This is a genomic window from Paraburkholderia sp. BR10937 (genome assembly GCF_040965695.1).
Classification (GTDB): Bacteria; Pseudomonadota; Gammaproteobacteria; order Burkholderiales; family Burkholderiaceae; genus Paraburkholderia.
Map to the genome: position 1 here is coordinate 1 of NZ_JBFRCL010000068.1, position 49,770 is coordinate 49,770.

Genomic DNA, 49,770 nt, shown 5'->3' on the forward strand with positions numbered 1-49,770 from the left:
CCTCCGTGCGGGAAATCGCCGGGTGTGGCACCGTCCACACCGTGCGGCTCTGGCAGTAATGCTAACCCGCGTTTGATTCCTCATGGCAGGCCAGCCGTCTACCTCGCGTGAAGTCATACTGCCTAGACTAAATCTGACAGTGGTTGGTTTCTCATGCTGGCGCGGAGGGTGTAGCCTGCAGCGGCAATGCGCGCCGCGAACAGCAAGGAGTCCGCCATAACTCAGGAGCAGAGGGTAATTCGTGCCAAGGTCGGCATACTTGAGTTGGCCCGGCAACTCGGCAATGTCAGTCAGGCCTGTCGGGTGATGGGTTACTCACGCGACAGCGCTTCTACCGATTTAAGGAACTGTACGATCGGGGCGGTGAAGCGGCGCTGCACGAGATCTCTCACCACCGGCCCCTGCTCAAGAACGGCGTGGATCCGCAGATCGAGACCGCCGTTGTCGAACTGGCCCTCGAATTGCCCGCCTACGGTCAGGTGCGTATCGCCAACGAAGTCCTCAAATGGCGCGCCCTCTCTGTTTCGCCACAGGGCGTCCGTAGCATCTGGTTGCGCCACGATCTGGAGACCATGCCGAAGCGCCTGAAGGCCCTGGAAGCCAAATCCGCCCAGGAGGGGTTGGTGCTGACTGAGGCGAGTCCGAATGTCCGGGCTACTGCGGCGCGCAGGACACGTTCTATGTCGGCAGCCTCAAAGGCGTAGGCCGTGTCTACCAGCAGACTTTCGTCGATACCTACTCGAAGGTCGCGTTCGCGAAGCGCTACGATCGGAAAACGCCCCTGCCTGCGGCAGACCTGCTCAACGATTGCGTTGTCCCGTTCTTTGACAGCTTCGGCATCCCGCTGCTACGCGTGCTGACAGACCGCGGCACCGAATACTGCGGCAACCCCGAGCGTCACGAATACGAGCTGCATCTGGCTTTGGAAGACATCGACCATACCCGAACAAAGGCCAAGTCGCCGCAAACCAACGGAATCGTCGAACGGCTGCACAAGACCATGCTCAACGAGTTCTATCGCATCGCCTTCCGCAAAAAAATCTACGAATCAATCGCCGTCTTGCAGAGCGACCTTGATGCGGGGCTCGACCAGTACAACAATGAACGAGAGCATCAGGGACGCTGGTGTTGGCAAGACGCCAATGCGCACTTTCCTCGATTCGCTGGAACTCGCCAAGGAGAAACTCATCCCCCATTGATGACTCTTTCTTAATCGGCCCGATTACCTGTCAGATCGAGTCCCGGCTAATACAAATCAGAAGACATGGTCCAACCGCCAGCCGTGATCGCCATGGAAGCGCGTGACAGCGCCCATTACTAGGCGCGCCGTTTCGCGAGCTTCGGTCATGAGGTCGATCGGCGAAGCCCGGCCGCGAGTCCGCCGCGTTCCTGGGACTGGTGGCTGCTTCGCGAAGAACGTCACGAGAGCCTGCCGTTTCAGCTGTCGCCGCTTGATTTCACCCGTATCGATGTCCACAGGATGCACCTGAAAAACCCGCTTTGCCAAGTCTACCCCGAATGTCCTAGGCTTCGTTTTGAGCCCTCCTTACTCTCAGTGGTCGTTGACAGACAACCAACTTTGGCACTCTGATGCCGTCGGGTACAGCGAGGGCGCCGCCGTTTCTGCGGCCTCTCCGACTCGACGCGGGAGGGATGCGTCCATTACATCGCCTTCGCCGTGGCACGAGTTTGCGCGTGGCGCGCAGGCCTGACAGTTAGTTCCACCCACCGATGAACGGGCGGCTCATCGCGCAACAATCATGCACACTGCCGTCGCCGTCGCGACGAGTTTCTTGTCCTGCCAGAGTTCCCCGTTGACGTTGCAGACGCCGCGCCCCCTGCGCACCAGCGTTGCGCAACCAATCAGCTTGCCGGCCTTCGCGGGCCGCAGGAACGACGTGTTCAGGTTCAGGGTCGCGCAGTGCTCGCCTTCGCCCAACGTGGAGGTCACTAGCGTCGCGGTTACATCGTCGAGCATCGCGCATAGCATGCCCCCCTGCACCTGGCCTGCCGGGTTCATGAATGCCGCGGTGCCTATGTACTCGGCCTCTAGCGCGTCATCGCTCAATGAAACAAATGTCCCGCCGAGCGTTGCCGTGATGGGCGGCGGCGACACATGCTCGCCATACAGGCGCGCGAGAACCAGCTTTTCGTCGATTTCCATTGATGGTTTCCTTTTCTTTTGTAACCGCCCACAGGCCTACTCGCCCGCACACTGGCTTGAGCCTCCTGTTTCCACGCAAGCGAGCCTTCGCGCAGATCCTGTGAAGCATCCGCTTGCGCGACGTCGCGCTCAAACTTCTCGACCTCGAGCGTGCCGCTCGCCATCCGGTTCAGGTGCTTTTTCATGCCGAGCAGCGGAGCGGTGCCATGCAGACCAACTCACCGCTCTCGCGCTCCACTTCGTCGCGCTATCTCATCGAACGGGTTCATCGACATCTTCACATTGCTCAGATCGACGCCCGTACCGTCCGACTTCACGTCAACCTTAACATTCGCGTCAACCACGCGCTTTACTGCCACCAATATCTTCATAGTTAGTCTTTACCTGGTGTTAGAAAATAAATGCGAGGCTCTGACCAGGCCATGTATCAACATTCACGAATTCCGATGACGGTGTTGCCAACGCCCTCCCGCCTTGAGGCCGTCGAGTGCGGGGTACAGATCCGCCATAGCGTAATGGGAGTAAATCGCCGGGCGCCGGCCTGAGCGTCCTACCCAACTCAACAGGTCTCCGAACTCGTTGAGACCGCCGAGCGTCGAGCCGAATATCTGCAACTACCGGTTCGAAACGCCACGCAACTCGGCATGCGGTTGATCGCCGGTGATTGCGCCGCAGGTCCCGACACGGCCGCCGCACACCGGCAATTTCAGCGCGGACGACCAGACTTGCGCAGCCACCTTTTCGATCAAGCCCTCGACACCGCGGCCGTCGGTCGCTGCCATCACGGTTTCGGCCAGGTCTGTCGCGGTAAGATCTAGAGGTTGGCCAAATCCAATATGATACGGATGCCTTATCACGCCAGAATCGAACGGCTGTGCGAAGCTATTAACGTCGGATCAGAACAGGTGGCGAAGACCCACTCGCACGGCGACCTGATTCCCGGTGGTCGAGAAATTATTGAAGCTTCCGGGCGTCGCGATTAGGAACATGCCCGCTCCGGTTGCCTCATTGTTGGTATGTTGGTAATTCACGGCCAGATAAACATCAGTCGCCTTGGAAAAGAGATAGTGGGCCGCCGTATTGAACTGGTGATAGCGCGATCCGTCATACGTCGTATAGGTGTACGACCCGGCTAGGCGAACAAATGGCGTAACATCATATGCCCCCCCTCCTTCATAGTTATTGATTACGGCATTTCCGCCGCCGGTCACATTCGATACACGAGAATTTGTGGCATTACCAAACACCGTAGCGACGTTAAACTTATACCGTGCGCCAATGCCCATGGTCCGCAGAGACTGCCCCTTCAGCGCGCTCATGACGAGGCTACCCGACGTGCCGTCGATGTTCGTATAAGCGCCTGAGATCACGAGAGGCCCCCGCTCGAACTTCGCGCCGAAGCTTACTGCTCGCGGCGCGGCGGCTGTCCCGCCGAATGATCCCGCCTCATTACTGAATGCATAAAACGCGCCTAATGTCACGCCACCCATAGTTGGCGTGACGTACTTGATCGCGTTGTTGAGTTGTTCGCCTGCCATCCGGTCAGCGTCGAGAAAGTGAAAACCAACCGCTGTGCTTCCCTGAGCCGGCGCAGAATTCTCAACCATGAAGTCGTACATGAAGTCATACTGGCGTCCCAACGTCAGCATCCCCGCCACACTGGATTGCAGCCCGACATATGCCGTACGGCCAAACAGCAGCCCTCCCTGCCCCAGCGTGCCATTGTTGAGATTGAAACCATTCTCGAGAACGAACACGGCCTTCAGGCCACCACCCAGATCCTCGACACCACGCAGGCCCCATCGGTTGCCTTGCAGGATACCGGTATCCAGCATGACATTTGAATGGCCGCCCTGATTGTTGGTGTAGGTGATGCCCGCATCAATGATTCCGTATAGCGTCACAGTGCTCTGGGCAAATGCAAATGCGGGTGCATGCATCAAGACTACCAAAACCACCGCCCTCTTATTCATTTTGTCTCCAGTTACGTATACCTAATAATTGGCATTCGTTGCAGGCACATCAATGATTTCGTGTATGCCACATCATTATGCAAAGTGCGTGCCAGCCTTCACGACAGTGCCGATACTTCCCGATTCCATGGTGCTTTCGGATTCGCCTATCCGGAAAACCACGGAGATCCGATGAAGCGAGTAGTGCAACCTCAATTCAGTTTTTCATGAATCGGCGCCGGCGCCTGCCACTATCGGTTGCGGATTTCATGAATATCCGCACCTCGGTCTCTTTTTCGTACATTTGGATAACCACTCGAATCGTGCAAGGTCTGGCGGTTTTCACGGACAGGTAGAGATCAATGCTGTGCGCGACTGCCGAACACGCGATATTCTCGGAAACGCAAACCCTTGCTGAAGGCGGCTCAGCACTGTGCTGGTCACAGATTCTGCATGGATATCGCGACGACCCCTCATCTGATTCCACCAGGATTGCTCGATCCGCCCATTGCGAGCGCCGTGCGCAACAACTCCTGGAACTGCAAGCAACCGGCCGAGACCACAATAGCTTCATCGGCAAGCCCGCCTCTCTTAGAGACGGTTTCATAAAGACTGCTGGACGCGCTGAAGCGTGTTCCAGCAGATCAAGCAACAGCCGAGTTTGAGGAACGCCTCATGAATGTCAGCGCAACGTTCGAAGCGAATACGTAGACGGCGGAAATTATGCAGCCAAGCATGTGTACGTTCGACGACCCATCGGACTTTTCCGAGGCCACTGCCATGCGGGTGGCCGCGCCGCGCAATGCTGGTGGGAATACGGCGTTCGTGAGGAGCGCGTCGGTATTTGTCGTGGTCGTAACCCCGGTCGGCGTAGACGCAGCCAGGGCGGCTCAAAGGCCGCCCGTGCCTGCCGCCGATCGGCACAATGGCCTCGATCAGCGGAACAAGTTGGGTGACGTCGTTATGATTGGCACCAGTCAGGATCGCCGCGATCGGCGTTCCGTTGGCGTCGGTGGCGATGTGGTGCTTGGATCCGGGTCGCGCTCGATCGGTGGGGTTCGGGCCAGGCAGTATGACTTTCCGTGAGGTACAGGCTGGCCTGACGTGAGGAGTCCGACGCGGGTTAGCATTGCTGCCAGAGCCGCACGGTGTGGGCAGGGCCACACCCGGCGATTTCCACCACGGAGGCCAGCATGGAACACGATAGCACGGTATACGTTGGGTTGGATGTCCACAAAGAGTCGATCACGGTCGCCTACACAGTGGGAATGGGCGATGTGGAGGTGCTGGGCAGGAACGGCACTGCCAAGGGCGATATCGACCGTCTGTGCAAGCGTCTGCATTCGAAGGGACGAAATGTACATGTCGTCTACGAGGCAGGGCCGTGCGGTTATGGACTCTACCGTCGGCTGGTCGCGGAAGGATTCGAATGTATGGTTTGTGCGCCATCGCTGATCCCAAAGAAACCTGATGAGCGCGTGAAAACGGATCGACGCGACTCGATCAAGCTGGTGCGTGCGCTGCGTGCTGGTGACTTGTCGGCCGTATATGTCCCCGGGATTGAAGACGAGGCTTTTCGGGACCTGGCCCGCGCGTGGGTAAGCGCCAAGGATGATCTGAAGCAGGCCCGGCAACGACTGAAGTCGTTCCTGCTCTCGCATGGCGTCCGGTATCCGGGCAAGGCTGACTGGGGATCTTCATTTCGACGCTGGGTAAGCCAACATTCTTTCAGCAACGAATGGCAACAATTGGCATTCGAAGATGCGAGATTCGCAAGCAGCTTGTCTATATGGTCGAGCCTTTCTTGCGCAGTACGGCTGGACGGCGTAGATGACATCGTCTTCCGGTTGCTCGTCCGGAAGGAGCCGGATCAGCCGGCCTTCCATCAGGTCTTTGCCGACGATAAAGGACGGCACGATCGCAGGACCCACTCCGCGCAAGGCGGCGTCGCGCAGGGCCTCCCCGTTGTTCGACGCGAATGCGCTTGGCGGGGAGAGGGTACTCGGCTTGCCCCTCGTCGCGCTCGCGCGAAACGACCACGTCTGGGAGGGCGGTGCGTTGCTGTAGCAAAGACAGCGACGGCTCGCAAGTTCATCGAGCGATGCCGGCACGCCGTGCTTCCTGGCGTATTCTGGACTGCAGACGAGAACTGGGGAGCTGACACCAATGCGCCGCGCAATCAGGGCGCTGTCCGGCACCCACCCACAGGTTTGCGAAGCTTCTCAAAGCGATGACGAAATAGGTTGAACCAGCATCCTGAAGCCTGTCTTTCGTGCCGGCTGCCACTTGTGGCAAGCCGCGATTTTGCTAAGGACGGGGTGCGCGGATCTCATCGAGGCTGCGGGCGTGCTTCGGCAACTGCCCATCTGGCAAGCCGGATACATGCATGCAGACCGTTTCGACATCACGAACAAGAAGCTTGCAAACGGCGTCGGGTCCATGCATGCACGAAAGGTACGAATACCCCGTTGTGAGCGTCGAGCGCGTTGCGTTACGGGTTGGGCGGTGCGGCTGCCTGACACCGCGGCGGCATGGACCGTCGGGCGCAGGACGGTGGCACCGTCACTCGATCAGATCAGGGCCCTCGCCGTAGTAAAGCTTCATCGCCGACTGCCAGAGCCCTGTTGATTCCTCTGGTACGAACGCCCCGGTGTATTGCTTGAAGGCCTCGTATTCATCCATATTGAGGTCGCCACCAGGGTAATGTGCTCTCAGGCCGTTGTTCAGATACCGCCGCATTTCCGTCGAGACCGCAGCGTATTCGTTGAAATCCGGCTTGGTTGCACGCCTCGCATCCATTGTCCTTGAGTAAATATCCTTGTTTCCAAGGCGCACGCGGAACCAGATTGACTCAGCCAGGTGTTGCCAGCCCAAGGCTAATTTGGCTTCAACGACGAGCTCCAAGCCCTCCATGCGGTAGTCATGCAGTACGGATTCGAGAATGAGCTGTTCCGAGTTCTGGTATTTCGTGGCCGCAACAATATTGGTGTGATGATCCGGCCCGCCCAGGCCGTGCGCGACCAGGTGACACCATTCATACCGGATGTCTCGATGGCCTTTGGTCGGATTGAAGAACCAGGCGTTCCGCGCATATTCCGTCGCAGAGAGCTCTTGATTGACTTCGGCCATCGTTGCCGCCTTCATCACTTCGGTGTGTTTACGATCAGGAATATAACCATGACTGACCCTGTGTGCAGTTGGCGTTTTCTTGCTGCCAAAAGGGACCCTCCAGGCCCAGCTTCCTTGAAGAAACAGCGCATTCGCCCCTCCATGGACTCCGCCGTAAACTGTTCGTGAGGCCCGTTGAGCGAATGACCAGTTCGTGGTGTTTGAAAACCTGTTGTAAGTAGGCGCGGATGGGCCCTTGGGAATTTTTCGAACGATGCTCCTGGCATTCTCGAGCAGTATCTCTTCAGCAGGGTCGATCGGCGAGCCATCGCTAGGGATTCGGTCTCCGTAGCGATGCTGCAGACTCCATCGATTCCCCTTCAGATCGCGGATGTAGAACGTCTCGTCGCGCTTGTAGATCGTGTACTCATTGGGCATCGCATCTCCCCCATGAAATGGGCGTACCGACTCCGGTTGAAGATTGACGCCGTATTGTAGATGAAACGCTCGCGTAACTAAACTCGTGTCTATTCTTGTGCAGCGCAGAAGTCGCCGAAAACCCTTGCCGCACATTTCCGCAAAGCCAAGATCTTTTCAACAAAACTCGAATACTACTGCGCCGTCTGCCAGCAACTAATGTCATGGCGCAAGGCGCATTTTCAACTAATTTTGTGTCGTAACGGCCGACGCCCTGGCGGAGGCTCACGATGACGCGACACGCACGGCTGCATGCAGGGCCGGCATTGAACGACCATGCAGCACTTCCCGGCGAAGTCGATCTGGCTAGCTGGCCGATCATCGACGAACTCTCACTGCCGGACGAACGGCGTGCGCGCTCTCTTTCACGTGTGCTCGCAGTTTGCCGGTGTCTGGAGCACGACCGCGCCACGGGCGCCATGGCACGCAGCACACTGGCCCGCCTTCGTCGGCGGCGCGCCAGCCATGCGATCGCGCACAATTGGGACGATGCGGCCGCGGTACGGTGAAACTGGTCACGGTCAGGGATAACCTCCGCCACGCGTCGATCTCGACCACTTCAATCTATCCGCACGGCGAAGATGTTGAGCGCGTGAGGCAGCTCGGCGAGGCGTTCGGGTCATTTGCGGAAATCAGTGACAACTTTCCATGAACCTTCCGTGTCGATGATATTCAGGCGGTTGCGTGATCAACGGTCGATAGCGGAACGAGTTCGCGTCCCAGTTCCTTGGCAAGCCGCTTCAGAGCGCGTTCCTTGATCTTGCGGACCTGCTCCTCATAGCACGCGAGCCCTGCTCGACATAGTCATCTCCCTTGACCATGACGCGCCAGAACCAGCCAGCGAGTTTGCGCGCCAGCGCCTTGGTCGCGATGAGACCGCCGCGACGCGCGGCGAGGCGCCGGTAAAAACCTCCGAGCGCGATGGCCTTACTGCGCACCAGACTCTGCGCCATCATGCAAAACAGTTGGCCTGTGCGATTACGCCCGCGGCGCACGCCTTTCTTGCGTTTGCCGCTGTCGTGGCTACCCGGCGGCGCCAGCCCGGCCCACACGGTGAAATGTTTCTCGGTGGGCCAGATGCTCAGGTCGGTGCCGACTTCACCGATCAGTTGCAGCACGCCATACTCTGAGAGCGCGGGTAGCCTGGTCAGATCACGTCCGCCGCACATCTGGGCCAATATCTTGCGCAGGAGGAAGATTTCATCAAGTACCCATAGCTTGCGACATGGTTGCACGGTTTGTTCTGCCCACCGACTGCCGGCCGACGCTGGCCCGATGCATCTGCGTAACCCGTGTCGGCAGTCTTGAACGACAAGATGCGATGAGGCGAGAATTCCCCGTTCAAAACCGCAACCCTGACCTGCGCCATGCAGTGCGCCCCGCGCAAAGATGCATCTGTTCGGTGACGCGAACGCAAAGCAACCGAGAGCCCGGCCAAAAGGAAGCCAAAAGGATGGGGTGTTGAACTTGCAACTTTTTTCGCCGGCGCGCGCACACCGATCGACGCGCCTCATGTGCCTAGGGCGGGCCGCAAAGTTCTCAATCCAGCGCGCTGGGCGGACAAATTGCCCTCGGCGGTTCCGCTCAATATAGTTCTTGGTTGTTGAGGGCGCTTCCCCAAAAAGTGGGATTGGTCGACAACCGGGCCCAATTCAGCGGTGTACCTATGGCTGGTGGCCGACGACATAGAACAAAGACAAGCTCACTGGACAGAAGCCGCCGTTGAAGCTTCCGGAAGTCTGGGCGATTCGAACCAGACTGCACGCTCTGACGAGTCTGCTCCGTGATCTCGAACTGAACCGGTCGTTGTGTCTTCTACTGCATGACCATTGCTCGCGATCCGACGTCGACAATCCCGATGTGCCCGCGGGGGATCCATGGCCGTTGTGGTTTCAAACGGGCAACGGTCCCATATCGCTCGTGCAGCGCACCGGCGACGCCGTCCTCTTCGGCGGTTGCGAATTGCCGCATTGGCGGGACGAACCGCCGCAGGGAAGGCAGGGAAGCGCATCGACCGCGCTGCTCTTTCACTATGTGCCACGCGCGTTCAACGGCGAGCCCGACGATGCAGGCAGGCGCGCCCGGTTGCGAACCGGCTCGCGAATGCCTCTGTTCTGAACTCCACAAGCAATTAAGCGCTATTGACCGACTACCGGACACAGCTCGGCTTGGCCGGCTCGGCAACCGAAAATATTGGTTAACAGTGCGACGGGTGGTCTGAACTCCTCCGGAAATCCCCTCATTCGTGGTGCGTCGGCGGAAAGCCCGGGATCGGGAACCCTGGCATGTGCTCGTGCTGCATCTTCATCTGCATCGGCGGAACCTTTTCGCTGACGACCATCTTTGGGATGAGCACCTTGCGATCGAGATGAACCCACCTCGCCACCGACGGAATGCCTGCCTCATTGCACAGAAAGAGCAGATACCAGCCCGGCGGCGCCAAGTTCGGATTGTCGGTAACGGCGACGTGCAGATGGCAGACATCCCGCTCGCGGATCGGCAGGTCGAGGAGGCGCTGCGACGTATCGTTCGAGTGCGTGACGGCCATGGGTCGGATGAGGTGCACCCACTTGATCTCTGCCGCCTGCGGCGTATGGATGGCGACCGTGGTGCCGTACAACCACTGCTCCGGTGCTTCCTGAATGAAAGGTCGCGGCCCGCGAAAAAGATACGGTGGGTGATACAACTCCATCCTCAACTCATCGTCACCGCGATCGGGATTGGATCCTGCCGTGACGATCCGGCCGTCAGGCAAGAGCAGCGCGATGGAGTGATAGAGCCGCGACACCAACTGCGTTCCGGCGGGATGGAATGCATTCGTTGCCGGATCATACATCTCCGCTTGGTGAACGGCATCGCCGCGTGTCTCGCCGCGATAGCCGCCGCCGCTCACGAGGACTTTTCGGTCAGGAAGAATCACACAGTTGTGCAGCCCGCGAGCGTGCAGCATGTCGGGACCGGCGACATAGTGCGGCGCGGCCGAGTTCAGATCGGCGATGTCAGTATGTTTCGTGGCGTGCTGTGGCCCCCCGCCGCCGAAAACCATCACTTTCTGAGCTTGGGCTGGTGGCAGCAACACACTGAATGCTTCGTCGCGATTGTTCTGGTTGCGCAAACCCGGGACGATTGTCTCGGCCGCGGTGAAGGGATCGATCTTCCGCGCATCGAGAACCGCCTGACCGAGCTGGCCGCCCGTGTAGAACGTCGTGCCGTCGGCCAGGACGAGCATATGCGGATAGAGGGGTAGATTTGTCCCATGAGGAAGCGTCGACCACCCCGTCATCGGCGCAAACACTTCGCTTGCCTCACTGATGCCCGAGACGGCGATCGCGCGGCCGTCCCCCAGCGTCACGAGCGTCGGATACCAGCGCCCGAAAGCCATGTCGCCGAGCCGGATCCATTCTTCCAGCAAAGGATCGAAGAACCAGGATGAGTGAAGGCCGATGAACGGATCGTACTGCTGTGTCCCGCCCGCGACGAGTACCTTCCCGTCGGGCAAGACCGTCTGGCCGGCGCAAAAGACGTCAAACGGCGTGACCGGCGTGTGAAAGGTGCCGGCCTGGTAGTCCCAGACGACGCTGCGGACATCATGTGCATTGAATCGCGGCACGTTATTCCCGGAACCGGCGAAGAACAGTACCCGGCCGGTGTGCATGAGCACGGCGTGGACAGCGAGCACCTTCGAGTCGCACGGCAGCAATTCCCAGACGCCCTCCTTTGCGGCGACGCAGATGTCCAGAGGCTCCGGCATTCCCGGCATTGTTTCCATCGGAGATTCCGCTGCGGCCATTCCGGCCATGGATGTCGGCGTCGGCGCCGCCGCGTGCTCAGCCCTGGCATCCGTTTCGTGTTCGTGTTGCGGAGTGTGCTCGCCGAGCGGTGTCTTCGGCGGAGGGGACGGCTCGTGCGGATGCTTTCCCGTCGGGCAATGTTCGCCGCATCGCTTCAGATCGACCCATCCGACTTCATTGGTGTCGTCGTCATAGGGCAGCAGCATGTCGATTGCCGCCAATGCCTCCTTGGACACCCAAATCCAGTCCTTTGATCGCACGAGCCCCGCGAGCCCGGACATCATGTGCTCTTCGAGATGGCAGTGGACGAGAAACTCGCCTTTCACGGGAATCCGGCATCCGGCTTCGGGCGGGTCGCACTGCAACGGCGCAAGCGCGCAGGGAACACGAATGGCCGGCGGCGCCTCGGTATCCATCACATAAGTTTGAGCAGGGCTCAGCGCATGAACGTCTGTTGCACCCCCGCTCGGTGCAGGAAGCTGCCAGCGCGCCGAGTGCGGGTGAACGTTGTGCCAGACTGTTCCGAGATCCAGGTTGCAGAGGTACCAGCGAAGCCGCTGACCGGGGCGAACTTCAATCGTTGGGGTGTTGCCGACGTACGCGCGCCCGTTCAGGCAGAACGTCGCAGCACCGCCGCCAGGCGCATAGACGATGTGATCGAAATTGCCATCGTTCGTCCAAGTCACCGATGCGCCCGGCCGTATGCTGACGCTGGCCGGATTGAAGAAGTTGTCTCCGATCGAGACCGCTCGGTTGCCCGTGGGTGCCGAGGGATCCACGATGACGGTTCCCGCCATCGACATGCCGTGGATCTTGCAATGATATGCGACCGTTCCCGCCGAGGCGAACGTGTGCGGGTAGATGCCGCCGTGACTGAGCGTCGAGCTCTGGAACGTCTCCGAAAGCGAAGCGCCTTGCAACTGGTGAACGAAAAGCGGAATCTCGTGGTCGGGGCGCAGCGCCTTCGGGTCGCGCACGATCAGCGCGCCGAACAGTCCCCGGTTCACGTTTGCCTGGACATTGCGCACGTGATCGTGGAACGGCCACGCGCCGATCGTTTGCTCCGTCGCGTCGAACACGTAGGTCCAACTCTCGCCGGGTCGAATCTCGTCGCTTCTCCGCCCCGATCGCGCGCTCACGCCAAACGGCCAAGCACCATCCGATTCGATGCCGTAGCTCAGCCCGTGCAGGTGGAAGCTGTGGCAATCGACCGGATCGCCATTCAAAACGTGGATATACAGCCGTTCACCCGGCCTCGCATAAAGCACGCAGCCTGGAACCCTCCGGTCCCACGGCGGCTCGTTGACGTCGGCGGGCACGAGCATCGCCGTGTTTGGATGCGTGTAGTGGCTGTCAAAGTACTCACGGTAAACGAGCGCATCGAGTGTGGTCGCGACAATCTCACCTGGCTGCACCCGTCCGAGTTCGTGGCCCGGATTGAACATGGCGTCCCGCCCCCAACGGCGGGCGCACGGCTGCGGAGCCAGCGGGCTGTATGCCGTGACCCGTTCGATCTTAAGGAAGATATCCCGACGGAATGCGCAACAATTCATGGCGAGCTCCCACCGTCACTGCTTCTGGATCTGTCTTATATCTGCGTCAACAACCTGAGCGCCGAACTTAGTGAAGCGATGCGGACAACGCTTGCTTGCCGATGGCAAATACGAATCCCACTAACTCTCGTGCGACCGCTAGCGTCGATTTTCTACACAGCAAGCGTCCTCGGCTGGATTTGCTGAACGGTGATCGAAGGTCCATTGCCCTGCAGGTCCGTGACCGTGTATATGGCGCTTACGCTCAGTTCCACCGTGCTCGCGATCTCCAGAATTCCTGTCGTGAGCGGCAAGGCCTGCGCAGGAGGAGCCCCGAGGAGCAGTTCGGCGAGCCTGCAGCAATCGTCCATTGTCGCGTGGTGTGCGGGCAGCAAAAGCGTCTCGAGCGTGGCGGCCGCGCTGAACTGCGGCTCCCGTCCCTTGACCGCGCCGGCAAGAACCAGCGGAATCACCCGCTTGACGACCGGAGCGGCTTTGTCCTGCCAGTTGTGAATGTTGATTTCGGTCGAATAATGCCCAGGACGCACCGGAGCGCATCCACAGCAATCGTCGTGCTGCTCGCCGCACAGGAATTCGACGCTGTACATGAATAACCGGAAGTTGCTGGACGTGACGACGACAGGGTCGCGTCCTGGTTGCACGATACCGATCTGCGGGGGTTCGAGCAGCCCGGGATCCATGCAGACGTCGACCTGATAAGAGCCGTCGCCGCGATCGGTCACGGGACCCGAGAGTGTGCCGCCGGGTTGCGCGGCGACCGTGAAGCCATCTGTCCTTCCCGGCCCGAGGAGATTGCCGTACTTGTCGCGTGGCGTGAACACCATGCGCGCGCACGAATGCCCATCCGCTCCCGGAGGCAGATCCGTCGTGGTGGCGGTCGTCTTGTCCGGATCGATGCCGACCTCGACGTGGATCGACCACGTCAGCTCGCGCATGCCCATGCAGTCGTCGCCATAGGTCGCCTTCGCGTGAAACGTGTAGTTGCCTTCCGCCTTCAGAAAGTCGACCAGTGGCTTGCCGAACGTCGCCGTGGCTTCGAAAGCGCCGTCGGTGTTCGAAGAGTCGTTCGCGAGATCGAACGTGGTGTCGACGTAAGTGACGACCGGCTTGCCGCTGGACTGCTCGATCGCCTGCAGTGTCGCCTGGCGAGGCGCAATGCCGTCTGCGTCGACCGCGCCCGCGGGTGCGAGACCCGCCTGGCTGATGACGTTGCCGACGCTCGTGTCGGGATACGAGACGGTCATCGACGCGCTCATGCCGTCGGGCCAGCCACCGTCGTCGTAGCGAATGAGCACCATTGGGTTAATCGTGTCGCCTGTGTAGTAGCGCGGCTTTTCGCGGAAGCGGCGCATGCTCGGCCCGCCGCTCGGGATGATGTTGACGAAGTAGCGCAGCGCCGGTGCGGGCGGCGGAAACTCGCCTCCCCCACCAGGTCTTACAACGTTGACACTCCAGAGCCCGTCTCGCTCGCCGCCAATTGGGAGCGGAACCCGCAGGAACGTCCAGGTTCTGCCCGACGCTGTCTCGGTCGTCGGCGCATTGATTGTGATCACCGCGCCGCCTGGCGTCGTGACTTCCGCGTATAGGCTCCCGCCCGCGTTGTCCCAACCCGCCACGACGGTGATGGCCTCTTCTCCACAAATGCGAAATGGCAGCGCCGTGCCGGCCGCCTGATTTGCCGGCAAATCGAATTCGGGGTCCATCAGGATGCCGTATTCGAATATGTTGCCAAACGCGGCAGCGTAAAACTTCTCCAATGACAATCCACCGCTCGCGCGCGTGTACAGGCCGCCATGCGATGCGGCGAGCGCCTGAAGCAACGCGCCGTCGAGATTCGATTCGCTGCCGAAGCCGATTGCGTGAACGGTCGTGCCGGCAAGCAAGCCATCGACGTCCGCAATCATGGGCGGCTGGTTCTGCAGCCCGTCTGTCATCAACAGGATTGCCTTCGGATTGGGCCCGCCCGCACCGGACAATTGTCCCTGCGCGGCGCCGAGCCCCCCACCGATGCTAGTCATCCCGTCGGGGACCAAGCCGGGCAACAGGCCCGCAATGTAGGGCGGCGGGCCAATCAGCGCGGCCTTGGACGCCGGTGTGACATCGCTGATCGCGAAGTCGACCGGCGAACTGGCCGAGGTGCTGAATGAAACCAGACCGAGGCGATTGCCGGCATCGGACTTCACGAGTTGAACGAATAACGACAGCGCGTCGCGGGCCGCATCGATCTTGGGCCGACCCGTGCCGTCGTCGAGCGACATGCTGCCGGAGCGGTCGAACACCAGCATGACGTCACGTGTGACCGGCGGGGGCGGCGACGGAGCGACAAGCTGCAGCATCGTCGCGATTGGGAAGTAGTTCAGCAGGCTGCCCGAGCAGGGCGTGCCATTCGACAGAATGCCGACGATCCGTCCGGCGGCATCGAACAGCCCGGAGCCAGAACTACCGCCCGAAACATGGAAGTTGGTGAGAACATTGATTGCCGATGCGCTGCTGTTGACGATCGTGTCGAATCCCTGGCCATGGGGTATCGACAGCTTTTTCACGGCACCGTTTGGATGGTGCACGCCAAATATCTGCTCACCGGCGCCGGGAAGATCCGGGCGCATCTGGATGACCGGAATCCCCGCGGGCGCTTCGGCCAACTGCAGCAGGCTGTAGTCGCCGGTCGAATCATAGCGGTGCGCGAGCACCGCCTTCACCTTGTAAAAGCGCGGATTGTATCCGGCCGGCCGGCTTCCGTCGCACTGAGTCTGGTAGTCGAAGGTGATCGAGCCGTTCAGCGCTTCCGCGGGCGTGTGGCAGTGCCCCGCCGTGATGACCTTGTCCGTGTCGACGAGGGTGACCGAACAGGTCGAGAGTTGCTGAATGCCCGTAAAGTCGCTCGCCTCGACGGACAGGATCATCCCAACGCTGCGCGAGACCCGCGCACGGACATCCGTGGAAGGCGCTGCACACGCGGCATTTTCCCAGTTGGGCGGGTTCGCACAATACCAGAAGGGATCGTAGGTCGGCTCCTCATACGCGGGCGGCTGATAAAACGGATCGCAGTTCGAAAAACTGGGATGCCCCGATTCGCCCTGGTGCCGCTCGCCGCGACCATACTGGTCGAGTTGTACGCTGCCAGTACCGGGGCCCGCCGCGACATACGTGATCTGAACGCCCGCCGGGAAGGCATAGACATTGACCGGCCGGGTCCAGAAAGACGGCCCGTCGGCGGCCGTGAATCGGTCGACATCGTAGCCAAGATTGATCTGCAGTTCATCGCCGGGCTGGAAGTTGAGGTTCTGGAAATGCAGCACCAGATACTTCGTGCCTCCCGGAGCGGGTGACGCCGGCGGATTGAACACCGTGACGCCAGGGCCAATGATGAGCGGTGCGCCAAGGACCTGAACCGTTCCAGTAATATGCGACACGGCCGTTCTCCTGAAAAGCGCCTATCGGCGAGCACTAACCTGTTTGACGTCGATCGAAACGCGACGGTCCGCCGTCAATCCCGACGAGGTATAGACGGCCGTGACCGAAACATCGGCGCTTGCCGTGATCTCGAGCACACCGGCGCTAATGGGCAGGGAGGTGGGTGGTGCGGCACCCAGCAATCGGGCCGCGATCCGGCAGCAGTCATCCATCGTCGAGGACTGTGCAGGCAGCACGATCCGATCTTCTGCAAGCGCGCTCGCGGTGCGTGGCTCCCTCCCGATCGCGGCGCCGGACAACACGACAGGTACGAACCGCTTGACGATTTCCACGGGTTTGAGCGAATAGTTGTGGATCGCGATCGAGGTAGCATATCCGCCCTTCTGCTCAGGCGAACATTCGCAGCCGCAGCCGGTTACTTCCCCGCAGACGAAGTCGACCGTATAGACAAACCGGCACGCCGGCGCCGTTATCCTGACTGCCTTCCTTGCGACAGTCTTGCCGTTCGCCACGACATCAAGGGTTCCTGTCGCGACCTGGTCCTGCGCTGGGCAAGCCGTACCTGTGAATCTCACCTCGAAGCTCAGCACGTGACGCTCGTCGCCGGCAAGCGGACCATATCCCGCAGGCGGATCAATCAGCGTCACGAGAGGCGCAATCCCTGACGATGGAACGAGCTTCACGTTTTGTATCGATCCGACCGCGGCTTTCACGAGTGCGATGATCTGTTTGACGATATTTCCCACATTGATGCCCACGGCAAGCACACCACCCGTTGCGCTCGTCAAGCGGGTAGCCTGTCCTTGCGTACCGCCCGGCGCACCGCATTGTGCCAGGTAGCCCGTGGCGCCGGCGGTCGGATCGTCGTCAAGGCCCGGCGTCGCGGTCGAAATGGCAAGTACGACAATGCCCTCTTTGACAAGGCGCGCGGTGACGCTTGCCTCCGTCACAGTAGGCCCACCGGACACATCACTGCAGATCGGATCGTGACTGGGCGCGTCCCCGAACCAGACGATGATGCGCTTGCTCCCCGCGCGCCAGCCGATACCGGCGCCTGGCGGCGTGGCAAGGCTGTTGAGCGCAAACAGCGCCGCTTCGGGCGAGTCGCCGCCGCCGTTCGCAGACCAGCCGTTGATGCCTGCCGTAACCGAAGCGGCAACATTGGTCAGACTGACCTGATGCTGAAAACCGTAGGGGTCGCCGGTTGCAAAATCCTTATAGTTCCCGACGCCGAACATCAGATCGGACCCGAGCGCATTGAGCGACGCGAGGACGTTGTTCGCACCGACCTGGACCGCGGACAGAATCGAATCCATCGACCCGGTCGTGTCCGCGAGAAAATAAATGTCCGCCTTGCCCGGACCGGCGTTCTTTGGGATCGTGACCGTCAGCGTTTCATCGAACGTTTCGCCGGGGTCCAGCAGCAGGACGTTTGTGTCGGGAGCAATCGTGATGGGCGCCATGGCTGGTATGGCCGGCGAACCCAAGACCGGCCGCTCAAAACCTCGCTCGAGAGCCAGACTGGATTCGAGCACGTGGCCGTGGTCGTCGATCAAGATCGTACAAGCGGGACCGTTACCCTTGTCAGCATCAACCAGCTTGAATCTGTAGATTGGCTTTCCCGTCTCGGAATGTCGAGCTTCTGCCATGTCGACCACTAGCGGCTCATGAAGACGATGCTTCTTTGCCGCATGGGCGGCGGCCTTCTCGGCGTGAGACTTGATAGGCATGGCTTGACCTCCGCCGTTACAGACACAGCGAGCTGTCCACCCGCTACTCGAGAGATTCTGTCGGCCCGTAACCGTTTTCGATACACCAAGGCAGCCAGAAATCGCTGACCGGCAATGGTGAAAATATCAACAGGAAAATTAACTTTCTATTTTTCCTTATAAGTCAATTTCTGATGTTATCCAGTTGAGTCTTGAGTCGGAAATCATTGATGCGTGACACGCGATAGACACATGATGACGTCTGCGATCATTCTCACTACCCCGATTAAAGATCAACTTAAATACGTTTCATAATTCTAAATTATTAAATGCATTGAAGACATAAGATAGGTGATTTTTTCTTTATTTCAAGAACAATGCAGGTCTGTCTGCCGACGGCTCCCGACCGTTTCCACACGTGCGCTTCCCGGTCGATCGACATGCAGCCCATCGGGAAAGTCACTGATCCTTCTTTAAATCGACATATTGGATTAATGTCTTTCTATTTTGATATAAATTCTCATTCAGAGTTTTGACCATGCTCGATTATAATGCGGAATAGATATTCCATGGATATTGTAAAGCGAAGCGCTGCATGCATCAGTGCCCTATTTGCGTTGGCACCTCGCGATCGATGAACTCGCGAGGGATTTCTTTCTCTATCGTCTCTGTGTGAGACGCGACCTTCCTTGCCCCAGGAAACTGTTGGCCAGGTTCGACCCGTTCAGCCATAAGCAGCCATTCACCGAAGTCACGTTCGAGTTGATCCATCGGCTTGCCCGTTACTTTCTCTACGATCTGGAGGGCTTGCTTGTCGGCGGAAACATACTGATCCGGCATCGTCCGATCCCGCATCGCATCGAATAGTGTCGCCAGCTTGCCTTGCTGTTGCAGCCATATCGTGAAGTAGCGCGCCCCGGCAAGGATATATGCCTGCTGATCCATATCGAGGTGAGGAAAATCCCCGGCGGCGAACGTTGGCTCATCGGCAAACCACGGAGACGTGATCACCACCGACAGGGGAACGGCGGAGCCCATTTCGCGCCCTGCTCTCAGCACCTTGCCGCGCCAGTTGGGTGCGCCGTAGTATCGTCCGTCCACGACCGTCGACGTTTCGTAGAGTCCCGCCATCCCTTCGTCGAGGAACTGCGGAATATCGCCAAAGCTCGAGTGCGCGGCGAGGTGAAAGAGTTCGTGAAGCACCGTGCCCGTAGCGGTTCCGGTCAACTCACACACCACCGACAAGTCGTTCTGGAAGGCATAGCCCAATGTCGTCGGAGGCGCGGATATTCCATGCAACGCGCTCGCAATCTTGACCATTGCTTTCGGTTCCGGCACCAAATAAACCGTAATGACCGAATCGGGCATTCGAATGCCATATTCGTCTTGAAGGTAAGTCAGGAAATGTTCGAGGCGCGCCGAGATCTGCGCTAGCTGCGATGCAGTATGTTGCGGCGAGAGGCTGGCGATAACGAAGCGGCCGGAAGCATACACGACCGTGGCGCCAGGAACGCGCTGTGCCGTCGCGGCGCGGGCATCTTCGAGCCTGGCGCGTGGAAATATGCGCTTAGCGTACTCCTCGGCGGGCAACGGTCTCGTGACGTGCAAGGGCGGCGCGTCGAGACCGCTGCCATCGTGCTGGCCCGCCACATAGTAGATCTTCCCCTCGACGTGCGACGTAGCCGGGCCTGCGGCGAGAATCTGCACCATTTGCGGCTTGTCCCTCACCCCGTGAATACAGAGATCGCGCTCGCTCCTGAACTTTCCGTGCTGGTCCTCGGGCATGGACTCGAATCGATATGCCCAATCGAGAAGGCTCGCCCCCGACGGCTCCTTTCCCGGTAGCCGACACCAGCTCGTACCAAGCCAGTAATCGACCTCATATAGCCGTGCATACGGTTGCGAAATTCGATAGCGGGACAAACGCTCGCTCGCAATCGCATACTGCGCGTTGCGCCACGCGTTGAAGCCCTCGACGTAATCCGCATCCTGCTGACTCTGACCGAGCGCGGCAGCGGGCAATACGGCGAGAAGCGAGAGGATCAACTGACTCAAACGCATCTTTTCACCCTCCATATCCGGAGTGGCTCACATCAACCACGTGTCACTCGCTCTTGGTGGCCTCTTGTTTCATCCGTTTGATTACGTCGGGCGGTAACGCCGGAAGCACTGTCTTCTCGGCGGTCTTTTCTTTCGCGCCGGGCGGCATGGGTTGGGGCGCAGGCAAGGAACCGTTCTCCGCGGAGAGCGGCACCATCGCGTACGATGGAAGATAGACTGCGCTGTCGCTCGACTCCACCGTCGCCGGCAAATAGATTGCGAACGCGATGAGCCCGCTTCCGAAAAAAGCGAGAGCGACGCCGGGCGACGATGTGATCAGTGTCCATTTCGCACTGCTCATATCACCTGATACGGTGACGTCTTCCCGGAGCTTACCCAAAATGAAGATGCACCCGGAGAACACCAGCACCATGCCAGTCAGAAAACCCATGAGCCGGGTCCACACGCGTGCCTGAACCACGACGCTGTTTTGCTGGTAGCGGCGCTTCATTGCCATTTCTTCCAGCAGCGCGCGAACGTACCAGTCTCGGTACTCCTGTGTCTGTGCCACCTCAACGCCTGGTTGCAGACGCTTGAGCTCCTCTCGTAGTTCCATTTTGGGTGGGTCGAAGAACTGCTGGAGGCGATCGTATTGCCATAGGCACGCCACGAAAAATACCGCGCCGAGAGCTATCAACGAACCGGCCATGAGCGGCAGGAGCTTTGTTTGCCAGCGCAACAGATCCTTATCGCCTCGATGCTTCGAGGTATCCGAGGTGTCCATCGCTCCACCTTCCAGAGAAGCCGCTTGTATTTAGTATAGTCATGCGGTAGGAGAAGCAATTGCTTAAAAGGGACGTTTGCCTGAAGCGGCCCGGGTTTAGAGCCGCTTATGTGGACGCTTCTCTGATTGCAAGCTGAACCGAACCGGAGATTTATAAGTTTCAACGTTTGGTGACTGTTTACCTATTTGCAATGTCAACGGCTCTGGTGGTAACCGTTCTCCGCGGTATGTGCGCTTGGCCACACAACGACCTAAAAACCACTTCGGCCCAGGTTGCGAATTTAAATCGTTATTGAAGTCATTGAAGTGTGAAAACGAGGCACCAGAAAGTTGCCTCTCCGATCGGTGTTGTTGCACAAATCGGCCGGCTGATCGATGCGCGCTGACGTTTACGCGCAACAGTTCGAGCCGAGGCCCTATTAACACTTCGGGTTACTGGACACGTTCAATGCAGACCTGAAGCCGGTGCTGCCGCGAAAGCCGCCGCTCATGTCAATACGCCGCCCACTGCGCATTTTGATGTACTCGGACGTTCGTTCCTGACTATCGTCCACAATCGTGTGGTCTGCGCGGACCACCCGCTTAACGGCAAGCCCGACGAGACGATTGCCACGCGTATCGAACTCGATATCGAAGGAAATCAACGCCAAGTACGCGACGAACGAAAACTTCCTGACGTAGACGGCCTGGATGGCCAGTCACTTGATGACCAGCACCAGGGTGTCTATCATCTTGTAAGTGCACGATATGACTTCACCGACGACTGGCCTCGTCATGAGACGGTGCAAGATCAGCCAATCAAGCTGGTCATAACGAGGGCACATTTGCCGTATGTCTTTCAGAGCTTTGCGAAGCCCAAGGCTGGCGTGGTCCTTTGGGCAAAGCCTAACGTTTACCTGACAGAAGACGATATCATCCGTGCGCCTCAGGTGACCATCGCGCCTGTTGCCGGGGACTCTGACAGTTGGGAAATTACTATTCCGCCGGCAGATGCGCCGTCGGAGGATGCGTATGTGCTCCTTAACTACGGTGTATCGGCGGGCTGACTGATGACGTGAAAGTGCGTGTATCGGGGGACCAGTAGTTTTATGAGTTTTATGCTTCCTAGCGAAGTCGCGCCTGCCAAGCTCTCATGGTGAGCCTCCGCGAAGTCCCGTCTTCTTCCGAGTCACCCCGACTGACGCCGGCGTAAGCGCACGACGTAAGTGTCGCCGCCTACGGCGTGATCGCGGACGCGCGTGGGCAGGCGGTGTATGAATGAGGCGTTCACATCGGACCTTTGTTTAGGAGCATCTCTCTGATCGACTATTTCACAAACGCTGCGTTCAGGACTAAGTTGCAGCATGTGTTGAACCGCGGTGAATCCGTACACAATGTTCAACCGCGGATCGGCGCTTGGGAGTTGGTCGGCGCGTGACCGGAAGGCTCGGTGCGCATACGTATGCGGAGCCGCAGCCAGTCTTGAAGCAGAGCGCTCGAGTTTCCTCCAGAAATCGACGCTCGGCATCACTATAAAGATAAGTATTCTTGTATTGACGGTAGTCTATGCGCCCTTGCTTGTCGCGCTCGCCGACGTTGCACTCGGCGAACTTGTCACGCGCAGGGCTATGGCAGCGGCGGAACCTCAGGGCTAGTCAGTGGCCGTTCATCCTGATGTCTCAGTAGAGGCACAGGTGAAGGTCTCTGCGTGGCCGAGAGCACCGTTTCGACGAGTCCCCATAGACCGAACGTTGAAATCGTCGAAGGCAGCTTTTGGGCTATTGCCGTGAACGAGTAAAGTCAACCATCATGCGGCATCTGTAGACGTACGCACGTTGCCATTTGGGTGACTCACTTTCGCGCGAAAAGAGACATGGTTGCCTGGGTCGGGGGACGACGTCACGCAGAATCACGCGGCCGCGACAATCTGCTGCCTATCGAGAGCGATCGTTGCAACTAGCGCCTCGAACTCTGCCAGGAGATCCGGATGATTTTGACGCAGGTACTGCCTTGCTGGCTTGTTCTTCAGCACCTTGTCCAGATATCCCTTGGCCAGGACAAGGTGCAGGACGTCTTGCCCGTAGGTCTGCTCGACCAGTTTGTATTGCGTCTGCAGATTGCTCATCTCCCGCTCCATCCTGACTGCCTGCTGCGCACTAATTCCTTGCATCCTTTTTGGCTTTAGCCCATCAACCAGCGCGCTTGCGGGCGTGGCGACCAGAAGCGCCTCAGCGTATCGATGCGTCAACTTGTTTGCCGCTATCATCAACTCGACACACTCGACCTGTCGCATGGGCTTCATCCGCCTGAGCGCGCGCGCAAAGGCTGGAGAGAACTGCCGGTTTGCCAGGAGTTCCGTCGCTTCCTTGCACAGCCCGTCGAGAATCGAAAGTTTCTGCTGAACTGTGGCGACGTCCATTGCGAGTGCCTTTGCGACCCGTTCCGGCGGTGAGCCTCGGGCAATCACACGTTGAATCATGTAGTGTTCCTGGATCGTCGAGACTCCATTTCGTCTGTTGTTGTACGTATATGTCTCGTCGTCGGTAGCAATCAAGCATTCAGCCTCATTTTTTCCAATACCCTTCAAGGCGAGAGCACGGAGATGTCCGTCCAAAATAACGTACTGCCCCACTGCCTTGTCAGCCGGCATCACCGACAGGGGCTCAATGAGTCCTACCTCTCTGATAGACGACTCGATCTTCCTGAATTTTCCAGTTCCGCAAATGTTCGCGGGATATCTCCGTGATGGCAGCAAGCAGTCTAGCGACACAGACAGAGGCTCCGGGATGAAAGCCAACGTCACGCCTGTCATATTGCACCCCCACTGGACCAGACGCGATCCGCCAGGTATCTTGGCAATGTCGCCAGGTCCTCGGCGCGAAGCAGATTCACGAAGTTTTCGTCAGACAGCAACTGACGTAGTGCGCTCACAATGAATATCAGCCGCTGCTGCGTGAATTCCGCTTTCGGGATCATGGCTTTCTGACGCTCAACTTCATTCTGGTACGCGCGTACCAGGCTTGATGCGGTCACGTCTACGCTCTTCTTCGAAGTTCCACGTTTGTCCGTTCGACCAAGAATCCTTCTACGCTCAATGACACGTCTAGCTTCCAGCAACGGCCGTCCTCGTAACCGCCCCGATTCATAGGCATCCTGAAGCGCCGATTCGATTGCCGTATCGTCGTCGCCGGCACCGGCAATCGCGAGGGCTGCACTCAACGGGATGCGGCCTATCTCCACGGCGACGAGCAGTCGCTCCTCGCCATGGCGAAAAAGGTGCAGGATTCCCTGAATGTAATCCTGTGTCAGCCCGGTTTTCTCCGAAATCGCGTGTGAGGAATACCCCTGCTCGTACAGTCGCCGTATCCCTCCCAGTCGTTCAAGTGGACGGGGCGAGCGGCGGGCAATGTTCTCGACCAAACTCATGATGAACGCGTCTTCGTCATTCACATCGACGATCAGCGCAGGAATGACGGTTTCCCCCAGTCGCTGATATGCCCTGATACGACCTTCGCCGCATACAAGCAGATATTTCTCTGTACCGTCGCGGGTTGCGCGAGGGGTCACCTTGATCGGTTTTTTGAGGCCGATGGCTCGGATGTTGTCGACGATTTCTTCGAAGACACGACTGTCGCGCTCCCTTGAGTTGATGATTTCAATACTGTCGATCGGGATCATTCGGATCGCGCTCTTTCCCCGCACGCCATTCATGCCGCTCTCCTGAGGCGTGCCCGCTCAGCCATCCCGTAGAGGTAGTCCAGCGTGTCGAAGCGATAGCTCTCAAATTCGATCGGGTTATGCTCGGCGAGGTGAATGCGCGGCTGGGTAAAATCGAGACGGGGCAACAGGTAGTAGTCGAGCAACGCGCTATTGCCCGAGTTGAGCCTCGCAGCGACCGTAATATCAGGCAACAGGCTGGTATCGAATCTCACCTTCCAGTGATTTCGCCCACTTTCATGAGATTGGCAACGAGCGAGCGCAATAGAAACCGTGAATTCATCGTTCACGTTCAGTATGTCAGTGCCCGGATCCCGGGCCACTGCACCGCCAAGGTCGGCGATAGCCCGCTCCGTATCTGCCACAACCTGTGGATGAAGTTGTCGAAGAAATCTGTTCGCCTCAATGTATTGATAGTCACGGCCGGGTGTGAATCCAACCGTCTGGTAAGCTCGTATCAGGCTTCCGAATCGATAGGCATAGACGGCTGATGACGGCATCCCCTCCGTTTCATCTATCACGACGCCGGACAGAAAACCGCGATTGCGATACAGGTTACGAAGCCGATCGATCAACTCATCATTTGTGTAACGGCGGGCCCGAGCCCGTATGATGCCCTGCGCGGTATAGAACACCTCACTTGAAATAACCGGCTGAAATGCGCCGTCTTTTCTGACCCATATTCCGGGCGGGTTATTGACGCGTAGCCGTTTGAGTTTGAACGAAATCCGGTTGTACACGTTATTGCCGATGTACTTTTCGTTCGTCAGCACTTCCCTTATGCTCGAACGCGACCACTCGCGATCGAAGTTGGTCCGGACATTCATCGCATTGAGGCGTGCGGCGATTTCCCGCTCGCTCAAGGATTCGTCGATAAACCAGCTATAGATCAGATTGACAATACGTATCTCGCTTTCGGGACCGGGCACAAGGATAACGCGTTCGGTTTGCAAACTCTTGCGATCGCCGCGATGCAGTTCACGTTGCAGTACGCCGCTCTGGTCCACCAACTGGCGGCGTAACCCATAGCCGGCACCTCCTCCCTGCCGGAAACCGAGCTCAATCAATCGACATTGTCCAGCAAAGACTTTTGCTGACAGTTCCCGGCTATACTCACCGGCCATCGCACGTTTGACCCCTTTGACGATAGTGGAAATCGGCGAGCCATCATTGTCGAATTGCTCGGCGCAATACGCGACCTCGATACCGGACCGCCGGCATATGTATTCGTAGTACGCACTTTCATCGGCGTCCTGGAAGCGCCCCCAGCGGCTTACGTCGTACACCAGGATGACCTGAAAATCCGCTCGACGGTGCTCAACATCCGCGATGAGCTTTTGCAGGGCTGGACGACCATCGATACTCAAGCCACTTCGCCCTTCGTCGGCATACGTACGAACGATCTGCAACCCGCGGCGGGTGGCGTACTCAAGAATCCTGTCACGCTGGTTTTGGGTCGAATACTGTTGATGCTCTGTCGACATACGCACGTAGGCAGCCGCGCGACCGCGGCTGCTCTGAACTCCGGGGGGCGAATCCAGCGTCTGGGCTGTTCGATCCACATCAAGCTCCCGTGAATCGCGAACGGTACCCGGCCTGAGTTCCCTGTCCATGAAAACCAGGGGCTCCAACGGCACCATTGCGCACCTCATTCAGGAAATATAGTTACGGAGGCACGAAAAATGTTGCCGACGATACGCAACAGTTTGCGTCAAGGGGCCTGCCAGATTCACACCGAATATCCTCGTGTGATTGCGACGGCGTTGAAGGAAGAACCTGGAGATGCGCGCCGCGCGATCAAAACGCTAACGCGGTGGACCGGAGCCAGTGAGAGGACTGTACAGAACTGGCTGTCTGCGGTGCGCGGCCCGAGCGGGCCGGACATGATTGCGCTTGCGCAGCATTCAAGCGCAGTACACAACGCCTACCTCATCATGGCGGGAAGAAGTGCCGATCCGACGGCTGAGATTGGCGCAACAGTCCTGCTTCTGCGCGAAGCGTTGGTGCTGTTGACGTCCGGCCGCCAGAATGGGTGAGTAAGGAAGTTCCCTCAGGTTGCAAACAGACCAAGGTTGGTGCGCCGCGCCAACCTCGCGAAGGTGCGTGAACTGCTGCACATCGCGGCAGTGGTCAGCACCTCCTCTGAAGAGACTGTCGTCGAACCTCGGCCGGCCTTCATCGACCGGCACTGCGGCGTACCGATGGTCATCATCGATATCCTCACGCGGTCCGCGCCGATTCGCGCACCACCCGCGAGCCGGGGTGAGGCTCACGACAACGCATCGGCTGGTGAACGCCTGCCTCCCCCTTTCGCGCAAAAATTCCCGCACCGCGCGCCGCCTGTCCCACCAGAGACATTTTTCGCGGCCTATACTTCGCGTCCTTTCCCTCTCGCCGGTACCCATGAAACGCGTCACTGTCAGGCAATCCATCATCCATGGAAAAGGCGTATTCGCATTGCGACCGCTGGTGGCCGGCGAACGCATCTTCGAATACAAGGGATTCGTGACCACCTGGAAGGAAGCTGCGCGGTTCCACAGGTGGCGCGGGGAAGCAGGCCACACGTTCCTGTTCGGGCTTTCCGATGGCCGGGTGATTGACGGTGCGCGCGGAGGCAACGGGGCGCGCTGGCTGAACCATGCCTGCGTGGCGAACTGCGAGGCGATCGAGGAAGGTGAGCGCGTCTTTATTGACGCTGCGAGGGACATCGCGCCCGGCGAAGAGCTGTTCATCGACTACGCGCTGGAGGTCGCGCCCGGAAGCGACCAAGCGACGCTCGATGGGTATGCCTGTCACTGCGGCAACCATCATTGCCGCGGAACCATGCTCGACCTTGCTTGAGGCGTCCCCGCCTTGTCGCCCTGCCACGCGTCATCCGGCGCTCCGCCACGGGGCCGCCGATCGTGGCGCGCGTTGATCGCGCCGGCAGGATGCTAACCTGGCCGGGCCGGCATCCAGCCGCCGCCGTTCACCTGGACGTCCGGCATGTGGACCAGGCAACGCGTTGGCGACCAGCGTCGCGGCAGGCGCCCGCCAACCTGATGTCTGCGAACACCGTTAAGACCGCCAGGTGGCAAGCGCAGGCGTGCCGCTGAAGTCAGGCGCATGAAGGCTGGGGGCTGGACGTGATAATCAGGTATATCGCGGCTACGCGCTCGGTCGCCTTATCGATAGGCCAACGTCGAAATGCCGATATCTGCCAACTCCTGCCGTTCCTTGCTCCTTATGAACGGACATTCAAACGGCGGATCGCCCTTCGCAAGCGGCCGCTGGAGTGCAGGCGCATATGACGGCGAACATTCGCGACCAGTTCATGGTTCGCCAGCTCGCCGACGTGACGGGCATAAGCGCACGCAATTTCGGCGGTCCAGGCTCGTTGCTCCGACTATGGCGATCGCAAGTGCACCGATTTCATCCGAACGGCTCTCAGGCGAAGGCCTTTGTCTTTGGCATTGTGAAGTGCCGTCAACTACCGATAGATATCGACGTACCGCTTGCCATCGCTCTGAACAACGCCGCGATACATCCCGTCGGTGTTAAACGGCATCGATACATGCCCCTCGACATCGACGGCAATGAGCCCTCCCGTGCCGCGTTGCTGCGGGATCGCCTCGTTTATGACCGCGCGCGCAGCCTCATCGACTGTTGCATGACCGTACTTCATTCGCGCTGCGACGTCATGGGCCGCGACAGCGCGGATAAACGCTTCTCCCGTTCCCGTCGTGGACACGGCCACGCGCGCGTCCGCAAACGTGCCGCATCCGATCAGCGGGGAATCGCCGATTCGTCCGTGGCGCTTGTTGGTCAAGCCACCGGTGGACGTCGCCGCGGCCAGATGACCCAGCGCATCGAGCGCGACGGCACCGACCGTGCCAAACTTGTGCTCGCCATTGATGAGTCCGCACGCGTCGCAAGGATCATGTTTGCGAAGCAATGCCGTGCCGTCGTGATCAAGCAATTCGCGTCCGGTATCGCGCACGGCGAGCCACTGCTGCCAGCGAAAGTCGGTATAGAAGTATTCGGGGCTCTCGAGAGCCAGGCCTTCGTCGGCGGCGAATTGCTCAGCCCCCGCTCCCGAGAGCAATACGTGTGTGGACCGATCCATCACGCGCTGTGCCGCGGTGACGGGATTCTTGATGCGAGACACGCCAGCCACCGCGCCTGCGCGCCCGGTATGGCCTTCCATGATGGCCGCGTCCATTTCGTGCGTGCCCGCATGCGTGAACACGGAGCCGCGCCCTGCGTTGAAAAGCGGGTAATTCTCCAGCGCGACGACGGCGGCAACAACAGCCTCGACGCTCGATCCACCGCCTTTAAGAATCTGATGGCCTGCGTCGAGCGCTTCTTCGAGTGCTGCCCGATGAGCGGCTTCCTGTTCCGCCGACATGACGCCGCGCTGCAGCGTTCCGGCGCCGCCATGGATTGCCAGGATGTACTGTGCCATTTCACTCCTCCTGCCGTATTCGATCAATGCGCGTGAGCCACGGCTTGGGGCGATTCCTCGCCGACGAGCTTTCTCATCATCGGCATCAAGAGGAACAGCAGCGCAGACACGGCGATGAGCCCCGCGGCGATGCCCCCATAGAGCAATGTCAGCCGTGCCGGGACAGGCAAGTAAAAGCCCGCAAGATAACCGGCCAGCTTGTAGCCGAATGAGCTTCCGAAGAACCAGAGTCCCATCATCAATCCAACCAGCTTCACCGGTGCGAGCTTCGTGACGAGGTTCAAGCCGACAGGGCTCAAGCACAGCTCGCCAAACACTTCGAACAGGAACAGACCGGCAAGCCAGAGCGGATTGATCCTGGCGCCGGCATAAAGCGACGAGGCCATGATCGCAAACCCGGCATAGCCAACACCGATCAACAGCGGCGCCAGCGCGAGCTTAGCGAGGCTCGAGGGTTGACGAGGGCCGAGCCGCGCCCAGAGCGCCGCGAACACCGGTGCGAGCATGATCACGTACAAGGCGGTCAGCGACTGGAACCACGCTGCCGGCACGAGGAAGCTGCCGATATTTCGCTGCACCAGTTCCTTGGCAAAGAGACTCAGACTCGAGCCTTTCTGTTCGTATGCGGCCCAGAAAGCGATCGTCACGACGAAATAGATGCCCATTACGGCGAGGCGCTTCCACTCGGCAATTGTCAGTTGTTCCTGCAGACCCATTACAACGACGAGAACGAGCGCATCGAAGGCCAGCAGGAACGGAAGCACGTTCTGCCAGTTGCTTCCGGCGAGCAGCGTGCCGATGACGGTGAAGACGCCGAGCGAGATATAGATCGTCGTGCGCAGCCGACTGCCTTGCTGCTTCTGTGTCGCCGGTACAGGCTTTGTCACGTACCGATTGCCGACATGCTCGAGACGGCCTCTTTGCCGCCAGAAAACGATAAGACCGATCAGCATGCCGACGCCTGCCGCTGCGAAACCGAAGTGCCAGCTATTGACCGGATCGATGCCGAATGAGCGCAGCAAATTCCTGAATGGCTCAGCTTCCGCAAGAAAGCCGCAGACAAGCGGCGCGAGGAATGCCCCGATGTTGATGCCCATGTAGAAGATCGAAAACCCGCTGTCGCGGCGCTCGTCATCTTGTGGGTAGAGGCCGCCCACGAGTGCGCTCACATTTGGCTTGAGCAGACCCGTGCCGCATGCAACGAGCACGAGTCCGGCGAAGAACGTCGGGACCGCCGGTATGGCCATGGTGAAGTGACCGCATGCGATGATGATGCCGCCGATCAACACCGCCCGACGCGTGCCGAGCCACTGGTCGGCGATGATGCCGCCGGGAAGCGCGAGCAGAAACGCGGCCATTGAGTACGTACCGTAGATCGCCGTCGCATGGGGCGTGTCGTAGCCGAGGCCGCCGAGCCCAGGAGCCGCAACCATGTACAGCACGAGAATGGCTCTCATGCCGTAGAAGCTGAATCGTTCCCACATCTCGGTGAAGAACAGCGTGGTGAGCCCGCGCGGATGCCCTGCAAGCCCCGTCGTGTCCCTGAGTTGCTGGACCGATGAACCGGCAGCGCTATCGGAGGTAGTGGTCATATTGCGTCTCCTCTGCTTCTCGACTTGCTGAGACAATTGAAGGCGGCCAACGCAAAGTCACGATCGGTTGCGAATTCTGCGAGGCCCGCCAGCACCGCCATCGCCACCCTTTCGGCTGATGCCCCTGGTCTTGCTGCTGCGCCTCGTGCCCGCTTCGGCTTTCGCCTGCGTCGACGATGTGGTGTCGAACACGAGGTACGGCAGAACCGTTTGCGACAAAGTGGCCGCCATGGCTTTTGTCTGCGGTGTTGCTTTCAGCACTTCTGATGTCAATGTTTCGATGAGCGCCACCATGGCCACTGCACTTGACGACAGCACCCGATGCTCAGCCGGAGCCAGCAACACCGTGTCGGCCGTAGCGGCGAGAGGCGCGGTCGGGTTGTCGGTCAGGGCGGCGACGAAAGCGCCGCGTTCGCGGGCGAATCGCGCAAGTTCGACCGTGTCGCGCGAATAGCGAGGCAGAGAGATCGCGATCAACGTGTCGCCTGTGCCAATGTGCGCCATGTGTCGCGCGGCTTGCTCGCTGCCGCCTCCAGCCGCGGCCCAGATGACGCGCCGGTGGTACGGCATCAACGTGTCCGCCAATAGTCCGGTCAAATAGGTGCTCAGGCCTAGCCCGAGACAATACACAGAGTTGCTCGAAACGATGCGCGTCACCGTCTGGGCCAATCGCTCTTGTTGCAGCGACGAATCCATCGCGACAAGGTTGCGTTGGTGATCTGCCAGCCATGCGCCGATTCCTTCCTGGGCCGTCGGCGCTTCCAGTTTCTCCACCGGTTGCAGCGCTTGCCGCACGACTGCGGCAAGTTCCGCCTTCAGCTCGGAAAACCCGCGATATCCGGCGTGCCTGGCGAACCGGTTGACGCTGGCAGCGGAGCCTCCACACGCTTCGGCGACTTCCTCGATCGTGCGCGTCGCGGCGTCGAGCGAATGAGAGGCAAGCCATCGCGCGACGGGCTTCAACGCCGCCGACGCCGTTGCGGATGCATAGTGGATGCGCTCGATCACGCCGGGCAGTTCGGTTTCGCTCACAGGCAGGAATGGGTCGTCCTGGTCAAGGTACGTTTGTAGTATGGCCATGTGAATTTAAATTTTCAAGCTGGTGAAAATTAGAAAAATTCTGTTCACCAGTCTGTGGGAGACGGCGCGAGGGTGCGATTCGTCTGACTACCGGGGGCCCTGGCGTCCTCGCTCCCATGTCGAAACAAGCGACCGATGTGCACTCGAAGGCGGCCGTTTTCAGTGTGGGAGATCGAACGGCAACATGGGTCGTTTCCGGAAGCTCGTGCCACGCGACTATCAGCGGTCACCGCGTGGTTAGCAAACATTCTGGGTTTCGGCCACAAGGCGACTCACACGCTCGCATCCGCAACGACCGCAATCCGCGTCGTAGCAGACATTCATGCGAGCGCATGACGGCGGAAACAGTCGAGCCGCCGGTCAGTGGCACTCACAGTGCTGCCTGTCAGCAGCTAGCGTCGCCCGCTGCGGCCCCATACGTACCGTACCCACCGATGCCATCGGCTTCTAGGCGTGGGCGCGTTGTGCGCGGGCTGCGCTTCGCGATCCCGCTGGACGGATTTGCGTACCTGTTCGTGGATCTGCCGCAGCGTCATGCCACCAGGACCCTTCAGTTTGTCGGGATCGGAATCGGAATCGTCTGTCATTGGGGGTGCCTGGAGAGAACAACGGTTGCAATGGTCTCACTTGCTGCCGCCAATCGTTGCGCTGGACCGGTAGCGCAGCAGATGATCCGTGCCAGACTCCGCCAGCCAGACTTCTCCCGGCCGGCCCATCATCTGGCGTACGTTCGCGTGTGGCCGCGGCAGCGCAAACGTCTCGAATCGTTCGGTTCTTGGGTCAAAGCGCACTAGCGCATTAGTGCTCCATTCGCTGAGCCAGACGATGTCTCTGTCGTCAACGAATATCGCATACGCATGCGGATCGGAGCCCGGGAGTTTCCATTCGCGCCAACGGTGCGTCGCCGGGTCAAACACTCCCACCTTTCCTGCGTTCCATTCGCTGATCCAGACGCGTCCTTTTGAATCGGACCATACCCGGCGCGCTCCCTGTTTCGGTGTTGGCGGCTCGATGACCTCCGCCGCGCCGCTCACCGGATCGATGCGGCCGAGGTAGCTGCCAGCCAATGAAGCGAAGTACAAGCTGCCATCAGGGGTGACACAGATGCCATAGGCGCCCGGCCCTCGCGGCGCATCGAACACGCGCATGCTGCCGCTGCGCGGGTCAAGCTCACCATAGGTTCCGCCTTGTCCGGTAAACCAAAGGTGCCCCCGTTTGTCGAAAACCGCCGTGTTCAGGTTGGCGTTCTGTCGGTCTTCAGGCAACGGGAAGCGCGCGACAGCGAGTGTCTTCGGATCGACGCGTACGATCGCGTTCAGCCCGCCGTCGGTGATCCATGCGGCTCCATCCGGACCGACGATCACGCCGTGCGGCGCCGATCCGTTGCCGAGCGGGATCCGCTCGGTCTTGCCGCTGCGCGGGTCCAACCTTCCGACTGCGCCTTGCGCCTGCGCGGTGTACCAGACGGAGCCGCCAGACTCTGGCGCGACATCGTGCGGTGCGCTGCCGGAGGGCACAGCAAATGAGTCGAACGAAAGGGACTGAGCCTGCGCCAAACCTGGTGCCAACATCGCACCAACAAGAACCGGCGCAAAATATCGGAAGAAACGGGATGCGTTAATTCCGTTCACCGTCGCGCAAACCGCTGTATTTGCGATGTGAACCACGTCCGCCTCCGTGACGGGATATTGCTGGCACTGATGCGTGCTTATTGTGGCACTAATCGGGAGAATGCTCGGCCTGGGCGCAGACAAAGTGTGTGACAAGCATTTGTCTGCGATTAGCAGGCGGCTCAATGGGCGCGCAACGACGCATGGCGAACTGAGCAAAGGGGCGGCCATGCGCGCGGTGGCCGTCTTATGAGGGCGAATGCGTGAATTCGGCCATCTACGGCCGCTCGACAAAAGTCGGAAAGGGACAATCGAGCGTCCGCAGTACGCTGTGACGTGACACACATAGTCGATGCCGCGAGCACTACCGAACCAACCCGGTCGCCCTTCGCTGCCGCGTGGGGATGCCTGTCGGCCACTTGAAACAAGCCTACACTCATCCATGCTCCGCGCTACCTGAATGCCGCCCGCCACATCAGTTCGACGGGCGCGGGGGGACATGTTCATTCCTCATGGCGCCGCTCATTCGCGGCAAAGGAGAAACCATGGAAAAGATCCCCAAAGCCACGGCCTTGTTCGTCGCAGGCTTCGGCCCGATTGTCATTGAAGCGCGGGCAAGCCGCGAACTCTACAGTCGAGCCTTCGGTATTCCCTTCAAGGAAGAGAAAGGCGGCTACCTCCATACGGAGAGTCTGCAAGGCGCAAACACTTTCGCCTTGTGGCCGCTCTCCCAGGCCGCTCAGTCGTGCTTCGGCACGGATTCGTGGCCTCGTGACGTACCGGTCCCGCAAGCCTGGATTGAGTTTGATGTCGACAACGTCGAAGCGGCTACGGCGGAACTTGAATCACGCGGATATCGAATGCTGGTCAGGAACCGGAATGAGCCGTGGGGCCAGACCGTGAGTCGCTTCATCGGGCCAGAAGGATTGCTGGTAGGAATCACCTTTACGCCATCAATGCGGCAAGGGAAATGATGGCGGTCACCGTGGCAGTCCCGCGTGCGACTGATTCGGCTGCCGAGCACTCGCCTCCCCCGGTGATTGGCTGATGAAGTGCTGAAAACAGGCCTCACTGTCCTTGCGGACCTGGTGGCTGCAACGGAGTCGACTGCGGAAGTTCGCCGGCCACTGCGATCCGCTGCGCACGGGCTTTCGATGGACCTTCGGGTTCGGTCATCGACAGGCGCTGGCCCACACCGATGCTTGCCGTCGCGAGGAAGCTCCCAATCGCCTGAGGGACATCTGGCAAGTATCCGACAATCCGGTCACCCTTTTTAACGCCGAGCCCGCGCAAAGTGTGCGCGACGGCGGCAACCTGGCGTCGTAGTTCAGCCCAAGAAAGGGACCCCGCCGTCGGTCCCCCAGGTTCCGACTCGGCAATTAGCGCCAGCCCAGGCAGCTTTTCGTGCCGCAGTACCTGGTCAACGTAGTTGAGGCGAGTACCGGGGAACCAGCGGGCGCCCGGCATGCGCGATTCTGCTACCATTCGAATCAACGGTCATACGGCATAACCGAAAAAATCTCTGCGGACCATGACAACATCGGTAAGGTGTGCGGTCATGTGAAAAGCACTGGTTGCACTACTAAAGCCGCTTGCCCTCCACCGTCGCGTGGAGCGATGCGGCAGCGAGCCGCTAAGGCGAACCGTACCGGCGACGTTGCGCTGCGCACAAAAGCGGAAGCTATTCGAACACTGAGCGGGCAAGTCACTTGCGCAGGCGATGCCGTCTATCGCCCTCATATTGCGGTACCCGCGCTGCAAAGCACGGAAGCCATGGCTTTGGCCTCCGTCATGAAAGCGATTCCTCGAGAGCATGTCATCTGAGCCTCGGTCCCCCTCGATTGCAGATAGCAGCCAGGTCTTATGGGAGGATGGCGAGCGATACCTCGCGCGCGCATCGCGCTTGAGCCCGGATGGCACGCCGACTTCGGTCATGGAGTTGCGGCCTTTGGCTACCGGCTGCACGCCCGCGAGCCTCGAACGCCTGGCGCACGAATACCATCTGAAGGAAGAGCTTTCCGGCGATTGGGCCGTACGGCCGCTCGAACTGGTGTCTGAGGGCAGCCAGACCGTGCTGGTGCTGGAGGATTCGGGCGCCGCTCCGCTCGACCGGCTGATTGGCCCCCCCCTTCGACTGGAACGGTTCCTGCAGCTTGCCATTGACATTGTCAGTGCTTTGGGGAAGGCCCATCAGCGCGGCCTTATCCACAAGGACATCAAGCCGGCGCATATTCTGGTGAACGACTCAACGGGCGAGGTTAGACTCACCGGCTTCGGCATCGCCTCGCGTCTTCCGCGCGAACGCCAGAGCCCGGAACATCCTGAATTGATCGCGGGAACCCTCGCGTACATGGCGCCCGAGCAAACCGGACGAATGAACCGGTCGATCGATTCGCGCAGCGATCTCTACGCGCTTGGGGTCACGTTGTACGAGATGTTGACCGGGACCCTTCCTTTCACTGCGCTGGATCCTCTGGAATGGGTGCACTGCCACATCGCGCGACAGCCCGCTGCGCCGCATGAGCGCGTCTCAGGCATCCCTGCCCCGCTCTCGGCTATCGTGATGAAACTGCTATCGAAACCCGCCGAGGATCGCTATCAAACCGCAGGCGGCCTGGAGTGGGACCTCAGAAAATGCCTGAGTGAATGGCAAGCCGCTCATCGGATCGATCCTTTCCCGCTCGGAACGCACGATACGACGCGACAGCTTTTGATCCCCGAGAAGCTCTACGGACGTTGCAATGAAATCGCGACGCTTCTGGAGGCGTTCGAGCGCGTCGCAACGCAAGGAACGCGGGACCTGGTCCTCGTGTCCGGCTACTCAGGCATTGGAAAATCCTCCGTCGTCAATGAGTTGCACAAGGTGATCGTGCTGCCCCGGGGTATATTCATCTCGGGAAAATTCGACTTGCGCCTGAGAGACATCCCCTATTCAACATTGGCCCAGGCATTTGCCGAACTAATCCGACAAATCCTGAACGGCCAGGATGCCGAAATTGCGCACTGGCGCGACGTGATCGAAAAAGCCGTTGGCCAGCACGGGCGATTGCTGACCGATCTGATTCCCGAACTTGCGAGCTTGATCGGGCCCCAGCCTGCAGTTCCCGTACTTTCGCCACTGGAAACCCAGTTGAGGTTCCAGGCCGTCTTTCAAAAGTTCGTTGGCGTGTTCGCGCGCGCCGAGCACCCGCTCGTGATTTTCCTGGACGATCTACAGTGGCTCGATCCGGCGACATTAACGGTGGTCGAATATCTGATCACGCATCCTGACATGCATCACGTGCTATTGATCGGTGCGTATCGCGACAACGAAGTCGCGCCCGGGCATCCGCTCATCGAAATGCTCAGTTCGATTCGCGAGGCCGGGACGAAGGTGCATGAGATCGTACTCGGCCCGCTCTCGCCGGAGGACTTTGCCGAACTGCTTTGCGACGCTTTCAGATGCACGCGCGAGCAAGCTTTGCCTCTAGCCAGACTGGTCCACCAGAAAACCGACGGCAATCCATTCTTTGCGGGCCAGTTATTGACGAATCTCGTTGAGGAAGGCCTTCTCGAGTTCGAGCCGGATTCAGCTTCGTGGCGGTGGAACCTCGAGCAGATCGACGCAAAGGGCTTCACCGACAACGTCGTAGAACTGATGGTCCGCAGACTGCAGAGGCTCTCGCCTCGTGCACAGGACGCGGTAAAGTTGCTGGCGTGCCTCGGCAGCCAGGCCGACTTCGGCACGCTAGCGAGCGTCTGGGATGACTCCGAGGCCAGGGTCCATGCCGATTTCGCCGACGCCGTCCGGGCCGGCGCGATCGTTTGCATGGACCGCAGCTTCAAGTTTCTCCATGACCGGGTGCAAGAAGCCGCCTATGCACTGATTCCAGCCGAATCCCGGGCAGAGCATCACTTGCGCATTGGCCGACTGCTTTTGTCGAAACTCGATGAAGCGGACATTGCGACCAGGATTTTTGATCTCGTGAACCAGTTGAATCACGGATCCGAACTGATGGTCGAGCGGCCCGAACGACATCGCGCAGCAACGCTCAACCTCGATGCCGCGAAAAAGGCGAAGGCCTCGACCGCATATCGCTCGGCCTGCAATTATCTCGCGGCGGCTGCGTCGCTGCTTTCGCAGCAAGGTTGGGACGACAGTTACGAGTTGACCTTCGGCGTCTGGTTCGAGCGGGCCGAATGCGAGTTTCTGCTCTCCCATTTCGGCGAAGCCACGCTATGGATCGATGATATATTGCTTCGAGCGCGATCGAAAATACACCGTGCCGAGGCTTACCGGCTCAGGATGGTCCTGCAGTTGGTGAATGCCGACAATGCGTCCGCAGTCAGAACCGCTCGCGAATGTCTGGAAATGTTCGCCATCGATTTACCCGATCATCCTACGGATGACGAAGTATCCGCAGAATTCGATGCAGTATTCGCGCACCTCGGCGCGCGCCCGATCGAAAGCCTCCTTGAACTCCCGATGATGGAGGACCTGGAGATGCGGGAAGTCATGCAGATCTTCCATATGCTAGGGCAGACTGCGTATTTCACCGATATGAACCTCGCCCAGACGATTGCTTGCCGAATGGTCGTCGTGACGCTGGAATACGGCACGACCGAATCGGCTGTCATCGCCTATGCATTTACCTCCATTCTTCTAGGTCCGTTCTTCCACCGATACCAGGACGGCGAGGCATTCGCCCGGTTGGCGGTCGCCGTGGCGGAGAAACATCGTTTCGTGGCTCAACAAGTGGCCGCACATTTCTTTATGCAAATGGCGGTTCTATGGACGCAACCGATCGAGGTCGCATTGGGGTGCGTCGATACGGCCAGGCGGTATGCGCGAGAAACGGGCGAAGTCATTTATGCCAGCTTCAGCCTCGAACATCGACTGACGGATCTTCTTGCGCGCGGCTACCGCCTCAACGAGGCGTGGCTCGATTCGATCAACGCAATCGAGTTCGTCAAGCGAATCCACTTCCGTCACGTGCACGATATTCTCTGCAGTATCCAGCACTTCATCCAGAGGCTTCGCGGGCGCGCCAGCGATGAGACACCGATCGAGGACGCCACGATCGACGCTCAAATCGCGGAAGGTGGTATTGCCGTGGTCAACTGCTTCCACTGGATTTTGCAGGTCCAGCGCCACTATCTGCTAGGCGAACCTGAGAAGGCGCTCGCGTGCGCCGCCAAGGCCAGCCCACTACTTTGGTCCACACGCTGCCACATTCAGTTCGCGAACTACTGCCTCTATCATTCGCTTGCACTCGCCGCGGTTCACAACTCCGCGTCAGCTGCTCGACAAGCGGAGATCAAGGCAGACATCACCGCAAATATCGAGGCATTCGCAACATGGGCGAAAAGCTGTCCGATCACTTTTGCGCACAAGCATCTGCTGCTGCGCGCCGAACTGGCCCGTCTGAATGGACACGACATGCAGGCCATGCGGTTCTACGAGCATGCCGCCCGCTCGGCGGGCGAGCAAGGATTCGTCCAGGATCAGGCACTGGCCAACGAGCTCGCTGCGCAATGCTGCCTCGCCGCTGGCCTCGAACGCGCCGCGCACGCTTATTTGCGTGAGGCGCGGGATGCCTATTCCCAGTGGGGTGCGCACGGCAAGATCGAACAACTGGATCGGCTCTACCCGTTGAGCAAACCCGAAGCTGCGCCTGTCCCACGCGTGACCATCGAGGAACTCGGCGAGCAACTGGATCTCGCGACGATCGTAAAGACGGCTCAGGCAATCTCAGGCGAAATGGTGCTCGAGAACCTGATCAAGTCTTTGATGACGACTGCAATCGAGCACGCTGGCGCCGAACGTGGTCTGTTGATCCTGCGACAGGGCGCCCTGCAGCGGGTCGAGGCCGAAGCCACCATTCAAGGTAGCCGGGTCATCGTGGAATTGCCGCAGCAGTCGCCGAACTCGTTGGCACTGCCGGATTCGCTCCTGCGCTATGTCACAAGCACGCACGAACCCGTCATCATTGACGATGCCTCAGTCGAAAACCGATTCTCCGGCGATCCCTATATCCGCCAGAAATGCGCACGTTCCGTCCTTTGTCTGCCATTGCTCAAGCAGGCCGGGCTGATCGGTGTACTGTACCTCGAGAACAACCTCGCGCCCGGCGTCTTTGCTCCGAAGCGCATCGCCCTGTTGAAGCTGCTCGCCTCGCAGGCGGCGATCGCCTTGGAAAACGCGCGCCTGTACCGCGACCTTGCAGAGCGTGAAGCGAAAATCCGGCGCCTCGTCGATTCCAACATCGTCGGGATCCTGATCGCGGATCTCGAAGGCCGGATCCTCGAAGCCAATGACGCGTTCCTTCGTATGTTGGGATACGGCCGTGACGATCTGCTGGTCGGGCGTCTTAGCTGGAGGGATCTGACGCCACCCGAGTGGATCGAGCGCACCAATACGGAGTGGGAAAAGCTGGAAAAGACCGGGATCTTGCAGCCCTACGAAAAAGAGTACTTCAGGAAGGATGGCAGCCGCGTGCCGGTGCTGATCGGCATTGCAATGCTTGGCGAGAACTCGACTGAAGCTATCGGGTTTGTGCTCGATCTGAGCGAACTCAAACGCGCGGAAGCGGATGCTCGCCAGATGCAGCTTGAGCTCGCACATGCGAACCGCGTCACTGCAATTGGGCAACTCGCAGCGTCGATCAGCCACGAAATGAAGCAGCCGATCGCTGCGACGACCGTCAATGCGTCGACAGGTCTGCGCTGCCTGGGTCTCGACCCACCGGATGTCGAGGAGGCACGTCGGGCGTTTGATCGTATCGTCCGTGACGCGAGGCGTGCAGGCGAGGTGATAAAGCGTATTCATGGCCTCGTCATCAAGGCCCCGATGAGCAACGAGATCTTGCAGATCAACGAGGCGATTCGCGAGGTGATGGCGCTCACGTCCAGCGAGGCGACCCGGAACGGCGTTTCCGTGCGGCTGCGGCTTGCGGAGGATCTACCGGCCATCAAGGGCGACCGGGTGCAAATCCAGCAGGTGATTCTGAACCTCATTATCAACGCCATTGATGCAATGAGCGCGGTTGATAAAGGGCCGCGGGAATTGACGATCGACACCGCGATGAGCGAGCCGGGCGTCGTCCTTGTGGCTGTGCGCGACTCCGGTCCGGGCATCGCCCCGGAGAACATCGAGCGCCTCTTCGAACCGTTTTACACGACGAAGGCCAGCGGAATGGGCATGGGGCTGCCGATCTGCCATTCGATCGTCGAAACTCATGGCGGGCGCCTGTGGGCGGGCAACCACGCCGGCCGCGGTGCGATCTTTCAATTCACGTTGCCCATCAATCCCGCCGTTTCAGCCGCCGTTTCAGCGTAAGCCTGCCCAAACCGACACCAAGGTATATTGACTCCCGGTTCTCGAAAGCCGATCGTTGTAGCGTAAGGCACGCGGCAAAAAGGATCGCGATGGAAAACGAACTCAGTCGTACTGTGGATGCGCTCCCAGGGTTGGTCTGGACAGCCTTCCCTGACGGCCGCATCGAGTTCGTCAATCGGCGCTGGTGCGAATATACGGGGCTTTCCGTCGAGCAAGCGTCCGGCGAAGGCTGGCAGACGGCGTTCCATCCCGATGATCAGCCGGGGCTGATCGAAGCCTGGCGAACCGTCCTCGCCTCCGGCGAGCGGGGCGAGGCGGAAGCGCGCATGCGTCGCTTCGATGGCGTGTATCGCTGGTTCACATGCCGAGCCAGTCCGATTACCGATGCTACCGGTCAAGCCGTAAAGTGGTGCGGGATCAACTCAGACATCGAGGACCGCAAGCAGACCGAAGCTGCGCTGCGCGCGCAAGAACAGCGCTTCGAACTGATCGTCGATGGCCTCCCCACCCGGGTCATCCTTTTCTCGCCCGACGGGGACGTCTTGCACGCCAACCGTCATACGCTCGAATTTTCCGGCTCGACCCTCGAGGAGTTGCGGGGATGGAAAACCAACGGCCTGACCTACCCCGATGATCGGGCGGCGGTGATCGCCCGGTTCCGGGCGTCGATCAGCACCGGCGAGCCCTATGATGCGGAGTCGCGCCATCGCCGTGCCGATGGCGTCTACCGATGGTTCCGCGTGCAAGGCTTTCCGTTGCGCGATAACGAGGGCCGAATCGCTCTCTGGTATTTCCTTCAGACGGATATCGATGACCGCAAGCGTGCCGAGGCACTGCTCGAGGGCGAGAATCGCCTGCTGGAGATGGTCGCGACAGGGCAGCCTTTGCCAAACGTTCTCGACGACCTATGTCGACTCGTCGAAGAGATCGCGACCGACTGCGTCTGCAGAGTCACCTTTCGGGAAACACACGACACCGCGTGCCTGCATCTGGGATCTCCCGGTCTCCCGAAGCGTTTTCTCCCCCCTGTCGGTGCGCGTGCCACGTCCGATGACTCCGGCCCACTGGGCATGGCGGTGTCCCTCAAGGCGCAGGTGATCGTGCCCGATGTCGCGTCGGACGCGCGCTGGACCAAGGCGTGGCGCGAGCGCAGCCTCGCGCATGGACTGCGTTCCTGCTGGGCGACGCCGATCCTGTCGCGTACCGACGAAGTGCTGGGAACGTTCACGCTGTTTCGGTCTGCTCCCGGCGATCCCACGCCTATCCAGCGCGAACTGATCGCACAGTTCACGCACATCGCGAGCATCGCCATCGAGCGGGCACATAGCATCGCTGCGCGTCAGGAGGCGGATGAGCGCTTACGCCAAAGCGCGGCGCTGATGGCCAAAGTGGAGCAGCTCAGTTCGAGCGGCAGCTTCTGCTGGCACCTTGAAACGGGCGCGTTCACGTGGTCAGATCAGCTTTACCGCATCTTCGGGATCGAACCGGGGGTGCCGATTACGATAGACACGATCGCCTCCCGCTTCCACCCTGGCGACCGCCATCTACTTGACGAAATGATCGAGCGGGCGCGAGAAGGCAAAGATCTGGAGTTCGAAATCCGACTGCTGCTGCCCAACGGCCCGGTCAGGCACATTCACATACAGGCGCACGCCACGCGCGACCCGCAAGGCTCGCTGGACTACATCGGCGCCGCGCAGGACATGACGGAGCGTCGGGCGTCCGAAGATGCGCTTCTCGCGTTGCGCGCCGAATTGGCCCATCTGGGCCGGGTCAACACTCAAGGCGCGTTGACGGCCTCGATCGCGCACGAGATCAACCAGCCGCTGACTGGCATCGTGACCAACGCCAGCACCGGCCTGCGCATGCTGAGTGCAGAACCGCCCAATGTGGAAGGCGCGCTCGAGACGGTACGACGCACGATCCGCGACGGGCACCGCGCATCGGAGGTGATGAAACGCCTGCGCGCGCTGTTCAGCAACAAATCCATCACGACCGATACGGTTGATCTGGTCGAAGCGACTCGGGAGGTGATTGATCTGCTGCAAGGCGAGATTCGCAACAAGCGGATCGTGCTGCATCTGAAGACGGCTGACGATCTGCCGCCTGTCGCCGGGGACAAGATCCAGCTCCAGCAGGTGGTGCTCAACCTGCTTGTCAACGCCGTGGAGGCGATGAATGGCGTCGACGACCGGCCACGGCAGATATTGGTGAGCATCGAGCGCGACGATGGTGACCACGTGCGGCTCTCCGTGACCGATTCGGGCGCGGGCATCGACCCACAGCTTGCCGGCAAGCTCTTCGATCCGCTTTTTACGACCAAGCGGGAAGGCATGGGCATCGGCCTGTCCGTAAGCCGTTGCATTATCGAAAGCCTCGACGGCCGGTTGTGGGTCTCCTCGAACAAAGACTGCGGCGCCACATTTACTTTCTCCATTCCGTGTCGGCCGGACAGCGTGGCCGCCGCCGAGCGGTCCGCGCCCGCAGGACAGTCCGCGCGCGCGGACGCGGAGCGACCCCGAAGGAATCTGTGATGACAGAGCGCCCGCTTATCGCGGTGGTCGACGATGACGAGTCGGTGCGCGAATCGCTGCCCGACCTGCTGCATATGTTCGGCTTCGCAACCCGGGCATTTGGGTCGGCAGAAGAATTTCTGGCCTCCGGTTGCGCCGGTGAAGTGCGCTGCCTGATCCTCGACGTCGCCATGCCCGGCATGTCCGGCGAGGACCTTCAGCACGAGCTCAAGCGGCGCCGGGAAGCCGTTCCCATTGTCTTCATCACGGCGCATGGGGACGAGGTGCTGCGCCCGCGCATGCTCGAACAAGGTGCCGTCGATTGTCTGCTCAAACCCTTCAGCGACACCGCCCTTCTGGGGGCGATCCAGGCCGCGCTCAAGGTCGAATGATTCACCCCGGGGCCTGTGAATGGAGTTCAAGATGATACCCGCTCGTGCAGTTGAAGCCACCTCGAAATCGTCGTCAGCGCAAGCCACGCCGGTCGTCTTCGTCGTCGATGACGATGTCTCGGTGCGTGAGTCGCTCGAAGCCATGATTCGCTTTGCTGGTCTAAGGGCGGAGACCTTTGCTTGCGCCCAGGACTTTCTCGGACGCACGCGCGCGATGGTCCCGAACTGTCTCGTGCTGGATGTCAGCCTGCCCGATCTCAGCGGCCTCGACCTGCAAAACCTGATTGCGTCCGAGCGTACCGACATGCCGATCATCTTCATCACCGGCTACGGCGACGTGCCGATGACGGTGCGAGCCATGAAAGCGGGAGCGGCCGAATTTCTCACCAAGCCATTCGACGACCAGGTGCTGCTGGACGCCATCCGGCACGCGATCGAGCGCAGCCGCGCGGCGTTGGGCGAGGAAGCCGGGATGCAGTCGATCCGTGATCGCTACGCCTCACTCAGTCAGCGCGAGCGGGAGGTCATGGCGTTGGTGGTATCCGGCCTGCTGAACAAACAGGTCGGAGCCGAACTGGGCATCAGCGAGATCACAGTGAAGGTGCACCGCCGACATGTGATGCAAAAGATGGCTGCCCGCTCGCTCCCCGAACTAGTCAACATCGCACGAAGACTGACCCAGAGCACGCAAGTGCGTGAAGGCTAGGTCACCTTACCCGCGGCGCAACCGGTTCCTCGTCGAGATACCCGCCTCCGAGCGCTTTCGACAGTGCGATCGCCTGACTGAGGCGCTGCCCGTCGAGTTCCCGCATGGAGATGCGTTCGAGCAACACTGCCTGGCGAGCGTCCATTGCCGTCAGTCGGCTCGCAACGCCTATCATAGTGCGCCTGAGCACTGGCCTCGGCGAACGACACCGCGTCGATTTTCTCCGCCTGCAGCAGGGCTTCCTGGTCGAGGTCCTGAAGTCTGCTACCCGTTACCGCTACGTCGCGCACGACATTCACCACGGCCTGGTTGTATTGCGCGATGAGTGTGTTGCTGGCCTGCGAGCGCCGCTCAGGTTCGCGTTGAGCGGGCCGCCATCAAATACCGGCAGATATAGACCGGGAATCAGATTGATCTGCTGACTGGCATGTGTAAAAAGGTCCGCAAGGTGTAGCGCGTTGAGGCCAAAAAACGCCTTGATGTCGAAGCTCGGATAAAACGCGGCCTTCGCGGCGTCGATACGATCGAACGAAGACTGCACATACCAGCGCAGCACTTGCAGGTCCGGACGACGCGCAAGCAGTTCGTATGACAGTGTCGGCGGCAATGCGGACTGCTGCAGCGGCAACGCGACGGGCCTGATGTCGGAAAGATCGTCCGGACCTGCGCCAAGCAACGCACGCAGCGATTCACAAAAATCGATCAACGTGAAAACAGGATTCAGTGCCGATGCGAATTGCCCGACCGTCGTGCGCAGCGAGACCACCCGACCGTCGAACGGCGCATGCACCTCCGTGAACTCGAGATTCAGCTCGGCAAGGGCAATTTGTGCCCTGACTTCCGCGCGCTGCGCGACAAACGCATCAACGCCGCTAACCGCTGCGCTAGCCTGCTGCGCCTCGCGCATCGCGGCATTTAGTTCGCCTGCGCGGAGCGCTGCGCAGTTCGTGCGCGATCGACTTCCTCGGCGGATACTTAGCCCTGCGCGAGCAAGGGTTCGGCGCGGCGCAGCGTGTCCTCGGCCTGGTTTGCCACTGCGCGGGCCCGCTCGAAGGCAGCCTGCACGGAATCCGCGTTGTATTGCTGCGCATGGACCGTACGCTGCGTCAAAACGATCTGGTTGTTGAGCGTGTCGAGCCGTGCGCGCGCCTCATCCCGCGCAGTCTGACAGGGGCGCGGGTCGATGCGCAGTAGCAGATCGCCTCGCTTGACGGCCTGATTGTCGCGCACGGGAAGCTCGATGATCCGGCCGCTGACTTCGGGAACGACGCTGATCGTGTCCGCGTACATAAAAGCGTCGTCGGTAGACGGTGCGTGATCGAGCTGCCACAGAACCACGACCAGTAAGCCGATGGCGATCAGCACAATCGCAGCGGCAGGATGCTTCTTCATGTGCCGCGCGGCGCGAGCGTCGTCAGTCATTTTTGGACCACGTCAACGGTGAAAAAACGCCAGCCAGGCGGTCATCGCAAGCAGCGCACTCGGCGCCGGATACGAGCGGTGCGAGCGCCAGGATCGCTCCGCGCCGGCTCAATGCGAGGTGGACGAGAATAGTCCCCGTGATGCCGCCGAGAATACAGAGCAACCAGTCCGGAAAGGCTGCACCGAACAGCGGAATCGATGGCGCAAATGCGCAACCGCCGAGCAGCACAGCCGTGCATTGTCAGCAATGACAGACTCACGGCAATCGAGCGGCTCATTGCGGGTCGTTCGCCGTAGGGCGGCCTTCGATCAAACGTTCGCTGACACTTTCTCCGTTCCACGACGCCAGAGCGAACGCGACAACATACGCCGCTTTACCGAGGCATTCGACCGTCGAGACGAGAGCAAGGGCAACACTGTGCGTGTACTCTAGAGGTAACGCCGGTGCCACAGCGAATACACTCGCTGCGCAAATGAAAGCGAAGACGTGACGGGTCAAGCGCAGGTCGACAATGGCAGCGAAACCGATGAGGCAAACCAGTACCTTCGACGCCACCACAGCGAGCAGTGAGGTTAAATCGATCGACCCGCTCAGTTCCAGCGGTGCCTCAATCAGTGTCCAGCAACAGACCACAATGACTGACACCTTGAGCAGGCGCTCCGATCTGGACACGAGATCGTCGGCATCCGCCGAGACCCCCGATACGTAGTGCGCGCCGGGAACGCGCTTCGTCAAATTGCCAAAGCCGTGGTTCATCGCACAGACCTCCACGCGGACATGGCCGGCCGCGCTGGCGCGGGCGGATAGACATTCCACGATCCATCGCTGTGACGGAAGAAGACAATCGACAGCAGACCGCCGCCGGAGAGCACCGTTTCGACGCACACGCAGCGCCGATGCATGCCAGTGCCGCGAACCCGCACGACATGCGCGCGCATCGCAAGCGTGGGCGCGAGCCATTTGTCGACGGCCCAGTGCAGGGTCATTTCGGTCGGGCTCATGGTGGCCTCCTTCGCGCCTTTGTCCGTATCTAACTGAAGTGAGGGGAATCACGCCGCAGGAACCGCTGCGCGATCGGTTTTGACCCGGATGCCGATGAGGGCGCTCACGAGACACAGCAGCGCGTGGACGCCTGCGCCCGGATGTTTGAGGAATGCGTGGATCTGTTCGCTGCGGCTTTCACCAACCAGACACCATGCGCAGAAGTGCTCGCAATTGTTCGTCAGCAGGCGATAGCGGTCTTCGCCGAGCCGCGAGCGGGCGCGCAGCACGGTTTGGACGCCGGAATACTTCGGGTACGGACGCCGACGCACAGCAACCGTGTGACCATCGGCGAACTGGTCGAGCGGGACTTCCTCGATGGGGCCGTGACGCACGGACTTCACGAAACCCGCATAGTGAATGACCATGCCGCTACCGACATAAATGCCGTGATGTTCGTAGCCGTGGCGTTTAGTGATCAGGTGGGCACCGAGAACGGGTTCGTCATTCGAGCCGCCAAGCGCGACGTCAGTCGATGTATAGGCGGCTGCACGTTGTGCGCAGTATTCAGTACCTGATTGGTGGCGGTTACGATACATTGCTCAGCTCCAGGTCCTCGGGGGCAAACGGCTGATCCTGCAAACGAGCCATGCCAGCGCATGAAAGCGTGGCCTCGTTTGGAGTGGCGGCTTACGAACCAATCTAGGGCGTCCCCAACTCAGCCGCAATTACACCTTGGGGTGCAAGACACGTATTTGCCGGGATGCGAAGGTGTGACTAACACCATCGTGCAATGGCTCCCCGCTCCGCCGTGGGCCTAACCTCGCCTGGTGTACGAAGACTGTTGGAGATGATCCATGGATAAGAATCGTGGGCGTTCCGCGCCCGCCCCACTGAAGGCTGGCCATGTGTTCGAAGAATTTGCGAGGACCCTGTGGTACCTCCATGCGCCGCTTGCAGCGTTATTTGTGTTGTTTCTTGTGCTTTCGGCGGTGATGTACTACGCCGGCGGTCCAATCGAAACGGCAAGCGAAACGCCATCCTCGTTTGGGAAAGTCCTCTACTTTTGCATAATCACGGCGCTCACGATCGGCTACGGCGACGTGGTGCCCACGACAATCGTGGGTCGGATCGATTCGATACTGATCGGAGTGCAGGGCGTATTGTTGACGAGTATGGTCACAGCCGCATTCGTTCACGCGGTTCAGGAGGCAGCGCGCCGCGCCGGCGCGCAAGATGATGCCCAGGTGCTGTGCGGCCGGGGCAAGTTCAACATTGGCGAAAATGACGAAGCCGCTCCGGCTTCACGAAAACCAGCAGCCAACCCGGAATACGCTGCCAATGCCAACACGCGCCCAACAGGCCGTCAGTAGTGCGGCCAGAAGCACGGCGCCAACCATGAGCGCGAGAATCGCGTAACCGGCCGGTGGCATAGGGCCGTCCGCAAAAGCAGCCCACTTTCTGGCGCTTGTCGCGATCTGGACGGTGCGTCGCACCTGGCCCGTGATGTAAGCGCTACAAAGGCGCGACGCAATGGCGGTGAAGATTTCGCTTTTCATCATGACGGGTCGCCGCAAGCACCATCCAGACAGTCCCCAATACAGAGACCTTGTATAGCGAGCCGATCTGACCGCCGTCTCGTTGGTATTCGCGAAAAACGTTTTGCCTGCGAACCAATTTAGGCCGAGCCGCCCACAGTCGCAATTAAACTTTGGGAGCAGGTTTTCGTGACCTTCCATCGCTTCGGCGCCTCGGTATCGTTACACCTTTGTGCAATTGAGCCGCGCACCATCAATGCCTAAGGTTGCTCTATACGGGCAACGTCTCCCAACGCTGGCGTCGCTCAAACGTAGCCACTCGCACACCGCAATGGGACGGTCACCATGCTCACTGACGTACTCCAGCTCTCGCGCGCGCAGTTCGCGATGACCACGATCTTCCACATCGTGTGGCCTATCCTCACTGTCAGTCTGTCGATATTTCTGCTGCTGATCGAAGTCCTGTGGATTCGCACCGGCGACGTGATGTACTACCGCCACGCCCGCCACTGGAGCAAGCTGCTCGCGCTCAATTTCGCGGTAGGCGTGGTGACTGGCATTCCGCTGGAATTTCAGTTTGGCACCAACTGGTCCCGCTTCGCACGGTTCAGTGGCCAGTTCGTCGGCAATATTCTCGGTTTCGAAGGCGCAATGGCGTTCATGCTCGAAGCCGGATTCATCGGCGTGATGATGCTCGGCTGGGGACGTGTGTCACGTGGCGTCCACGTCTTTGCCACGGCGATGGTAGCGCTCGGATCCAGCATTTCCGTATTCTGGATCATGGTCGCCAATTCGTGGATGCAGACGCCCGCCGGTATCACCGTCGTCAACGGCAAGCTAGTGATCACAGACTATGCAGCGGCCATCTTCAACCCCGACATGGTGTGGGCCGTCTCTCACATGTGGACGGCCGCGATCGAAACCGGGATGTTTGTGATCGCAGGCATCTCGGCATACCACCTGTTCCGCCGGAGGCACCCGGAGTTCTTTGCGCGTTCCTTCAAGATCGCACTGGGCGTGCTCGTTGTCGTTGCACCGCTTCAGGTCTGGCTGGGGGACTCCAGCGGCACCAGCGTGTTCGCGACTCAACCCGCGAAAGGTGCCGCGATCGAAGGGCACTGGCAGACCAACAAGCCGGGCACAGGCGCCGCATGGTCGCTCGTTGCATGGCCCGATCAGCAAAATCAGCGTAATGACTGGTCGATCGAAGTGCCGGGACTCTTGAGCATTCTCGGCACGCACTCGCTGCACGGACGGGTCTCGGGTCTCACGGACTTCCCGCGTGCCGACCAGCCGCCGATGGTGCCGCTCCTCTACTACGCGTTCCGGGTGATGGCCGGCATCGGCTTCGCGTTCATGCTGCTCGCGCTCTGGACCGCGTATGCGCTGCACAAAGCGCGCGGCAACCTCGAACGCCTCCTCGCGCAGCGCAAGCTCCTGCTCGCATGGGTACTGTGCATCCCGCTGCCTTACGTGGCCGTCGAG

At 59.9% G+C, this 49,770-nt stretch carries 34 protein-coding genes and 9 pseudogenes; 15 read left to right on the forward strand and 28 right to left on the reverse strand.

The features are described 5' to 3' along the window. Window positions 1–186 precede the first annotated feature (186 nt). Window positions 187–1,199, forward strand: a pseudogene (locus AB4Y44_RS36070) (IS481 family transposase). A 197-nt stretch (window positions 1,200–1,396) separates the two neighbouring features. Here AB4Y44_RS36070 and AB4Y44_RS36075 read toward each other — a convergent pair. The 6 genes and pseudogenes from AB4Y44_RS36075 to AB4Y44_RS36100 form a co-directional block, all read right to left on the reverse strand. Next, window positions 1,397–1,507, reverse strand: a pseudogene (locus AB4Y44_RS36075) (IS110 family transposase); the annotation flags it as partial. A gap of 237 nt (window positions 1,508–1,744) precedes the next feature. Then, window positions 1,745–2,164 (reverse strand): PaaI family thioesterase, encoded by a 420-nt coding sequence (locus AB4Y44_RS36080; RefSeq protein WP_368702195.1) that lies wholly within the window; start codon window positions 2,162–2,164, stop codon window positions 1,745–1,747. 245 nt (window positions 2,165–2,409) lie between these two features. After that, window positions 2,410–2,535 (reverse strand): annotated as a pseudogene (locus AB4Y44_RS36085) (electron transfer flavoprotein subunit beta/FixA family protein); the annotation flags it as partial. Window positions 2,536–2,778: 243 nt separating this feature from the next. Continuing rightward, window positions 2,779–2,946, reverse strand: a complete 168-nt coding sequence (locus tag AB4Y44_RS36090) for a hypothetical protein (RefSeq protein WP_368702196.1) — start codon at window positions 2,944–2,946, stop codon at window positions 2,779–2,781. Window positions 2,947–3,060: 114 nt separating this feature from the next. Then, on the reverse strand, window positions 3,061–4,137 hold the full coding sequence (locus AB4Y44_RS36095; RefSeq protein ID WP_368702197.1) for a porin: 1,077 nt from the start codon (window positions 4,135–4,137) through the stop codon (window positions 3,061–3,063). A gap of 582 nt (window positions 4,138–4,719) precedes the next feature. Continuing rightward, window positions 4,720–5,181, reverse strand: a pseudogene (locus AB4Y44_RS36100) (IS5 family transposase); the annotation flags it as partial. A gap of 128 nt (window positions 5,182–5,309) precedes the next feature. Here AB4Y44_RS36100 and AB4Y44_RS36105 point away from each other — a divergent pair. Next, window positions 5,310–5,876 (forward strand): annotated as a pseudogene (locus tag AB4Y44_RS36105) (transposase); the annotation flags it as partial. On the opposite strand, the gene AB4Y44_RS36110 reads toward AB4Y44_RS36105, so the two are convergent. Together AB4Y44_RS36110 and AB4Y44_RS36115 are read right to left on the reverse strand one after the other, a co-directional pair. Continuing rightward, on the reverse strand, window positions 5,814–6,314 hold the full coding sequence (locus AB4Y44_RS36110) for a substrate binding domain-containing protein (RefSeq protein ID WP_368702213.1): 501 nt from the start codon (window positions 6,312–6,314) through the stop codon (window positions 5,814–5,816). The pseudogene AB4Y44_RS36105 and the gene AB4Y44_RS36110 sit on opposite strands and share 63 nt — an antisense overlap. A gap of 364 nt (window positions 6,315–6,678) precedes the next feature. Continuing rightward, complete coding sequence (locus AB4Y44_RS36115; RefSeq protein WP_368702198.1) at window positions 6,679–7,662, reverse strand: hypothetical protein; 984 nt, start codon at window positions 7,660–7,662, stop codon at window positions 6,679–6,681. Window positions 7,663–7,967: 305 nt separating this feature from the next. On the opposite strand from AB4Y44_RS36115, the gene AB4Y44_RS36120 reads away from it, so the two are divergent. After that, window positions 7,968–8,210, forward strand: a complete 243-nt coding sequence (locus tag AB4Y44_RS36120; RefSeq protein ID WP_368702214.1) for a hypothetical protein — start codon at window positions 7,968–7,970, stop codon at window positions 8,208–8,210. A gap of 231 nt (window positions 8,211–8,441) precedes the next feature. Here the strand turns inward: AB4Y44_RS36120 and AB4Y44_RS36125 are convergent, their stop codons facing one another. Beyond that, the gene (locus tag AB4Y44_RS36125; RefSeq protein ID WP_368702199.1) at window positions 8,442–9,215 is read right to left on the reverse strand and encodes a transposase; all 774 of its coding nucleotides are present in this window, start codon (window positions 9,213–9,215) and stop codon (window positions 8,442–8,444) included. 175 nt (window positions 9,216–9,390) lie between these two features. Between AB4Y44_RS36125 and AB4Y44_RS36130 the strand changes: the two are divergent. Beyond that, window positions 9,391–9,462 (forward strand): annotated as a pseudogene (locus AB4Y44_RS36130) (integrase); the annotation flags it as partial. Here the strand turns inward: AB4Y44_RS36130 and AB4Y44_RS36135 are convergent. From AB4Y44_RS36135 to AB4Y44_RS36160, 6 genes and pseudogenes are all read right to left on the reverse strand, one after another. Beyond that, window positions 9,457–9,546 (reverse strand): annotated as a pseudogene (locus AB4Y44_RS36135) (integrase); the annotation flags it as partial. The pseudogenes AB4Y44_RS36130 and AB4Y44_RS36135 overlap by 6 nt on opposite strands. A gap of 394 nt (window positions 9,547–9,940) precedes the next feature. Next, window positions 9,941–12,937, reverse strand: a complete 2,997-nt coding sequence (locus AB4Y44_RS36140; protein ID WP_368702200.1) for a galactose oxidase-like domain-containing protein — start codon at window positions 12,935–12,937, stop codon at window positions 9,941–9,943. Window positions 12,938–13,197: 260 nt separating this feature from the next. Continuing rightward, a complete protein-coding gene (locus AB4Y44_RS36145) occupies window positions 13,198–16,458 on the reverse strand; it encodes a trypsin-like peptidase domain-containing protein (RefSeq protein WP_368702201.1) in 3,261 nt (1,086 codons plus the stop codon). A gap of 21 nt (window positions 16,459–16,479) precedes the next feature. Further along, window positions 16,480–18,189, reverse strand: coding sequence for a hypothetical protein (locus tag AB4Y44_RS36150; RefSeq protein WP_368702202.1), 1,710 nt, complete (start codon window positions 18,187–18,189; stop codon window positions 16,480–16,482). A 579-nt stretch (window positions 18,190–18,768) separates the two neighbouring features. Beyond that, window positions 18,769–20,229 (reverse strand): hypothetical protein, encoded by a 1,461-nt coding sequence (locus AB4Y44_RS36155; protein WP_368702203.1) that lies wholly within the window; start codon window positions 20,227–20,229, stop codon window positions 18,769–18,771. A gap of 43 nt (window positions 20,230–20,272) precedes the next feature. Then, window positions 20,273–20,992 (reverse strand): hypothetical protein, encoded by a 720-nt coding sequence (locus AB4Y44_RS36160; protein WP_368702204.1) that lies wholly within the window; start codon window positions 20,990–20,992, stop codon window positions 20,273–20,275. Window positions 20,993–21,552: 560 nt separating this feature from the next. Between AB4Y44_RS36160 and AB4Y44_RS36165 the strand changes: the two genes are divergently transcribed. Together AB4Y44_RS36165 and AB4Y44_RS36170 are read left to right on the forward strand one after the other, a co-directional pair. Further along, window positions 21,553–22,038 carry a hypothetical protein gene (locus AB4Y44_RS36165; protein WP_368702205.1) on the forward strand — a complete coding sequence of 162 codons (486 nt, stop codon included), beginning with the start codon at window positions 21,553–21,555 and terminating at the stop codon, window positions 22,036–22,038. Window positions 22,039–22,199: 161 nt separating this feature from the next. After that, window positions 22,200–22,373 (forward strand): annotated as a pseudogene (locus AB4Y44_RS36170) (Tn3 family transposase); the annotation flags it as partial. Window positions 22,374–22,880: 507 nt separating this feature from the next. On the opposite strand, the gene AB4Y44_RS36175 reads toward AB4Y44_RS36170, so the two are convergent. From AB4Y44_RS36175 to AB4Y44_RS36185, 3 genes are read right to left on the reverse strand one after another with little or no spacing between them, the layout of a single operon-like run. Continuing rightward, a complete protein-coding gene (locus AB4Y44_RS36175) occupies window positions 22,881–23,783 on the reverse strand; it encodes a plasmid partitioning protein RepB C-terminal domain-containing protein (RefSeq protein WP_368702206.1) in 903 nt (300 codons plus the stop codon). Then, on the reverse strand, window positions 23,780–24,682 hold the full coding sequence (locus tag AB4Y44_RS36180) for a ParB/RepB/Spo0J family partition protein (protein WP_368702207.1): 903 nt from the start codon (window positions 24,680–24,682) through the stop codon (window positions 23,780–23,782). Before AB4Y44_RS36180 ends, AB4Y44_RS36175 begins: the two co-directional genes overlap by 4 nt. Further along, on the reverse strand, window positions 24,679–26,301 hold the full coding sequence (locus AB4Y44_RS36185) for a recombinase family protein (protein ID WP_368702208.1): 1,623 nt from the start codon (window positions 26,299–26,301) through the stop codon (window positions 24,679–24,681). Before AB4Y44_RS36185 ends, AB4Y44_RS36180 begins: the two co-directional genes overlap by 4 nt. Before the next feature lie 69 nt (window positions 26,302–26,370). Between AB4Y44_RS36185 and AB4Y44_RS36190 the strand changes: the two genes are divergently transcribed. Both AB4Y44_RS36190 and AB4Y44_RS36195 read left to right on the forward strand, forming a co-directional pair. Then, entirely contained in the window at window positions 26,371–26,724 is a 354-nt protein-coding gene (locus tag AB4Y44_RS36190) for a hypothetical protein (protein ID WP_342924170.1), read from the forward strand. Between the two features lie 367 nt (window positions 26,725–27,091). Beyond that, on the forward strand, window positions 27,092–27,529 hold the full coding sequence (locus AB4Y44_RS36195; protein WP_342924169.1) for an SET domain-containing protein-lysine N-methyltransferase: 438 nt from the start codon (window positions 27,092–27,094) through the stop codon (window positions 27,527–27,529). Between the two features lie 628 nt (window positions 27,530–28,157). On the opposite strand, the gene AB4Y44_RS36200 is transcribed toward AB4Y44_RS36195, so the two are convergent. The 4 genes from AB4Y44_RS36200 to AB4Y44_RS36215 all read right to left on the reverse strand — a co-directional run bounded on the left by AB4Y44_RS36200 (window position 28,158) and on the right by AB4Y44_RS36215 (window position 33,375). Continuing rightward, window positions 28,158–29,132 (reverse strand): isoaspartyl peptidase/L-asparaginase, encoded by a 975-nt coding sequence (locus AB4Y44_RS36200; RefSeq protein WP_342924168.1) that lies wholly within the window; start codon window positions 29,130–29,132, stop codon window positions 28,158–28,160. 23 nt (window positions 29,133–29,155) lie between these two features. Beyond that, window positions 29,156–30,724: a peptide MFS transporter gene (locus AB4Y44_RS36205; RefSeq protein WP_368702209.1), complete on the reverse strand. Its 1,569-nt coding sequence runs from the start codon at window positions 30,722–30,724 to the stop codon at window positions 29,156–29,158. Window positions 30,725–30,781: 57 nt separating this feature from the next. Beyond that, complete coding sequence (locus AB4Y44_RS36210; RefSeq protein WP_342924166.1) at window positions 30,782–31,756, reverse strand: MurR/RpiR family transcriptional regulator; 975 nt, start codon at window positions 31,754–31,756, stop codon at window positions 30,782–30,784. Between the two features lie 671 nt (window positions 31,757–32,427). Next, on the reverse strand, window positions 32,428–33,375 hold the full coding sequence (locus tag AB4Y44_RS36215; protein ID WP_342924221.1) for a lyase: 948 nt from the start codon (window positions 33,373–33,375) through the stop codon (window positions 32,428–32,430). A 584-nt stretch (window positions 33,376–33,959) separates the two neighbouring features. Here AB4Y44_RS36215 and AB4Y44_RS36220 point away from each other — a divergent pair. Then, the gene (locus AB4Y44_RS36220) at window positions 33,960–34,388 is read left to right on the forward strand and encodes a VOC family protein (RefSeq protein ID WP_342924165.1); all 429 of its coding nucleotides are present in this window, start codon (window positions 33,960–33,962) and stop codon (window positions 34,386–34,388) included. A gap of 94 nt (window positions 34,389–34,482) precedes the next feature. On the opposite strand, the gene AB4Y44_RS36225 is transcribed toward AB4Y44_RS36220, so the two are convergent. Further along, entirely contained in the window at window positions 34,483–34,899 is a 417-nt protein-coding gene (locus AB4Y44_RS36225; protein WP_368702210.1) for an AMP-binding protein, read from the reverse strand. A gap of 418 nt (window positions 34,900–35,317) precedes the next feature. Here AB4Y44_RS36225 and AB4Y44_RS36230 point away from each other — a divergent pair, with 418 nt between their 5' ends. The 4 genes from AB4Y44_RS36230 (at window position 35,318) to AB4Y44_RS36245 (ending at window position 44,343) form a co-directional block, all read left to right on the forward strand. Beyond that, window positions 35,318–40,732 (forward strand): AAA family ATPase, encoded by a 5,415-nt coding sequence (locus AB4Y44_RS36230; protein ID WP_342924163.1) that lies wholly within the window; start codon window positions 35,318–35,320, stop codon window positions 40,730–40,732. A gap of 89 nt (window positions 40,733–40,821) precedes the next feature. Continuing rightward, on the forward strand, window positions 40,822–43,266 hold the full coding sequence (locus AB4Y44_RS36235) for a PAS domain-containing protein (protein ID WP_368702211.1): 2,445 nt from the start codon (window positions 40,822–40,824) through the stop codon (window positions 43,264–43,266). Continuing rightward, window positions 43,266–43,637: a response regulator gene (locus AB4Y44_RS36240; protein ID WP_342924161.1), complete on the forward strand. Its 372-nt coding sequence runs from the start codon at window positions 43,266–43,268 to the stop codon at window positions 43,635–43,637. Before AB4Y44_RS36235 ends, AB4Y44_RS36240 begins: the two co-directional genes overlap by 1 nt. A gap of 31 nt (window positions 43,638–43,668) precedes the next feature. Beyond that, window positions 43,669–44,343 (forward strand): response regulator, encoded by a 675-nt coding sequence (locus AB4Y44_RS36245; protein ID WP_342924220.1) that lies wholly within the window; start codon window positions 43,669–43,671, stop codon window positions 44,341–44,343. 697 nt (window positions 44,344–45,040) lie between these two features. Here AB4Y44_RS36245 and AB4Y44_RS36250 read toward each other — a convergent pair. The 5 genes and pseudogenes from AB4Y44_RS36250 to AB4Y44_RS36270 all read right to left on the reverse strand — a co-directional run. After that, a pseudogene (locus AB4Y44_RS36250) lies at window positions 45,041–45,765 on the reverse strand (biotin/lipoyl-binding protein); the annotation flags it as partial. Next, the gene (locus AB4Y44_RS36255) at window positions 45,758–45,994 is read right to left on the reverse strand and encodes a YtcA family lipoprotein (RefSeq protein WP_342924159.1); all 237 of its coding nucleotides are present in this window, start codon (window positions 45,992–45,994) and stop codon (window positions 45,758–45,760) included. The pseudogene AB4Y44_RS36250 and the gene AB4Y44_RS36255, both read right to left, overlap by 8 nt. A gap of 45 nt (window positions 45,995–46,039) precedes the next feature. Then, window positions 46,040–46,522: a hypothetical protein gene (locus AB4Y44_RS36260; RefSeq protein WP_342924158.1), complete on the reverse strand. Its 483-nt coding sequence runs from the start codon at window positions 46,520–46,522 to the stop codon at window positions 46,040–46,042. Beyond that, on the reverse strand, window positions 46,519–46,767 hold the full coding sequence (locus tag AB4Y44_RS36265) for a hypothetical protein (RefSeq protein WP_342924157.1): 249 nt from the start codon (window positions 46,765–46,767) through the stop codon (window positions 46,519–46,521). Before AB4Y44_RS36265 ends, AB4Y44_RS36260 begins: the two co-directional genes overlap by 4 nt. A 48-nt stretch (window positions 46,768–46,815) precedes the next feature. Beyond that, window positions 46,816–47,346 carry a lecithin retinol acyltransferase family protein gene (locus AB4Y44_RS36270; RefSeq protein WP_342924156.1) on the reverse strand — a complete coding sequence of 177 codons (531 nt, stop codon included), beginning with the start codon at window positions 47,344–47,346 and terminating at the stop codon, window positions 46,816–46,818. A 258-nt stretch (window positions 47,347–47,604) separates the two neighbouring features. On the opposite strand from AB4Y44_RS36270, the gene AB4Y44_RS36275 reads away from it, so the two are divergent. Both AB4Y44_RS36275 and AB4Y44_RS36280 read left to right on the forward strand, forming a co-directional pair. After that, complete coding sequence (locus tag AB4Y44_RS36275) at window positions 47,605–48,120, forward strand: potassium channel family protein (RefSeq protein WP_342924155.1); 516 nt, start codon at window positions 47,605–47,607, stop codon at window positions 48,118–48,120. A gap of 510 nt (window positions 48,121–48,630) precedes the next feature. Continuing rightward, window positions 48,631–49,770, forward strand: a 1,140-nt coding sequence (locus AB4Y44_RS36280; RefSeq protein WP_368702212.1) for a cytochrome ubiquinol oxidase subunit I, incomplete at its 3' end; no start/stop codon positions are given.

What these genes read in the sequence shown, in the direction of transcription:
- AB4Y44_RS36240 (WP_342924161.1), top strand. Translation starts at nt 43,266, where the DNA reads ATGACAGAGCGCCCGCTTATCGCGGTGGTCGACGATGACGAGTCGGTG.
- AB4Y44_RS36195 (WP_342924169.1), top strand. Translation starts at nt 27,092, where the DNA reads ATGAAACGCGTCACTGTCAGGCAATCCATCATCCATGGAAAAGGCGTA.
- AB4Y44_RS36155 (WP_368702203.1), bottom strand. Translation starts at nt 20,229, where the DNA reads ATGCGTTTGAGTCAGTTGATCCTCTCGCTTCTCGCCGTATTGCCCGCT.
- AB4Y44_RS36200 (WP_342924168.1), bottom strand. Translation starts at nt 29,132, where the DNA reads ATGGCACAGTACATCCTGGCAATCCATGGCGGCGCCGGAACGCTGCAG.
- AB4Y44_RS36185 (WP_368702208.1), bottom strand. Translation starts at nt 26,301, where the DNA reads ATGGACAGGGAACTCAGGCCGGGTACCGTTCGCGATTCACGGGAGCTT.
- AB4Y44_RS36220 (WP_342924165.1), top strand. Translation starts at nt 33,960, where the DNA reads ATGGAAAAGATCCCCAAAGCCACGGCCTTGTTCGTCGCAGGCTTCGGC.
- AB4Y44_RS36095 (WP_368702197.1), bottom strand. Translation starts at nt 4,137, where the DNA reads ATGAATAAGAGGGCGGTGGTTTTGGTAGTCTTGATGCATGCACCCGCA.
- AB4Y44_RS36215 (WP_342924221.1), bottom strand. Translation starts at nt 33,375, where the DNA reads ATGTTGGCACCAGGTTTGGCGCAGGCTCAGTCCCTTTCGTTCGACTCA.
- AB4Y44_RS36125 (WP_368702199.1), bottom strand. Translation starts at nt 9,215, where the DNA reads ATGAGGCGCGTCGATCGGTGTGCGCGCGCCGGCGAAAAAAGTTGCAAG.
- AB4Y44_RS36150 (WP_368702202.1), bottom strand. Translation starts at nt 18,189, where the DNA reads ATGCCTATCAAGTCTCACGCCGAGAAGGCCGCCGCCCATGCGGCAAAG.
- AB4Y44_RS36115 (WP_368702198.1), bottom strand. Translation starts at nt 7,662, where the DNA reads ATGCCCAATGAGTACACGATCTACAAGCGCGACGAGACGTTCTACATC.
- AB4Y44_RS36265 (WP_342924157.1), bottom strand. Translation starts at nt 46,767, where the DNA reads ATGAGCCCGACCGAAATGACCCTGCACTGGGCCGTCGACAAATGGCTC.
- AB4Y44_RS36245 (WP_342924220.1), top strand. Translation starts at nt 43,669, where the DNA reads ATGATACCCGCTCGTGCAGTTGAAGCCACCTCGAAATCGTCGTCAGCG.
- AB4Y44_RS36190 (WP_342924170.1), top strand. Translation starts at nt 26,371, where the DNA reads ATGTTGCCGACGATACGCAACAGTTTGCGTCAAGGGGCCTGCCAGATT.
- AB4Y44_RS36235 (WP_368702211.1), top strand. Translation starts at nt 40,822, where the DNA reads ATGGAAAACGAACTCAGTCGTACTGTGGATGCGCTCCCAGGGTTGGTC.
- AB4Y44_RS36080 (WP_368702195.1), bottom strand. Translation starts at nt 2,164, where the DNA reads ATGGAAATCGACGAAAAGCTGGTTCTCGCGCGCCTGTATGGCGAGCAT.
- AB4Y44_RS36260 (WP_342924158.1), bottom strand. Translation starts at nt 46,522, where the DNA reads ATGAACCACGGCTTTGGCAATTTGACGAAGCGCGTTCCCGGCGCGCAC.
- AB4Y44_RS36160 (WP_368702204.1), bottom strand. Translation starts at nt 20,992, where the DNA reads ATGGACACCTCGGATACCTCGAAGCATCGAGGCGATAAGGATCTGTTG.
- AB4Y44_RS36180 (WP_368702207.1), bottom strand. Translation starts at nt 24,682, where the DNA reads ATGAATGGCGTGCGGGGAAAGAGCGCGATCCGAATGATCCCGATCGAC.
- AB4Y44_RS36275 (WP_342924155.1), top strand. Translation starts at nt 47,605, where the DNA reads ATGGATAAGAATCGTGGGCGTTCCGCGCCCGCCCCACTGAAGGCTGGC.
- AB4Y44_RS36225 (WP_368702210.1), bottom strand. Translation starts at nt 34,899, where the DNA reads ATGGTAGCAGAATCGCGCATGCCGGGCGCCCGCTGGTTCCCCGGTACT.
- AB4Y44_RS36175 (WP_368702206.1), bottom strand. Translation starts at nt 23,783, where the DNA reads ATGACAGGCGTGACGTTGGCTTTCATCCCGGAGCCTCTGTCTGTGTCG.
- AB4Y44_RS36140 (WP_368702200.1), bottom strand. Translation starts at nt 12,937, where the DNA reads ATGTTCAATCCGGGCCACGAACTCGGACGGGTGCAGCCAGGTGAGATT.
- AB4Y44_RS36090 (WP_368702196.1), bottom strand. Translation starts at nt 2,946, where the DNA reads ATGGCAGCGACCGACGGCCGCGGTGTCGAGGGCTTGATCGAAAAGGTG.
- AB4Y44_RS36205 (WP_368702209.1), bottom strand. Translation starts at nt 30,724, where the DNA reads ATGACCACTACCTCCGATAGCGCTGCCGGTTCATCGGTCCAGCAACTC.
- AB4Y44_RS36270 (WP_342924156.1), bottom strand. Translation starts at nt 47,346, where the DNA reads ATGTATCGTAACCGCCACCAATCAGGTACTGAATACTGCGCACAACGT.